The 55,984-nt window shown below is 66.9% G+C and carries 52 protein-coding genes; 25 read left to right on the top strand and 27 right to left on the bottom strand.

Features of this window, described 5'->3' with window-relative positions; all coding sequences use genetic code 11:
* Positions 1-41: 41 nt before the first annotated feature.
* Complete coding sequence (locus J7I89_RS10770; protein ID WP_214969853.1) at positions 42-791, bottom strand: FadR/GntR family transcriptional regulator; 750 nt, start codon at positions 789-791, stop codon at positions 42-44.
* A gap of 134 nt (positions 792-925) precedes the next feature.
* Between J7I89_RS10770 and J7I89_RS10765 the strand changes: the two genes are divergently transcribed.
* The 7 genes from J7I89_RS10765 (at position 926) to manD (ending at position 8,342) form a co-directional block, all read left to right on the top strand.
* The gene (locus tag J7I89_RS10765; RefSeq protein WP_214969851.1) at positions 926-2,206 is read left to right on the top strand and encodes an ABC transporter substrate-binding protein; all 1,281 of its coding nucleotides are present in this window, start codon (positions 926-928) and stop codon (positions 2,204-2,206) included.
* 89 nt (positions 2,207-2,295) lie between these two features.
* Positions 2,296-3,234: a carbohydrate ABC transporter permease gene (locus J7I89_RS10760; RefSeq protein WP_251045161.1), complete on the top strand. Its 939-nt coding sequence runs from the start codon at positions 2,296-2,298 to the stop codon at positions 3,232-3,234.
* On the top strand, positions 3,231-4,112 hold the full coding sequence (locus J7I89_RS10755; protein WP_056622755.1) for a carbohydrate ABC transporter permease: 882 nt from the start codon (positions 3,231-3,233) through the stop codon (positions 4,110-4,112). The genes J7I89_RS10760 and J7I89_RS10755 overlap by 4 nt, the downstream gene beginning before the upstream one ends.
* Before the next feature lie 9 nt (positions 4,113-4,121).
* The gene (dgoD, locus tag J7I89_RS10750; protein WP_056622752.1) at positions 4,122-5,270 is read left to right on the top strand and encodes a galactonate dehydratase; all 1,149 of its coding nucleotides are present in this window, start codon (positions 4,122-4,124) and stop codon (positions 5,268-5,270) included.
* 24 nt (positions 5,271-5,294) lie between these two features.
* Positions 5,295-6,038, top strand: a complete 744-nt coding sequence (locus tag J7I89_RS10745; protein WP_308159867.1) for a bifunctional 4-hydroxy-2-oxoglutarate aldolase/2-dehydro-3-deoxy-phosphogluconate aldolase — start codon at positions 5,295-5,297, stop codon at positions 6,036-6,038.
* Entirely contained in the window at positions 6,035-7,027 is a 993-nt protein-coding gene (locus J7I89_RS10740) for a sugar kinase (protein ID WP_308159866.1), read from the top strand. Before J7I89_RS10745 ends, J7I89_RS10740 begins: the two co-directional genes overlap by 4 nt.
* Before the next feature lie 85 nt (positions 7,028-7,112).
* Positions 7,113-8,342, top strand: a complete 1,230-nt coding sequence (manD, locus tag J7I89_RS10735) for a D-mannonate dehydratase ManD (RefSeq protein ID WP_214969849.1) — start codon at positions 7,113-7,115, stop codon at positions 8,340-8,342.
* A gap of 61 nt (positions 8,343-8,403) precedes the next feature.
* Here manD and J7I89_RS10730 read toward each other — a convergent pair whose 3' ends face one another.
* The 7 genes from J7I89_RS10730 to J7I89_RS10700 all read right to left on the bottom strand — a co-directional run bounded on the left by J7I89_RS10730 (position 8,404) and on the right by J7I89_RS10700 (position 15,221).
* A complete protein-coding gene (locus J7I89_RS10730; protein ID WP_214969847.1) occupies positions 8,404-8,601 on the bottom strand; it encodes a hypothetical protein in 198 nt (65 codons plus the stop codon).
* Between the two features lie 110 nt (positions 8,602-8,711).
* Positions 8,712-10,037 carry a multiple monosaccharide ABC transporter permease gene (gene mmsB, locus J7I89_RS10725; protein ID WP_214969846.1) on the bottom strand — a complete coding sequence of 442 codons (1,326 nt, stop codon included), beginning with the start codon at positions 10,035-10,037 and terminating at the stop codon, positions 8,712-8,714.
* 5 nt (positions 10,038-10,042) lie between these two features.
* On the bottom strand, positions 10,043-11,572 hold the full coding sequence (gene mmsA, locus J7I89_RS10720; protein WP_214969844.1) for a multiple monosaccharide ABC transporter ATP-binding protein: 1,530 nt from the start codon (positions 11,570-11,572) through the stop codon (positions 10,043-10,045).
* Positions 11,573-11,670: 98 nt separating this feature from the next.
* Complete coding sequence (chvE, locus tag J7I89_RS10715) at positions 11,671-12,795, bottom strand: multiple monosaccharide ABC transporter substrate-binding protein (RefSeq protein WP_214969842.1); 1,125 nt, start codon at positions 12,793-12,795, stop codon at positions 11,671-11,673.
* A 267-nt stretch (positions 12,796-13,062) separates the two neighbouring features.
* Entirely contained in the window at positions 13,063-14,640 is a 1,578-nt protein-coding gene (locus tag J7I89_RS10710) for an alkaline phosphatase (RefSeq protein WP_214969840.1), read from the bottom strand.
* Positions 14,641-14,718: 78 nt separating this feature from the next.
* Complete coding sequence (locus J7I89_RS10705) at positions 14,719-14,916, bottom strand: hypothetical protein (RefSeq protein WP_214969837.1); 198 nt, start codon at positions 14,914-14,916, stop codon at positions 14,719-14,721.
* A 143-nt stretch (positions 14,917-15,059) separates the two neighbouring features.
* Positions 15,060-15,221, bottom strand: a complete 162-nt coding sequence (locus tag J7I89_RS10700) for a hypothetical protein (RefSeq protein WP_214969835.1) — start codon at positions 15,219-15,221, stop codon at positions 15,060-15,062.
* A gap of 162 nt (positions 15,222-15,383) precedes the next feature.
* Here J7I89_RS10700 and J7I89_RS10695 point away from each other — a divergent pair, with 162 nt between their 5' ends.
* The gene (locus J7I89_RS10695) at positions 15,384-16,163 is read left to right on the top strand and encodes a phosphatase PAP2 family protein (RefSeq protein WP_214969833.1); all 780 of its coding nucleotides are present in this window, start codon (positions 15,384-15,386) and stop codon (positions 16,161-16,163) included.
* Positions 16,164-16,226: 63 nt separating this feature from the next.
* Complete coding sequence (locus J7I89_RS10690) at positions 16,227-16,532, top strand: MmcQ/YjbR family DNA-binding protein (protein WP_214969831.1); 306 nt, start codon at positions 16,227-16,229, stop codon at positions 16,530-16,532.
* A 45-nt stretch (positions 16,533-16,577) separates the two neighbouring features.
* On the opposite strand, the gene J7I89_RS10685 is transcribed toward J7I89_RS10690, so the two are convergent.
* Positions 16,578-16,889 (bottom strand): MerR family transcriptional regulator, encoded by a 312-nt coding sequence (locus J7I89_RS10685; protein WP_214969829.1) that lies wholly within the window; start codon positions 16,887-16,889, stop codon positions 16,578-16,580.
* Between the two features lie 139 nt (positions 16,890-17,028).
* On the opposite strand from J7I89_RS10685, the gene J7I89_RS10680 reads away from it, so the two are divergent.
* The 3 genes from J7I89_RS10680 to J7I89_RS10670 all read left to right on the top strand — a co-directional run bounded on the left by J7I89_RS10680 (position 17,029) and on the right by J7I89_RS10670 (position 18,292).
* A complete protein-coding gene (locus J7I89_RS10680) occupies positions 17,029-17,451 on the top strand; it encodes an Hsp20/alpha crystallin family protein (protein WP_214970011.1) in 423 nt (140 codons plus the stop codon).
* 90 nt (positions 17,452-17,541) lie between these two features.
* Positions 17,542-17,877 (top strand): J domain-containing protein, encoded by a 336-nt coding sequence (locus J7I89_RS10675; protein WP_214969827.1) that lies wholly within the window; start codon positions 17,542-17,544, stop codon positions 17,875-17,877.
* A 28-nt stretch (positions 17,878-17,905) separates the two neighbouring features.
* Positions 17,906-18,292, top strand: coding sequence for a hypothetical protein (locus tag J7I89_RS10670; protein ID WP_214969826.1), 387 nt, complete (start codon positions 17,906-17,908; stop codon positions 18,290-18,292).
* Here the strand turns inward: J7I89_RS10670 and J7I89_RS10665 are convergent.
* Positions 18,289-19,758 (bottom strand): ATP-binding protein, encoded by a 1,470-nt coding sequence (locus J7I89_RS10665; RefSeq protein WP_214969824.1) that lies wholly within the window; start codon positions 19,756-19,758, stop codon positions 18,289-18,291. The two genes, J7I89_RS10670 and J7I89_RS10665, sit on opposite strands and share 4 nt — an antisense overlap.
* Positions 19,759-20,105: 347 nt before the next feature.
* Between J7I89_RS10665 and J7I89_RS10660 the strand changes: the two genes are divergently transcribed.
* Positions 20,106-21,680: a GH1 family beta-glucosidase gene (locus J7I89_RS10660; protein ID WP_214969823.1), complete on the top strand. Its 1,575-nt coding sequence runs from the start codon at positions 20,106-20,108 to the stop codon at positions 21,678-21,680.
* 19 nt (positions 21,681-21,699) lie between these two features.
* On the opposite strand, the gene J7I89_RS10655 is transcribed toward J7I89_RS10660, so the two are convergent.
* The gene (locus tag J7I89_RS10655) at positions 21,700-22,758 is read right to left on the bottom strand and encodes an App1 family protein (protein WP_214969821.1); all 1,059 of its coding nucleotides are present in this window, start codon (positions 22,756-22,758) and stop codon (positions 21,700-21,702) included.
* Positions 22,759-22,850: 92 nt separating this feature from the next.
* Entirely contained in the window at positions 22,851-23,582 is a 732-nt protein-coding gene (locus J7I89_RS10650) for a DUF72 domain-containing protein (RefSeq protein ID WP_214969819.1), read from the bottom strand.
* Between the two features lie 104 nt (positions 23,583-23,686).
* Here J7I89_RS10650 and J7I89_RS10645 point away from each other — a divergent pair, with 104 nt between their 5' ends.
* The 3 genes from J7I89_RS10645 to J7I89_RS10635 all read left to right on the top strand — a co-directional run bounded on the left by J7I89_RS10645 (position 23,687) and on the right by J7I89_RS10635 (position 26,597).
* Positions 23,687-25,492: a glycoside hydrolase family 15 protein gene (locus J7I89_RS10645; RefSeq protein WP_214970010.1), complete on the top strand. Its 1,806-nt coding sequence runs from the start codon at positions 23,687-23,689 to the stop codon at positions 25,490-25,492.
* A 100-nt stretch (positions 25,493-25,592) separates the two neighbouring features.
* Positions 25,593-25,886 (top strand): hypothetical protein, encoded by a 294-nt coding sequence (locus J7I89_RS25130; RefSeq protein ID WP_251045160.1) that lies wholly within the window; start codon positions 25,593-25,595, stop codon positions 25,884-25,886.
* 12 nt (positions 25,887-25,898) lie between these two features.
* Positions 25,899-26,597, top strand: coding sequence for an HAD family hydrolase (locus J7I89_RS10635; RefSeq protein WP_214969817.1), 699 nt, complete (start codon positions 25,899-25,901; stop codon positions 26,595-26,597).
* On the opposite strand, the gene J7I89_RS10630 is transcribed toward J7I89_RS10635, so the two are convergent.
* From J7I89_RS10630 to J7I89_RS10600, 7 genes are all read right to left on the bottom strand, one after another.
* A complete protein-coding gene (locus J7I89_RS10630) occupies positions 26,594-26,878 on the bottom strand; it encodes a hypothetical protein (RefSeq protein ID WP_214969815.1) in 285 nt (94 codons plus the stop codon). The genes J7I89_RS10635 and J7I89_RS10630 overlap by 4 nt on opposite strands.
* A 104-nt stretch (positions 26,879-26,982) precedes the next feature.
* Entirely contained in the window at positions 26,983-27,339 is a 357-nt protein-coding gene (locus tag J7I89_RS10625) for a VOC family protein (protein ID WP_214969813.1), read from the bottom strand.
* 56 nt (positions 27,340-27,395) lie between these two features.
* Positions 27,396-28,553 (bottom strand): serine hydrolase, encoded by a 1,158-nt coding sequence (locus J7I89_RS10620; protein ID WP_214969810.1) that lies wholly within the window; start codon positions 28,551-28,553, stop codon positions 27,396-27,398.
* Positions 28,554-28,702: 149 nt separating this feature from the next.
* Positions 28,703-29,515 (bottom strand): bifunctional allantoicase/(S)-ureidoglycine aminohydrolase, encoded by an 813-nt coding sequence (locus J7I89_RS10615; RefSeq protein WP_214969808.1) that lies wholly within the window; start codon positions 29,513-29,515, stop codon positions 28,703-28,705.
* Complete coding sequence (locus tag J7I89_RS10610; RefSeq protein WP_214969806.1) at positions 29,512-30,846, bottom strand: aldolase; 1,335 nt, start codon at positions 30,844-30,846, stop codon at positions 29,512-29,514. Before J7I89_RS10610 ends, J7I89_RS10615 begins: the two co-directional genes overlap by 4 nt.
* 3 nt (positions 30,847-30,849) lie before the next feature.
* Entirely contained in the window at positions 30,850-32,448 is a 1,599-nt protein-coding gene (gene aceB / locus J7I89_RS10605) for a malate synthase A (protein ID WP_214969804.1), read from the bottom strand.
* Between the two features lie 26 nt (positions 32,449-32,474).
* Positions 32,475-33,953 (bottom strand): NAD-dependent malic enzyme, encoded by a 1,479-nt coding sequence (locus J7I89_RS10600; protein ID WP_214969802.1) that lies wholly within the window; start codon positions 33,951-33,953, stop codon positions 32,475-32,477.
* A 210-nt stretch (positions 33,954-34,163) separates the two neighbouring features.
* On the opposite strand from J7I89_RS10600, the gene J7I89_RS10595 reads away from it, so the two are divergent.
* Complete coding sequence (locus J7I89_RS10595; protein ID WP_056622701.1) at positions 34,164-34,919, top strand: IclR family transcriptional regulator; 756 nt, start codon at positions 34,164-34,166, stop codon at positions 34,917-34,919.
* 162 nt (positions 34,920-35,081) lie between these two features.
* On the opposite strand, the gene J7I89_RS10590 is transcribed toward J7I89_RS10595, so the two are convergent.
* The 4 genes from J7I89_RS10590 to pucL form a co-directional block, all read right to left on the bottom strand.
* Entirely contained in the window at positions 35,082-36,644 is a 1,563-nt protein-coding gene (locus J7I89_RS10590; RefSeq protein ID WP_214969800.1) for an NCS1 family nucleobase:cation symporter-1, read from the bottom strand.
* 139 nt (positions 36,645-36,783) lie between these two features.
* On the bottom strand, positions 36,784-37,608 hold the full coding sequence (locus J7I89_RS10585; RefSeq protein ID WP_214969798.1) for a MurR/RpiR family transcriptional regulator: 825 nt from the start codon (positions 37,606-37,608) through the stop codon (positions 36,784-36,786).
* A 128-nt stretch (positions 37,609-37,736) separates the two neighbouring features.
* Positions 37,737-39,218, bottom strand: coding sequence for a nucleobase:cation symporter-2 family protein (locus J7I89_RS10580; protein WP_214969796.1), 1,482 nt, complete (start codon positions 39,216-39,218; stop codon positions 37,737-37,739).
* A gap of 158 nt (positions 39,219-39,376) precedes the next feature.
* Complete coding sequence (gene pucL / locus J7I89_RS10575) at positions 39,377-40,285, bottom strand: factor-independent urate hydroxylase (protein WP_214969794.1); 909 nt, start codon at positions 40,283-40,285, stop codon at positions 39,377-39,379.
* Positions 40,286-40,674: 389 nt separating this feature from the next.
* On the opposite strand from pucL, the gene J7I89_RS10570 reads away from it, so the two are divergent.
* On the top strand, positions 40,675-40,851 hold the full coding sequence (locus J7I89_RS10570) for a hypothetical protein (RefSeq protein ID WP_181038646.1): 177 nt from the start codon (positions 40,675-40,677) through the stop codon (positions 40,849-40,851).
* 2 nt (positions 40,852-40,853) lie between these two features.
* On the opposite strand, the gene ligD is transcribed toward J7I89_RS10570, so the two are convergent.
* Together ligD and J7I89_RS10560 are read right to left on the bottom strand one after the other, a co-directional pair.
* A complete protein-coding gene (ligD, locus tag J7I89_RS10565; protein ID WP_214969791.1) occupies positions 40,854-42,098 on the bottom strand; it encodes a non-homologous end-joining DNA ligase in 1,245 nt (414 codons plus the stop codon).
* Positions 42,099-42,227: 129 nt separating this feature from the next.
* The gene (locus tag J7I89_RS10560; RefSeq protein ID WP_214969789.1) at positions 42,228-43,601 is read right to left on the bottom strand and encodes an 8-oxoguanine deaminase; all 1,374 of its coding nucleotides are present in this window, start codon (positions 43,599-43,601) and stop codon (positions 42,228-42,230) included.
* A 390-nt stretch (positions 43,602-43,991) separates the two neighbouring features.
* Here J7I89_RS10560 and J7I89_RS10555 point away from each other — a divergent pair, with 390 nt between their 5' ends.
* The 6 genes from J7I89_RS10555 (at position 43,992) to J7I89_RS10530 (ending at position 52,562) form a co-directional block, all read left to right on the top strand.
* Positions 43,992-44,486, top strand: a complete 495-nt coding sequence (locus tag J7I89_RS10555; RefSeq protein ID WP_104141136.1) for a nucleoside deaminase — start codon at positions 43,992-43,994, stop codon at positions 44,484-44,486.
* 14 nt (positions 44,487-44,500) lie between these two features.
* Positions 44,501-46,018 (top strand): NCS2 family permease, encoded by a 1,518-nt coding sequence (locus J7I89_RS10550; RefSeq protein ID WP_214970007.1) that lies wholly within the window; start codon positions 44,501-44,503, stop codon positions 46,016-46,018.
* Positions 46,019-46,188: 170 nt separating this feature from the next.
* Positions 46,189-47,598, top strand: coding sequence for an XdhC family protein (locus tag J7I89_RS10545; protein ID WP_214969787.1), 1,410 nt, complete (start codon positions 46,189-46,191; stop codon positions 47,596-47,598).
* Positions 47,589-48,566, top strand: coding sequence for an FAD binding domain-containing protein (locus tag J7I89_RS10540; protein WP_214969784.1), 978 nt, complete (start codon positions 47,589-47,591; stop codon positions 48,564-48,566). The genes J7I89_RS10545 and J7I89_RS10540 overlap by 10 nt, the downstream gene beginning before the upstream one ends.
* A 2-nt stretch (positions 48,567-48,568) precedes the next feature.
* On the top strand, positions 48,569-51,451 hold the full coding sequence (locus J7I89_RS10535) for a molybdopterin-dependent oxidoreductase (protein ID WP_214969782.1): 2,883 nt from the start codon (positions 48,569-48,571) through the stop codon (positions 51,449-51,451).
* A gap of 130 nt (positions 51,452-51,581) precedes the next feature.
* Positions 51,582-52,562: an aldo/keto reductase gene (locus tag J7I89_RS10530; RefSeq protein ID WP_214969780.1), complete on the top strand. Its 981-nt coding sequence runs from the start codon at positions 51,582-51,584 to the stop codon at positions 52,560-52,562.
* Positions 52,563-52,590: 28 nt separating this feature from the next.
* Here J7I89_RS10530 and nboR read toward each other — a convergent pair whose 3' ends face one another.
* Complete coding sequence (nboR, locus tag J7I89_RS10525; protein ID WP_214969778.1) at positions 52,591-53,214, bottom strand: nicotine blue oxidoreductase; 624 nt, start codon at positions 53,212-53,214, stop codon at positions 52,591-52,593.
* Positions 53,215-53,394: 180 nt separating this feature from the next.
* Here nboR and J7I89_RS10520 point away from each other — a divergent pair, with 180 nt between their 5' ends.
* A complete protein-coding gene (locus tag J7I89_RS10520; protein ID WP_214969776.1) occupies positions 53,395-53,592 on the top strand; it encodes a YegP family protein in 198 nt (65 codons plus the stop codon).
* Positions 53,593-53,693: 101 nt separating this feature from the next.
* Here the strand turns inward: J7I89_RS10520 and aceE are convergent.
* Positions 53,694-55,984 (bottom strand): pyruvate dehydrogenase (acetyl-transferring), homodimeric type (aceE, locus tag J7I89_RS10515; protein WP_214969774.1); only part of this gene is annotated, 2,291 nt, incomplete at its 5' end.

Raw genomic sequence — 55,984 nt, 5'->3', positions numbered from 1 at the left:
CCCCGGGCCCCAAGTGTCCGTTCGCGCTTTCGGGAGGGGGCTTAAGTGTCCGTTCGCGCGGAACTGTCCTCGTAGGTCTTGGACCAGATGTCGCCCATTTCCTCGGTGGACTGCTCCACGATCCGGCTCATCGCCGCGTGGGCCGCCTCGGCTTCGCCTCGCTGGACGGCGCTGGCCACGTCCACATGCAGCTGGAGTGCCTCGTGGTGCGGAAGGTGCGGCATCAGGCCGTGTTCGGTGCGGCCGGTGAGGACTTCCGTGACCAGGTTGTGCAGCTGCGAGAACATCGGGTTGCCGGAGGCCTTGAGCACGGCGGCGTGGAAATCGATGTCCAGGAGCAGGAACTGTTCATGATTTCCTCCTTGGCCCGCCGCCCACAGCCGCGCCGCCTGGGAGACCAGATCGCTCCCGGCGTCCAGTGAAATCCGGTTCGCAGCCAGCCGGGCAGCCTGCGGTTCGATCGCGCCGCGGAGCTCGTTCAGCGCACGCAGCTGGTCAAGCCGCCCCGAGGAAGCGAGGCGCCAGCGGATGACCTGCGGATCGTAGAGATTCCAGCAGTCCTCTTCCTGGACCACCGTTCCGAGGCGCCTCCGGGACTCGAGCATCCCCATGGAGCAGAGCACCCGCGCGGCCTCCCGCACCACGGACCGGGAAACGCTGTGCTGGGCTTCCAGTTCGTCGAGCCTGAGGATGCTGTTCGGTGCCAGCGTGCCGTCGGCTATCGCAAGGCCGAGCCGATGCAGAAGTGATGCGTGCAGGTTCGCAGTGGGCTCCGCCTTTGGAGATTTCATAAATAAATCATACGGGTGGGGCGCAGGGGGTTGTTTAAGTCTGCTTTATTTACCTATGATCGCTTCCAGAGCAGATGCAAAGATGCGTTTGCGGGCGGCCGGGCATGATCCGGCCATGATTTTTAGGAGTCGTAATGAAGCGACGTTCAGTAGTGAAGTATGCGGCCGTCGCCGCGGCCCTCTCACTCGGGCTGACCGCCTGCGGAGGTGGAAGCAGCGAGTCCAAGGGTTCGGAAACCGTCCGGGTCACCCTTGCCAACCACGTCTGGACCGAGGGCATCAAGGCAGCGATTCCGGAGTTCGAAAAGTCCACCGGACTGAAGGTGGAGCTCACCCAGCTCGGCGAAGACCAGCTCTCCGACCAGTACAACGTCAAGCTCAACGCGGGCAGCGACGAAATCGACGTCATGATGTACCGCCCGCTCCAGGAGGGCAAGGCGTTTGCCCGCAACGGCTACCTCGCCGACCTGACCAGCAAAGTGGCAGAAGATGCCGACTGGAACTGGAAGGACTACCAGGACGGCCCCGTCAAGGCCACCTCGTATGAGGACAAGGTGACGGGCGTTCCCATCATCACCGAACGCGAAGTGCTCTACTACCGCAAGGACCTGCTGAAGGCCGCGGGCATCGAAGTTCCCAAGACCATGGAGGAGCTCGAGGCCGCTGCCAAGAAGATTTCCTCTGCGGACACCGCAGGGTTCGTTGCCCGCACCGGCAAGTCGGCAGCCGTCACCCAGTTCTCCAGCTTCCTGTACAGCTTCGGCGGCGACTTCACCGACGAAAGCGGCAAGTCCGCCGTCGGCAGCGACGAAGCCAAGAAGGCCTACGCCTTCTACGGCGGCCTCATCAAGAACTACGGCCCCAAGAACGTCAGCACGGACATGAGCTGGCCCGAGGCCATGGCAATCTTCACCCAGGGCAAGGCCGCCTTCTACACCGAGGCCGATTCCCTCTACAAGAACGCCACGGATCCGGCCAAGTCCAAGGTGGCTGACACCGTGGGCTTCGCGCCGCTGCCGGCCGGCCCCGCCGGTTCCAAGCCGTACAACATCCCGTCCTGGGGCCTCGCGGTCAACGAGGCGTCGGCCAACCAGGACAACGCGTGGAAATTCATCAAGTGGGCCACCAGCAAGGAGCGCACCCTGGAGGCGCAGAAGGCCGGCGTCCCCGGGCCGCGCGCCTCGGTCTGGTCAGATCCCGCCGGAACCTCCACCTACCCGAAGGACCTCGCCGCCGCCATCGCGGTGAGCGCTGAAAACGGCGTCGGCCACGACCGCCCGCAGGTCCTCACCGTGGGCAAGGCCCGCGAAATCGTGGGCGGCCCCATCGTCGCCTCCATCACCGGTGCCGATGCGTCTGCAGCAGCTGACACGGCCCACACCGCGTTCCAGAAGTTCCTGGACGACGAAAAGTAAGTAACTAAAGCGCGACGGCGGGACACCCGCCAGGCTGTTGTCCCGCCGTCGTCCGCTGAAGATTTCACCCCCAACTTCTTAGGTGAACCATGTCTGTACTGACCCCTGCCCGGACCTCCGGACGAACGGTTAATGCCCAGGAGAATTTCTCCGCCTGGGCCAACCGCCACCGGAAGTGGCTGTTCGCAGCGCCCGCCATGATCTTCGTGGGCGTCCTCATCATCTTTCCGCTCGCCTGGACCCTCTACCTGAGCCTGACCGATTCCCAGGGGTCGGTGCGCGCGGCGTCGGACTTCGTGGGCCTCGAGAACTACCTCACGGTCCTCACCGACACCGAGCGCTTCTGGCCGGCCGTGGGCCGCACACTGTCCTTCACCCTCGTGGCGCTCGGCTGCGAAGTCATCCTCGGCATGGGCATCGCCCTGCTCCTGTGGCGTCCGTTCCGCGGCGAAAAGTGGGTCCGGGTGGCCATCCTGCTGCCGCTCGTGGCCACTCCCGTGGCAGTGGGCATGATGTGGCGGCTGATCTTCGACCCGAACATCGGCTTCGCCAACCAGCTGCTGGGCCTCGTCGGCATTCCGCCGCAGCCGTGGCTCTCCGGGCAGGATTCCGCACTGCCCACCACCATCTTCATGGACGTCTGGCAGTGGACCCCCATGGTGGTGCTCATCCTCCTGGCCGGACTGACATCACTCTCCGACGAGCCGGACGAGGCCGCCCGCATGGACGGCGCCAACGCGTTCCAGCGCTTCTTCTATGTCACGCTGCCGCTCATGATGCCTACGGTCATCGTGGCCATCCTGCTTCGCGGCATTGATGCCCTGAAGACCTTCGACATCCTCTACGCCACCAAGGGCAAGGGGGGCGGTTCCTTCCACGAGGTGGAGACCCTGAACGTCTACGCCTACGGACTGAGCTTCGACTACAACCAGTACGGGCTGTCCTCGGCCGTGCTGATCCTGTTCTTCATGATCATCGTTGGCACCATGTGGCTACTGACCATGCGCAAGAAAGCGGTAAGCAAATGACCCTCCTGACTGAACCCCAGGCACCGGCGCGGCAACGGCCGCAGGTGGCACGCCGCAAGAAGCCGCTGCGCAGCCGCGCCTACAAGACCTTCCGCGTCGTAGCCCTGATCGCGGTGGTGCTGTTCCTGATCGCGCCGCTGTTCTGGATGCTGCTGGCCTCCTTCAAGACCAACGTGGACATCTACGACGCCGGCAAGTCCTTCCTGTTCACGCCCACCGGCGAGAACTACGCCAACGTGCTGCAGCGCAACAACTACTTCGTCTTCATCTTCAACAGCTTCTGGGTGGCCTTCGTGTCCACGGCCCTGTCGCTGGTCCTGGGCGTCCCGGCCGCCTACGCCATGAGCCGCTTCACCATGCACCGCTCGGCACTGGTGGTCCTGATGGCCCGCGTCATCCCGGGCGTCTCCCTGCTGGTGCCCTGGTACTACGTCTTCTCCAACCTGAAGATGGTGGGCGGCTTCGAGGTGCTGATCCTTAGCCACATGTTCGTGGCCCTGCCGCTGATCGTGTACATCATGATGAGCTACTTCGACGGCCTGCCGCTGGAACTCGAGGAGTCGGCGCAGGTGGACGGGCTCACGCCGATCGGCGCGTTCCGCCGCATCACCCTGCCGCTGTCCGTGGCCGGCATGGCCACCGCCGGGATCCTGTCCTTCATCTTCTCGTGGAACAACTTCATGTTCGCCCTGGTCCTGTCGGGTTCGAAGACGAAGACGCTGCCCGTGGCCATCTTCGACTTCGTCTCCTACGCCAGCATCGACTGGGGCGGACTGATGGCCGCGGCCACGGTGGTGACCATCCCGATCATGATCATTGCGCTCTTCACGCAGAAATACATCGTGTCCGGCATGACCGCCGGCGCCACCAAGGGCTAGGGAAGCACCATGACGCGAATCAGCAGAATAGAAACCTTCCTGGTCCCGCCGCGCTGGCTGTTCGTCCGCATCGAAACCGACAGCGGGATCGTCGGCTGGGGAGAGGCAAGCTGCGAGGGCCGCAGCGAAACCGTCCGCACCGCCGTCGACCAGCTCTCCGAGCTGCTGATCGGCCAGGACGCCCTCCGGATCGAGGACCACTGGCAGGTCATGACCAAGGGCTCCTTCTACCGCGGCGGCCCCATCCTGGCCAGCGCCGTGTCCGGGCTGGACCAGGCGCTGTGGGACATCGCCGGCAAGCACTTCAACGCCCCGGTCCACCAGCTGCTGGGCGGCCCGGTCCGCGACCGCATCCGGATGTACGGCTGGGTGGGTGGCGACGAGCCCAACGAGGTGGCCGACCAGATCAGCGCCCAGCTGGAAGTCGGGCTCACCGCGGTCAAGATGAACGCCAGCGGCCGGATGAGCCCGGTGGCCTCGGTGGCAGAGCTCGACGGCGTGGTCCGCCGGGTGGCCGCCGCCCGGGAAGTCCTGGGGGACCACCGGGACGTGGCAGTCGACTTCCACGGCCGCTTCAGCCTCGCCAACGCGCGCCGCGTGGCGCCGCTCCTGGAGCCGTACCGGCCGTTCTTCCTCGAGGAACCCGTGGTTCCGGAGAACACCCACCTGTTGCGCGAATTCACCTCCTCCACCACGACGCCGGTGTCCACGGGGGAGCGGCTTTACAGCCGGCAGGAGTTCCTGCCCGCGCTGCAGGCCGGAATTGCCGTGGCGCAGCCTGACCTCTCGCACGCCGGCGGCATCACCGAGGTCCGCAAGATCGCTTCCCTGGCCGAGGTGTACGAGGTCCAGCTGGCGCCGCACTGCCCGCTCGGCCCGCTGGCCCTGGCCGCCTGCCTGCAGGTGGGCTTCGCGACGCCCAACTTCCTGATCCAGGAGCAGAGCATCGGCATCCACTACAACCAGGGCGCGGAAGTCCTCGACTACGTGGTGGACAAGTCACCTCTGAAGTTCGTGGACGGGCACATCGAGCGCCTGACCGGGCCCGGCCTGGGCATCGAGATCGACGAAGCGGTGGTCCGGGCGGCGGACAAGCAGGGACACGCGTGGCGCGGACCCGTGTGGCGGCACCCCGACGGCGCGTTCGCCGAGTGGTGAGCGCCTGGTGGTGAGCACCGATCGGTGAGCACCGACAGTGAGCGCGGAGTGGTGACCGGCAGTTTGGCCAAGCACGGAATGGAGAAGACCGCCATGGCGGAAAACATGACCCCCGAGTTATTGCTCGATGGAATCCGGGAGGCCCGGCTCGTCGCGATCGTGCGGGGCACGGACGGCGCGGCTGCCGCGAAGGCGGCCCTCGCCGCGATGGAGGAAGGCTTCCGGTTCGTCGAAATTGCCCTGACCACGCCCGGAGCGCTGGAGGCAATCCGCGATGTGCGGGCGGCGGCGCCCGAGGGCTGCTTCGTGGGGGCCGGGACCGTCCTCACCGTGCCGGACGTGGAGCGCGTCGCCGACGCCGGCGGCCAGTTCATGGTGACGCCGGCGCTCGCGGAGTCCATCGCTGAATCGGCCCGGCGGGGCATCCCCGTCCTGGCCGGGGCCCTGACCCCCACCGAGGCCTACGAGGCAATGAACCGCGGCGCCACGGCCGTCAAGCTCTTCCCCGCCTCCATCGGCGGGCCGCGCTACCTCAAGGCGCTCCGTGATCCGTTTCCGGACATCCCGTTCATCGCGGTGGGCGGCGTGGGGCTCGACGAAGCGGCGGGCTACTGGGAAGCCGGTGCCGTCGCCGTCGGACTGGGCGGGCCGCTGTTCGGCGACGCCGGCTCGGGCGGGGACCTGGCCCCGGTACGGGAGCGAGCCCGCAGCTTCGTTGGCCTGGCCGCCGGTTTCGGCGGCCGGACCGCTGAGGCAGGCTCCCGGTGACTGCCGCCGTCGACCTCCTGACCCTGGGTGAATCCATGGTGTCGCTGAGAGCGGGCGGCCCGCTGTCCGCCGGCGGCACCCTGACGATGCACGTGGCCGGCGCCGAGTCCAACGTTGCAGTGGGTGTGGCACGCCTCGGCCACGGAGTGTCGTGGGCAGGCGTGGTGGGAAGTGACCCGCACGGCCAGTTCATCGTGCGCCAGCTGCGCTCCGAAGGCATCGGACTGCATCACCGCGAGGATGCGTCGCGCAGCACCGGGGTGATGTTCCTGGAGCAGCGGACCGCAGATGTCAGCCGCGCGTACTACTACCGCTCGGGATCGGCCGGGTCCACGCTCGGCATCCCCGACGTGGACGCGGCGCTGCGGGGCGGAGCCAGGGTGGTCCACCTGACCGGAATCACCGCCGCCCTCAGCCCCGAGGCGCGGCGCGCAGTGGAGTACGCCGCCGAACGCGCTGCCGGCGAAGGTATCCTGGTTTCGCTGGACGTCAACTACCGGGCCAAGCTCTGGTCACGGGACGAGGCGCGCGCCGCCCTCGCCCGGATCGCCCGGCACGCCACGATCGTGATCGCCTCTGAGGATGAACTGGACCTCGTGGCAGCTCCGACTTTGGATGCCGGCGCGGATCCGGCAGCGGGCCTTTCCGACGCCGCCGAGGACCTCCTCGCGAAGCGGCTGCTGGAACAGGGCGTGCGGGAGGTGGTGGTCAAGCGGGGTGCCGCCGGTGCCGGCGCCTACACCGCCGACGGGCGCTGGGAGGTGCCGGCCGTGCCGGTGACCAGCATCGATACCGTCGGCGCCGGGGATGCCTTCACGGCCGGCTACCTCTCTGCGCTGCTCGACGGCGAACACGTCGCCGGGCGGCTGCAGCGCGGCGCCCTCGCGGGAGCCTTCGCCGTCAGCACCGCCGGTGACTGGGAAGGCCTCCCGCGCGCCGGGGAGCTCGCGCTGCTGGGCAACCACGTTGCCGGCAGCACCCAACGCTAGCCACACTGCCGGGAGCGCCCACGCTTCCCTGCCGGCCGGGAGGCCGGAACGTTTATTGTCGACCGAAAGAAAGCCTGGACCTGTTGTGAAAATCATTGCCGCGGAAGTGTTCGTGACGAGCCCCTCCCGTAATTTCGTGACGTTGCGGATCACCACCGAGGACGGGGTGACCGGGATCGGGGATGCGACGTTGAACGGGCGTGAGCTGGCGGTGGCGGCGTATTTGAAGGAGCATGTCGCGCAGTTGCTGATCGGGAAGGATCCGCACCGGATCGAGGACACCTGGCAGTTCCTGTACCGGTCTTCGTATTGGCGGCGGGGTCCGGTGACGATGGCCGCGATCGCGGCGGTGGACATGGCGTTGTGGGATATCAAGGGCAAGCTGGCGGGGATGCCGGTGTATCAGTTGCTTGGGGGTGCGTCGCGGAACGGTTTGCGGGCGTACGGGCACGCCTCGGGTGCGGATATTCCGTCGTTGTTTGATTCGGTCCGGGAGCATCTGGAGCTCGGCTATAGGTCGGTGCGGATCCAGACCGCGGTGCCGGGGATCAAGGCGGTGTACGGGGTGGCCGCGCAGGCGCAGGCCTCGGGGGAGCGGTATGACTATGAGCCGGCCGGGCGGGGGGCGTTCCCGGTGGAGGAGGACTGGGACACCCGGGCCTATCTGCGGCATTTGCCGTCGGTGTTTGAGGCGGTGCGGAACGAGTTCGGCCCGGAGCTGCCTTTGCTGCATGACGGGCATCACCGGATGACGCCGATCCAGGCGGCGAAGCTGGGCAAGGCGCTGGAGCCGTATGACCTGTTCTGGCTGGAGGACTGCACGCCGGCGGAGAACCAGGAGGCGCTGCGCCTGGTCCGGGCGCACACCACCACCCCGCTGGCGATCGGGGAGATCTTCAACACCGTGTTCGATTACCAGACCCTGATCAAGGAGCAGCTGATCGATTACGTCCGGGCCGCGTCGACGCATTTCGGCGGGATCTCGCCGTTGAAGAAGGTGATGGATTTCGCCGCGCAGTACCAGATCAAGTCCGGCTTCCACGGGCCCACGGACATTTCCCCGGTCGGGTTCGCGGCGCAGCTGCACGTGGGCCTGGCGATCCACAACTACGGCATCCAGGAATACATGCAGCACTCCGATGCCACGAACACGGTGTTCGAGCAGTCGATGACCTTTGTGGACGGGTACCTGCATCCGGGGGACAGGCCGGGCATCGGCGTCGAATTCAACGAGGAGGCCGCCGCGGCCTACCCCTACCAGCAGGCCTACCTGCCCTATAACCGCCTCGTCGACGGCACCGTCCATGACTGGTGAGCCACAACAGGTGACGGGCCTGCGCCGCTAAGCCCTGCGCCGGCTGGTGTCCTGAGTACGCTCAGGACACCGGCCGCACCTCGAAGCCGTCGGTCTTCGCGATCAGCTGCCGGCCGTGGTTGCCGTCGAAGCGCAACCACATCACCGACGAATCCCAGGACGCGTCCTCCACCTCGGCAGTGCGGACGTGCTGGCCGTCGCGCAGCAGCTCAACAGTGCGTCCGACCAACAGGTTCCAGTCGTCGCTGGAGTGGGACATGCGTGTTCCTTCCGTGCGGCGCCGAGCCTGCCCAACTGAGTAGCAGCACCCGCTGTTCTGGGCGCTGGGAACGGCGCGTGCTGCTACTCAGTTGGGTCGGGCTGGTCGGATCAGGGGTTTTCGACGGCACCCACGGGCTGGGCTTCCGCAGGTTTGGCGACGGCGGCAACGGCCGCGGGCGTCTTGGCTGCCGGCCGGGGTTCCTCGGCGCTGTCGGACGGGGCCGTCTTCCACTTGAACCGTTTGGCGATGGTCGATCCGCCGCCGCTGCGGTTCTTGTTGAAGATGTCGAAGCCCACTGCGAGCAGGAGCACCAGGCCCTTGATGAGCTGTTGGTAGTCGGTGCCCAGGCCCAGGATGGACATGCCGTTGTTGAGGACGCCCATGATGAGGCCGCCGATCATGGCTCCGGCCACCGTGCCGATCCCGCCCTGGACTGCGGCGCCGCCGATGAACGCCGCCGCGATGGAGTCCAGCTCGAAGCCCGTGCCGCCCGCCGGCTGGGCCGAGTTCAGGCGCGCCGTGAACACGAGGCCTGCCAGGGCGGCGAGCACGCCCATGTTCACGAACAGCCGGAACGTCACGGCTTTGGTCTTGATGCCGGAGAGCTCGGCCGCGTGGAGGTTGCCGCCGATTGCGTAGGTGTGCCGGCCGAAGATGCTGTTGCTCATCAGCGCCGAGTAGGCGATCACCAGGACGGCGAGGACGATCAGCACGATCGGAGTGCCGCGGTAGCTGGCGAGGAGGAACGTGATGGTCAGCATGAGCACCGCGATGAAGGCGGTCTTGGTGGCGAACCAGGCCATGGGCTCGTTTTCGAGGTTGAACTTCCGGCGGACCCGGCGTTCCTTGATGGACTGGAACAGGATCGCGGCGGTGCCTCCGACGCCGAGGATGACCGTCAGCCACTCCAGCATCGAGGTGCCGCCGGAGATGTCCGGGAGGAAGCCTCCGCCCAAGGCCCGGAGTTCGTCCGGGAACGGGGTGATCTGCTGGTTCTTGAGCGTGATCAGCGTCAGGCCGCGGAAGATGAGCATGCCCGCCAGCGTCACGATGAACGCGGGGATGCCCACGTAGGCAATCCAGTAGCCCTGCCAGGCCCCGACGAGCGCGCCCACCAGCAGGCAGGCCGGGATGGCGATCCACCAGGCCCAGCCCCAGTGGACGATCATCACGCCTGATACGGCCCCGATGAAGCCTGCAATGGAGCCGACGGAGAGGTCGATGTGGCCGGCAATGATCACCATCACCATGCCGATGGCCAGGATCAGGATGTAGCTGTTCTGGACCACCAGGTTGGTGACGTTCTGGGGCTGCAGCAGGATCCCGTCGGTCAGGACCTGGAAGAGCAGGACGATCAGGATCAGGGCGACGAAGATGCCAACCTGGCGGAGGCGGCTTGTGAGGAAGCCCAGGGATTCTCGTAGGGCGGACATGTTCGCTATTCCTTCTCTTGGGTCATGTAGTGCATAAGTGATTCCTGGGTGGCTTCTGCGATCGGCACCTCGCCGGTGATGTGCCCGGCGGACAGCGTGTAGATCCGGTCGCAGATGCCCAGGAGTTCGGGGAGCTCGGAGGAGATCACGATGACGGCCTTACCCTCGGCGGCGAGTTCCGCGATGATGGTGTAGATCTCGAACTTGGCGCCCACGTCGATGCCGCGGGTCGGTTCATCGAGGATCAGCACGTCCGGGTCCGAAAACATCCACTTGCTCAGGACCACCTTCTGCTGGTTGCCGCCGGACAGCTTTCCCGTGATGGCCGCAACCGAGGGGGCCTTGATGTTCATGCTGGTCCGGTACCGGTTGGCCACGATGGTCTCTTCGTTCCCGTCCACCCAGCCACGCTTGGCCAGCTTGCGGAGGGCAGCCATCGAGACGTTGCGCTTGATGTCCTCGATGAGGTTCAGGCCGTAGTGCTTGCGGTCCTCCGTGGCGTAGGCGATCCCGTGGCGGATTGCCTCCGACACGGTGGAGGTGTTGATTTCCTGCCCGTGCTTGAACACCTTCCCGGACACGGCGCGGCCGTACGTCCGGCCGAAGACGCTCATGGCCAGCTCGGTCCGGCCCGCCCCCATCAGGCCGGCGAGCCCGACGACCTCGCCCTTGCGGACATTGAGGCTGGCGTTGTGAACCACGGTGCGGCTGTGGTCCTGGGGGTGCTGCACGGTCCAGTCCTCGATCCGGAGGACTTCCTCGCCGATGCTGGGCGTGCGGTCCGGGTAGAGGCTTTCGAGGTCGCGGCCCACCATGCCGCGGATGATGCGCTCCTGGGTGATCTGCCCCTGGTCAAGCCGGAGGGTCTCGATGGTCCTGCCGTCCCGGATGATGGTGACGGCGTCGGCCACTTTCCGGATCTCGTTGAGCTTGTGGCTGATGATGATGCTGGTGACGCCCTGGCCCTTCAGGTGCAGGATGAGGTCCAGCAGGTGGCCGGAGTCCTCGTCATTCAGCGCGGCCGTGGGCTCGTCCAGGATGAGCAGCTTTACCTCCTTGGAGAGCGCCTTGGCGATCTCCACCAGCTGCTGCTTCCCGACGCTGATGTGCTGGATCGGGGTCACCGGGTTTTCGCTGAGCCCCACCCGGGCCAGCAGCTTGGCGGCTTCAAGGTTGGTCTTGCGCCAGTCCACCCAGCCGCGGGAAGCCAGTTCGTTGCCGAGGAAGATGTTCTCCGCGATGGACAGGTACGGGCTGAGCGCCAGTTCCTGATGGATGATGACGATGCCGCGCTTTTCGCTGTCGCTGATGGTGGAAAAGTCACACGGCTCGTTTTCAAAGAGGATGTCGCCGTCGAACGTGTTGTGCGGGTACACGCCCGACAGCACTTTCATGAGGGTGGATTTCCCTGCCCCGTTTTCACCGCAGATGGCGTGGACTTCGCCGCGGTTCACGTCCAGGGTGACGTCCTGGAGGGCTTTCACGCCGGGGAAGGTCTTGGTGATTCCCCGCATTTGAAGAATGGGTACGTTCATGTTCAATTCCCGCAGATTGGTTGGAGCCGGACTCCTGCGGATGCAGGGCCCCGGGAGGGTGCGGCCAGGCGGACGCCCGGCCGCACCCGTCACGGCGGCTACTTGATGTCGGCGTCCGTGTAGTAGCCGGAGTCGATGAGTTCCGGCTTGTAGTTGTCCTTGGTGATGATCACGGACTTCAGCAGGTAGGCGGGGACCACCTTGACCTTGTTGTTGTAGGTCTCGGTGTCGTTGGTTTCAGGCTGCTGGCCCTTGAGGACGGCGTCAACCATCTTCACGGCCTGCTCGCCCAGCTTGCGGGTGTCCTTGAAAATGGTGGAGTACTGTTCCCCGGCGATGATGGACTTCACCGAGCCCTTCTCCGCGTCCTGGCCGGTCACGACCGGCAGGCTGCCCTTGGAGTAGCCGCCGGTGCTGGTCAGGGCTGAAATGATGCCGATCGACAACCCGTCATAAGGCGACAGCACGCCGTCGAGCTTCTTGCCTGAACTGTAGGCGGCGGTGAGGATGTCCTCCATGCGCTTCTGCGCGACGGGTGCCTGCCACCGGAGGATGGCTGCCTGCTCGAACTTGGTCTGGCCGCTGGGCACCTTGATGGTGCCCGCGTCCATGAACGGCTTCAGGGTGTCCATGGCGCCGGTCCAGAAGAAGTTCGCGTTGTTGTCGTCCGGGCTGCCGGCGAAGAGTTCCACGTTGAACGGGCCCTTGCCGTCCACCTTCTTGCCGCTGGCGTCCATGAGGCCCAGTCCGGTCAGGAGGGACGTCGCCTGCTGGACGCCCACCGTGTAGTTGTCGAAGGTGGTGTAGAAGTCGACGTTCGGCGTGCCGTTGATCAGGCGGTCGTAGGCGATGACCTTGACGTTCTGTTCCTTCGCCTTGGCCAGGACATCCGTCAGGGTGGTGCCGTCGATGGCCGCGATGATCAGTGCCTTCGCGCCCTTCGTGAGCATGTTTTCGATCTGCGAGACCTGCGTGGGGATGTCGTCGTTGGCGTACTGAAGGTCTGCCTTGTAGCCGAGCTTGGCGACGGACTCGGAGACGTTCTTGCCGTCGGCGATCCACCGTTCCGATGTCTGGGTGGGCATGGAGATGCCCACCAGGGCGCCGGCAGCATCTGCGCTGCCGGACGGGGCGGCGGCGCCGGGCCGGCTGCCGCAGCCGGTTGCCCCCACGGTGACGGCGAGGACGACCGCAAAGGCGCCCAGAAGTTTCTTGATACGCACTTGTTCTCCTTCCGCGGCTGACTCGTGCCGCGAATTGGTGCTGGGTCGAAAGGCATCTGCGCCTTCCGACGGGAACCGGCAGTTGGGTTTTGCGATCACATTGTGAGCGCTAACAAATTTGAGAATAGCGCAATCCCTGCTTGTGAGTCAACTCACACACTGGAGCCCCGCCGCACTGGCCGCGCCACGGGAGGAAGGGAGCGGTTTGAAGGCGGGGTGCCGGCCGAAATCGGCTGGCCCTGCTGGCGTCTGAAGCGGCTTGCCGGGCTACTGCAGTCCCGGCACGCCGTCGTGGATCTGGAAGGAGGCCTTGGTGCTCACCGGCGAACCGGGGGCGGCCGCGTAGTCCAGGACCCGGAAGTCGGCCTTCATCGAGTCCTTGGTGATGGTGGTCCTGACATATCCGCGCTGGTCGTTGAAGAACTTCAGGTGTTCGTTCCAGGCCATGGTGGGATCCGTGACGGAGCCTGTTCCGTTGCCGGTTGAGGTGATGGAGGTGCATACCAGTTCCGATCCCACTACGGGCGCATCGGGGTTCTTGTAGTCCACCTTGATGTTGTTGGCCCAGTTGCGGTGGACGTCGCCGGTAAGCACGACGGCGTTGCGCACCTTCGCGTCCACCCAGCCCTGGGTGATCCGGCGGCGGGAAGCGGCGTAGCCGTCCCAGCCGTCCATGGACATCTCATCGATGTCCGCGGCCGCGTTGCGGTCGCGTTCGGCAAAGAACACCTGCTGGCCCAGGACGTCCCAGCGGGCACTGGACTTCCGGAACCCGTCCAGCAGCCACTGCTCCTGCTCAGCGCCTGTGATGGTGCGGTTCTCTGCCAGGCGCTCCTGGACGTTCTTGCGCCAGCCGTCGCCGGCCAGCTGGTCATCCCGGTACTGGCGGGTGTCCATCATGTGGAAGTTCGCCAGCTGTCCCCACTGCACGGTGCGGTAGATCTTCATGTCCGTGCCTGCGGGAATGGAGGGCGCGCGCAGGGGCATGTTCTCGTAATAGGCCTGGAAAGCCGCAGCCCGGCGCCGGCGGAAGTTTGCCGTGGTGTCATTCAGCTGGGCAGGGTCCGCGTTCTCCGGCACCTCGTCTGCCCAGTTGTTGTCCACCTCGTGGTCGTCCCAGACCACCAGCCACGGTGCCGCCGCGTGCGCGGCCTGGAGGTCGGCGTCGGCCTTGTACTGCGCGTGGCGCTGGCGGTAGTTCTCGAGCGTCACCGTCTCCGGCCCCTCGTGGTCGCGGACGTTGCCGCCCGCGGTGACGTAGGAGCCCTTCTTGTATTCGTACTGGTAGTCGCCGAGGTGGAGGACGAGGTCCGGCTGGTCCTCGGCGAGGCGCCGGTAGGCGGTGAAGTAGCCGTGCTCGTACTGGGCGCAGCTGGCGAAGGACATGGCCAGCGCCGCAGGCGTCTCGTTCCACGCCGGGCTGGTCAGCGTGCGGCCCACCGGGCTGATGTGGCGGTCGGCGCGGAAGCGGTAGAAGTATTCACGGCCGGGCTTCAGCCCGCGCAGCTCGGCATGCACGGAGTGGGCGCCCGCCGGCACCGCCTGCTCGACGCCGAGCTGCACAACCCTCCGCATGGCCGGGTCCTCGGCCACTTCCCACTCCACGGCGACGGTGCGGGACGGCATGCCGCCCAGCCCGTCCTCCGCCAGCGGGCTGAGCGCAAGGCGGGTCCAAATCACAAAGCCGTCAGGCCACGGGTCACCCGAGGCGACGCCGAGGGTGAAGGGGTCTGCAGGGAGGCTTGCCTCCGAGTTCCGCTGGTCGGCGATGGCGGTTCCAGGCAGGGCGATGACGAGTCCGGCACCGAGGCCGGTGGTGATGAGCGTTCTGCGCGTAATGTCCATGGCCCGAACCTAGCCAGCCCGTTTGGACAGGCGAGGACGCGCGCGTGAATCGCGAGTGAACGCAAACGTGCCGTCCGGCTACTTCGAGGGCTGCGGGACTTCGCAGGCGATTTTGGGGTTGGCGCCCATGTAGTTCAGCGGCCCGGCGGCGATGGTCACCGCCACGGTGCCGGCCTCGGCACACGACTCAGGCGAACCGCCGAAGTAACCGCGCTGGAATGCAGCGAAGGCCCCGATGAGGAGCCAGATGATCAATAGCGTTCCGACGATCCTCATGGCATCCTCCGTAGCTGCGTCGCCACCAATGTGAGTCCATTATCCACCGGGGACCTGCCGTGGGACAGGGCCACGGATCCAGGATGCGGCGCCCTGACCCGGGACGCCTGAGCCGGGTCCCGGCCGGGACGCGGCCGGGAGGGTCAGCTCGGCTCGGTGGTGTCCACAGGAGTGTCTTCGACGTCTTCAGTCTCTTCGGCCGTGGCCACTTTGGGGTCGTTGTGGGGACGTGCTGCGCTGCCGTCCTTCCGCGCCGCCGCGTCAGGCTGATCGTCCGGGCCGGCTCCGGTTCCTTCAGTGCTCATGGTGTCTCCTGGGACCTTGCAGTGGCTGGGTACTTCACGGTAACAGCGGCGCGGTCCATCCGTAAGGCGCCGCCGGGAAATGCCATTTCCCGCCCGGCATGTCCGGAACGGGGATATTCTTCATCAAAGTACTTTTCCCCTCGGCGCACAGGCAGGCTTCCAATGGCAGAAGGATCAGCGGGCAAGGCGGGCTGGTGGCGGACGTTCCACGACAAGTTCGTGGTCGAGGAACGCTATATCGACTCCAGTGCGAGAAAAGCGCTCTACATTACCGCGATAGTTATGGTTCTGGTGGGCGCCGCCGTCTTCTTCGGGACCCTGGCCGCCGTCCTTCAGCAGGACGGTTTGGCGAGCGCCGACGAGTCAGCACGACGGTGGCTGCTGACGCTGCGCTCCGATGCTCTGACCGCCGTCATGATTGTCCTGGCGGTCATATTCGGGCCTGTGGCGCTGCCCATCATCGTCCTGGTGGTCACTGTCGCGTGGGGGATCATGGCCAAGCACGCCTGGCGGCCCATTCTGCTGGCTGCGGCGATGCTCACGGGCGTGGGGCTGGCACAGCTCATCGGCCGTTCCGTTGAGCGTGACCGTCCGCCTGTGGATCTGATGCTCTTCGGCGCCGACCACACCTTTTCCTTTCCTTCCGGACACGTCCTGGGTGCCTCGGATTTCCTGCTGGTGACCACGTTCCTGGTGTTTTCCCGGCGGCAGAACTCCCGGTCGGCCGTCGTCGCATTCGCCTTCGCCATTATCGGAGTGTTCCTGGCATCGGTCAGCCGGCTCTACCTGGGGTACCACTGGGTGAGCGACGCCGTGGCTTCCGTGGCGCTATCCCTCGTGGTGGTGGGCGCCGTCATCGCGGTCGATACCTGGCGTACTGCCAGGGTCCGGGGTGAGGCGGTCACCGGCGAGCTGTCCAAGGCTGATTCCCCCTCGGACTGACCGCCGGCTCGCGAATGCCCGCGCGGAGATTGCCGTGGCCGGTGCAGGGTGCCACAGTAGGGCATGGCCACTGAAGCCGATGTCCGCCGCATCTGCCTCTCGCTGCCGGGTGTCACGGAACGTCCCAGCTGGGGCCAACCGGCCTGGTTCGCGAAGACGCTGATGGCCCGGATCTGGGAAGAGGGCGTGCTGACGGTCAAAACCGGGGAGCGCGAGGCGCTCGCGGGCACGGATCCGGAGACGTACTTCTGGACGCCGCACCATGAGAGGTCGCCGCAGCTGGTGCTGGTCCGGCTTTCAAGGCTCGACGGCGACGAACTCGCCGAACTGCTGGAGGACTCCTTCCTGCTCGCTGGCGGACGGAGCTGAGCGGCAGCAGGCCGCCGCGGAGCTGGGCGGGAGCCGCCGTGGAGCTCAGGCGCCGCCGGGCCGCTGGGGGTTCCGGAAACGGGCCCGTTCCAGCTGCCGTCGGAGCCTTGCGTTGTCCAGTTCGAGCTCGAGCACTTTTGCCACTCCCGCCAGGTTGAGCCCTTCGTCCAGGAGCTCTCCGATGCGGCGCAGCACCGCCAGATCCGATTCGCTGTACTGCCGCGTGCCGCCTGACGTCCGCACCGGGGTGAGCAGGCCGCGGCGCTCGTAGAGCCGGATGTTTTGCTGGCCGGTTCCGAGGAGTTGCGCCACCACTGAAATGGCGTACAGCCCCCGGTCGTCGTCCTGATCTGCCACCGTTGCCCCCGGTCTGGAAATTTTCGGAATTGTCTCTTGCACCAGTTTGTCACCGGTGCTATAAAAAATCTATATCCACCACCATAGATCCATGGGGTGGGTTGCCATGAACACCTACACGCTGAAGGAGTGGGAAATGATGTTGATCCGTACCGACCCGTTCCGTGAGCTCGACCGGCTCACCCAGCAGGTCTTTGGAACCGCGGCACGTCCGGCTGCCATGCCCATGGACGCGTGGCAGGAAGACGGGGAGTTCGTCGTCGCCTTCGACCTGCCCGGCGTTGCGCCCGACACCGTGGACCTGAACGTCGAAAGGAACGTCCTGACAGTCCGGGCCGAGCGCCGTGACCCCACGCAGCCCAATGTTGAGCTCGTCGTTGCCGAGCGGCCGCGCGGTGTGTTCAGCCGCCAGCTCATACTCGGCGACACTCTCGACACCGAGAACATCAAGGCCACCTATGATTTCGGGGTGCTGACACTCCGGATCCCGGTAGCCGAACAGGCTAAGCCCCGCAAGATCGAGATTGAAAGCAAGGGCCAGCAGCATCAGCTCGAAACCTAGCATCGTCGCTTGGGTGCGGCCTCCGGTTTCCGGCCTCGGGCTTCGGGTGGAACCGGAAGCCGCCCCCAAACTCCCCAGCAAGGGCCCCTCATGTCCAGCACCCCTCCGGATCACTACGCGGTGTTGCACGTTTCCCGCAGTGCGACGCAGCGGGAGATCGCCCGCGCCTACCGTTCCCTGATGCGCACACACCACCCTGACCTGGACAGCGGGGAAGCCGTGCCCGCCGAGCTGGAACGCATCATGCAGGCCTTCGCCGTCCTTCGGGACCCGGGACGCCGCAGAGCCTATGACCAGGAAACCGCCCGTGCCGCCGCCGACCGCGATATCGGCCATTCGCGGACTATCCCCGTCCGGGTCATCCCTCACAAGGATCCGACGCTGCGGGCCACCCCCGTCCGGTGGGAGAGCGGCCCGTGGGCTTGAACCCCTACATCAAAGGAGACCGAACATCATGAGCGACTGGCGCCGCTACGACTCCCACTTGATCCCGGCATTCCATGAGCGGTTCGAGGCGCGCTGGGGCAAGGGCACCGCGCCGTTCCTGGATCCGGAAGCCCACGAGGAGCCGCTTCCCCGCGCACAGTGGGTCAACCCCGTAACCGGCGCTGCCCTGGCCGTTGTGCCCATCTGGAGCGATGACGACCGCCAGAACCGTTCCTTCGGCGTCTTTTATTTGCCTCCGGCAGGAGATATCTGGGTGCTCCGCCCCGGTTTCACGGGATACCTTGAGCCGGGCGAACCGGCCTCCGAACACCTCGTCGCCCTCCGGAACGACGCCTATAAGAAGGCCGTGGCCCACGCCAAGGATTTTCTCTTCGGCCCGCCTCCGGTGCATTAGACCGGTCCGCCGAAGCCTGGTCCGCCGAAGCCTGGTCCGCCGAAGCCTGGTCCGCCGAAGCCCGGGCCGCCGAAGCCCGGGCCGCCGAACCCCGGTCCGCTGCCAAGGAGGCTGCGGGTGAGGGCCTCGCTGTCGGCCATCAGCCCGTCCACCGCCCTGCCCAGGTGCCCGTCGGCTACGGGCACGCCGTCCAACGCGGCGGCCACCACGGCGCGGCGCACGAGTTCGCGGGCGAACGAGGCCGTGGTGCCCTCGGTGCGCTCGGCAGCATCCTGCACCGCAGCGGGACTGAAGGGGATCCCGCAGGCATACAGTTTCACCAGTTCGGTGCGCTCTGCCGGAGCCGGGAGGGGGATCTCCACGGCGAGGTCCACTCGGCCCGGACGCTGTGCCAGGGCGCGCTCAAGCATGTCCACACGGTTCGTGGTGAGGACGAACGCGACGTCGGCGTCGCTGTCCAGGCCGTCCATGGCGTCCAGCACCTCGAACAGCAGCGGCTGTGGTCCGTGCCCAAAGCTCCGGTCCTCGGCGATCAGGTCGCAGTCCTCAAGTACCACGATGGAGGGCTGCAGTGCCCTGGCCATGGTGGCGGCCTCCGAGATTCTGGCCAGTGATCCGCCGGACAGGAGGATGGCGGTGGCGCCTTCACTCTGGCTCAACAAATACCGCACCGTATGAGTCTTTCCCGTGCCCGGCTTGCCGTAGAGCAGGATGCCCCGCTTGAGGTGCTGCCCGTATTCGCTGAGCGATTCACGGTGCTCGGCGATGCCGAGGGCGTGGTCCGACACCTTTTGCAGCAGGCCGTCCGGCAGGATGACATCAGAGGCAGCCAGGGCTGGCCGGGCATGGAATGTCACCCCGGCGGCGCTGGGACCGTACTCGCCCATGACCAGGGAAATGATCTGGCCTTTCAGGACACTGCGGTGCTTCATCTGCCGGCGGAACTCGGAAAGGAAGCCCGCGGCGTTTGTGGTGTCGCCTGCCAGGACCTCGAGGGAGGCGGATTGCCGTCCGTACCGGGGGTTGGCATCCCGCTGGAGTACGGCGACTGGCCTGCCGCCGTGCCTGAAGAGCCACAGCCCGAGCGCCACCGCCTGCCGCTGCTCGTCCGGCCCCACAGCGAGGTTGGTGTAATCGGGCTGGGACAGCGGGAACTGGGGGAAGAACTGGGATTGCTGGAGCATGTCGCTCAGTGACTGGTGGTGGCGCTGGTCCCCGCCTCCGATGCCCACAAGCTGGAAATCCTCATCTTCCCCGGCCAGCTCGGCCATCAGGATGTCCGCATCCACGAACCGGTGCGGCGGAATCTCCTCCACCACAACGGACAGTGATTCGGCGGGCGTCCCCAGGTGCTCCGTAAGCGTCGTCAGTAGCTGGGTTCCGGCCCGGACCCGGTGCTGACCCGACTGCGCGAGCTCCACCAGCTGAGCAAAATTGTCGATGAACTTCCCCAAATTTTCATCCATGCGCAGACCCTACCAGTGCAATCAGCCGAAGCCTGCGGATCTCACTTTTCGCGCCAATCGGTCGGTGCAGGAAGCCCTCGTCAGCCTTCACCGCCTGTGCCATTCTGGAAGGTACCGCAATCCACGGAGCCATCGAAGGAGAAGGCCATGTTCACGCCAAGGGGTTCGTTTTCCAGCTTGAGCGTCGATGGGGCCGGACATCGCCTGGTTCAAGGACCCGGCGGGAAACGTCCTTTCGGTGATCAGTGCGGGAGGGATGTCCTGACGGTGTACATTCAGCAAATCGTAGATTAGGCAGACAGCTCCTTCCGCCCAGCAGTCCCTACAACACCACAGAGGTCCCACCGATGCACACGTCCGCCAAAGAGTTGGCCGCCACCATTCCGTCGGCTTTCACGCTCGGAGTGGCCACGGCCGCTTTCCAGATCGAAGGCGCGCTCGACGAGGACGGCCGCGGACCGGCAGGCTGGGATGTCTTTGCTGCCAAGCCCGGCGCGATCGTGGACGGCCATAGCCCGGCCGTGTCGTGCGACCACTACCACCGGATGCCCGAGGACGTTGCCCTCATGAAGGAACTGGGCATCGACTCGTACAGGTTTTCCCTTTCGTGGCCGCGGATCCAGCCGGACGGCAGCGGACCGGTGAACCGTGCCGGGCTGGACTTTTACGACCGCTTGCTGGACGAGCTCCTGGCCAACGGGATCTCCCCGATGGTGACCCTCTACCACTGGGACACGCCCCTGCCCCTGGACGAGGCGGGCGGCTGGCTGAATAGGGATACGGCCTACCGGCTGGCGGAATTCGCAGCCATCGCCGCAGCCGCGTACGGGGACAGGGTGGCCCGCTGGGTGACCATCAACGAGCCCGCAACCGTCACCACCAACGGCTATGCGCTCGGCCTGCATTCGCCGGGCAAGGCGGAGTTCGCGAACGGGCTGCCCACCGTCCATCACCAGCTGCTGGGTCACGGGCTCGCGCTGCAGGTGCTGCGGGCGTCCAACGTGCCTGGCGAAATCGGCATGAGCAACGTCTACTCACCCATGGTGGCGCATTCCGGCAATCCGCTGGATTGGATGAGCGCCGGAGCAATGGATGTGGCCCAAAACCGCCTGTACGCGGACCCGGTCCTGACGGGAAGATACCCGGACCTCATCCGCGTCGGAAAGTTCTTTTCGTCTTTTGAGCATCCGGACGAGGACATGGCCATCATTTCCCAGCCGATGGACTTCTACGGGCTCAACTATTACATGCCCACGCGGGTGGCGGCCGGCGCCGGCGACAGCCCGGTGCCCGCGGCCATGGCGGAGGCCATTGGGGACGATCTCAGCGCCGCCGCGCCCGTCGCCCCGCTGCACATTGAGCCCTGGCCGGACACTGAGACCACCGCCTACGGCTGGCCGGTGAAGCCAAAGTACATGGCGGTCGCACTCAAGGAAATGGCGGACCGCTATCCGAACCTTCCGCCCGTCATCATTACCGAAGGCGGCGCGAGCTTCGAGGACATCATCGTGACGGACAAGTCGACCAACCGCAGGTTCATCCCGGACGAGCGGCGCCTGCGCTACCTGTCGGACCATCTGGGCACTGCACTCCAGGCCACCGCCCCGGGCGGCGTGGCGCAAAAGATCGACCTTCGCGGCTACTACGTATGGTCCCTGATGGACAATTTCGAGTGGTCCGGCGGCTACAAACAGCCGTTCGGGCTGGTGCACGTGGACTTCGAGACCTTGGAGCGGACGCCGAAGGCGTCCTACTACTGGCTCCAGGAACTCCTTGAAGAACGGAAGCTTGTGGCCGCGGCGGAAGCCGCCGTCGCCGCGGCCGTAGTGCCGGAATCGGTTCCGTCCGCCATTGCCGGCGCTGAGCCGGGCGGCGGGGATGCCGGAATGTCCGACGGCGGCGCGCCGCCGCGGGGGTTCTGACCGGCCGGCGATAGCGCCGTCAGATGAGCTGAAGCTCCTTGAGCTGCCGGGCCATGCCGGCGCCGTCAGGGGAGTAGATCCACGACACCGACGACGCGCTGTGGTCGCCGTCCTCGGAATGCCCGCCGGCAAGCACTGACTCGCTCACGGACAGCTGCCGGATGGCGATGGCCGCCACCTTGTCAGCGTGCTCCTGGGCGAACTCCGAGTAGATCTGCTCGTCGTGCTGGCCGTTGTCGCCGATCAGGAGCCAGCGCATGTGCGGAAATTCGGCGGAGAGGCGCTGAAGGTTCCCGAGTTTGTGGTCCTGGCCGCTGCGGAACCAGCGGTCCTGGGTGAGCCCCCAGTCGGTCAGCAGCAGGGCGCCGGACGGGTACATGTTGCGGTTGAGGAACCGGCCGAGGGTGGGCGCCGCGTTCCACGGGCCTGTGGAAAGGTAGATCACCGGCGCGTCGGGGTGCTCGACCGTCAGCCGGTCCAGCAGCACGGCCATTCCCGGGGTGGCCATCCTGGCGCGCTCGCTGAGCACAAACGTGTTCCACAGGGCAAGGAAGGGCCGCGGCAACGCCGTGACCATGACAGTGTCGTCGATGTCGGACACGATCCCGAAGTTGGTTTCGGGGCCAATGACAAAGATGCGGGCTTCGGCCGGCTCGGTGCCGTCCGAGCGGAGGACGGCGGTGTGCCAGCCCGGCTCGAGGGATACCTGGACATCAATGTCAATCAGTCCGCCCCGGTCAGCCGTGACCTTCGTGACCGTTCCGCCGATCTCAATCTCCACCTCGGAACGCGGGATGGGCACGCTCGTAAACGCCCGCCAGCCGCGCACGTTTTCATTGCCGTTCTGGGCGGCGTGCTCGGCGCGGCTGCCCGGCACCGGTTTGCTGGCCAGCACCACCCTGCCGAGGACGCGGACCCACTCCGTGGAGCCGTAGCCCTGGTAGGCAATCGTTTTGGGTTCAAACTTCCAGCGCCGTGCAAGTTTCAGGCGCGTGGCATTTATCGAGTCTGAAAGCCAATGGGCCAGGCGGAAGACGCGCTTGCCTGACAGGGATGTTTGGTGTGACGCCGTGTCCATTCCTTCACTCTGCCACAGGCCGGGGTCCGGCGGGTCGCAGTCCTGCTCTGTTACCTTCAGCCCCCGGGCGGGCGGCGCGGGCGCCGGCCCCGTCAGCCGTCCCCCAGTAGCCACCGCAGGGTCTCCGCGTTCCGCACGGCATTGCCGCCGCCGTCGTTGTTGAAATAGGCGTACACATCCTTGCCGGCGCCCCGCCACTCGCGGATCCTCTCAGCCCACCATCGCAGCTCGTCATCCGAGTACGATCCGCCGTACAGGTGCTGGTGGTCCGGACCGTGCAGCCTGACGTAAACGAAAGGGGCGGTGGCGCGCAGGATGCAGGGCAAGTTGGCGCCGCTCATGACGCAGTACGCGGCCTGATGCCGCTCCAGCAGGCCGTACACGTCGGGATGGTCCCAGCTGGGGTGCCGGAACTCCACCGCGACCCGGATCCACTCCGGCACCGCGGCCAGGAAGTAGGCAAGGCGGGCGTCGTCGCGCCCCAGATCCGGCGGCAACTGGACCAGCAGCACAGCGCGCTTGTCGCCAAGCTCATGCCAGCACCGCGTGATCCGCTCGATCCACACCTCCGGGCCGTAGAGCTTCTTGCCATGGGTCAGGCCGCGGGGCGCCTTGACGGACAGGGCGAATCCATCGGGCAGCCGGCGCCGCCAGCTGGCGAAGGACGTGTCCCGCGGCCAGCGGTAGAAACTCGCGTTCAGCTCCACGGTCCTGAACCGCGCCACATAGTGCTGCAGCCTGTCCCGGGCGGGAAGGCCCGGCGGGTACAGCACGTTTTCCCAGTGGTCATAGCTCCAGCCGGACGTGCCTATGTACACCGTCACCCGTGCCCCCGCTCTCAGTCCTTGGACGGTCGGCTCTTTACCTCAACTCAGGCTACACCGGGCTTCCCCTCGTGCCGCAGGAGCAGCTGTGGCACTGTAAGGGCATGGTACGCATCGAGGATTACGCGGTGGTAGGCGATCTGCACACTGCGGCCCTGATCAGCACTGAAGGATCCATAGACTGGCTTTGCCTGCCGCGCTTCGATTCGTCGGCGTGCTTCAACGCGCTCCTTGATACCCCCGAGTCGGGCCGGTGGATCCTGGCCCCCGAGGGCGGCGGTGAATGTACGCGCCGCCGCTACCGGCGCCACACGCTGATCCTGGAAACAGATTGGGAGACCGACGACGGAGCCGTGCGGGTCATCGACTTCATGCCCCCGCGTGACGAAGTGGCGGACATCGTGAGAATCGTGGTGGGTCTGCATGGCAAGGTCAGGATGAAGGGGCAGCTGGCCCTGCGTTTCGACTACGGCCACATCATGCCTTGGGTGCGCCGCGACAGCCACGGACTCCATGCCATCGCCGGGCCGGATTCCGCATACCTCGTGACGGAGGCGCCGCTTCGGGGCCAGCACATGCAGACTGTCAGCGAGTTCACCGTGAAGGCCGGCGAACGGGTGCCGTTCGTGCTGACCTGGGCGCCGAGCCACGTCCACCGGCCCCGGACCGTGGACGCCGAGAAGGTGCTGGAGTCCACCGAGAAATTCTGGCGGGAATGGGCCGGGCAGTGCAAGGTGACCGGCCCTTACAAGGACGCCGTGGAGCGGTCGCTGATCACGCTCAAGGCCCTCACCTACGCTCCCACCGGGGGCATCGTCGCGGCCGTGACCACATCACTCCCGGAGCAGCTGGGCGGCCCGCGGAACTGGGATTACCGCTTCTGCTGGCTCCGCGACGCGACCCTGACGCTGCAGGCTTTGCTTGCCGCCGGCTACACGGCGGAAGCGGCTGCCTGGCGGGACTGGCTGCTGCGCGCCGTTGCGGGGGATCCGGCCGACCTGCAGATCATGTACGGCATCCACGGCGAACGCCGGCTTCCCGAGATGGAGATCCCCTGGCTCGCGGGGTACGAGGGCTCGTCGCCGGTCCGCATCGGCAACGGCGCTGCGGGCCAGCTGCAGCTGGATGTCTGGGGGGAGGTGCTGGACTGCCTGTCACTCACGCGCAACTCCCTGTTAAAGCACACGGACGAAGCCTGGGATGTCCAGGTGGCGCTGATGGAATACTTGGAAGGCGCGTGGGACCAGCCGGATAACGGGCTGTGGGAAATGCGCGGGCCGCGGCGCCACTTCACCCACTCGAAGATCATGGCCTGGGTTGCGGCGGACAGGATGGTACGGGGCGTCCGGGATTCAGGCCTTCCCGGGCCCGCCGACCGCTGGGAGGTCCTGCGGGACACCATCCGCGAGGACGTGATGACGCACGGCTTCGACGCGGAACGGAACACCTTCACCCAGTCCTACGACCGCCCCGAGCTGGATGCCAGCCTGCTGCTCATTCCGCGCGTGGGTTTCCTGCCGCCGGATGATCCCCGCGTCATCGGCACCATCGACGCCATCCTGCGGGAGCTCACCGAGGACGGGTTCGTGCTCCGGTACCGGCCCCAGGAAAGCGACGACGGCCTCCCCGGTGACGAAGGCGTTTTCCTCGCCTGTTCGTTCTGGCTCGTGGAAGCGCTGCTCGGTGCCGGCCGCCGGCGCCAGGCCACCGAGCTCTTCGAGCGGCTGCTGGCGCTCCGCAACGACGTCGGCCTGCTGAGTGAGGAATGGGGTGTCAAGAGTGCGCGGCACCTGGGAAACACACCCCAGGCCTTCAGCCACTTCGCGCTCGTGACGACCGCCCTGGAACTTCATGAGCAGCGGGCCAGGCGGAGTGACCGGCCCCTGGCGTCCAGGGCTGGCCGGGCCTGAGGCCGCCCTGATTTTGCCTCTTATTTTGGGAGCGTCGGTAAGTATACTTACTAATATTCGCCGTGCAGTAGATCAGCGTGTGATAGAGGAGGAAGGCGCAATGGCTGGATATTTCGAACTGGTGGACGCTCCCGACGGAGGCTACAGGATCCGGTTGCTCGACGGATCGGGAGCGCTGATGGCGGTCTCTGTCACCTTTCCCACCAAGCGCGCCGCCGTGGCCGGCGTGGCGCGCGCCCGTGAGATTGCCGGCATGGGCCTGGTCCGCGACCACTGCAAAGACGCAGTAAAGCGGCCCGCGGTCCACACCACCAAGCCCGCACGGAAGGCGGCAGCGGCAGGCGCGCCCCGCACGCCCGCCCTGCAGACGCCGCGCTCGCCGGCCGGGCACTGAGGCCGCGGAGGGATGCCGAGCCATAAGGCTGAAGGGCGGTGCAGCAAGGGAGTCCTGTTCGACGTGGACGGGACTCTCGTTGACTCCTCCTACATCCACACGATCGCCTGGTGGCAGGCGTTCCGCCAGGCCGGCTTTGACGTGCCCATGGCCCGGATCCACCGCTGCGTGGGAATGGGCGGGCCGCGGCTGGTGGACCACCTGCTGCCGGAGGAGCGCGACAAGGCCCGCGACGACGCCGTCCTGTCGGCCCACTCAGGGATTTTCGGTACGTACTGGCCGTCCCTTCGCGCGTTCGACGGAGCCCGGAATCTGCTGGCCCAGTGCTATGAGAGCGGGCTGGCCGTGGCGCTGGCCTCCTCCGCGAAGGATGAGGACCTCAAAGCCCTCCGATCCACGCTCGCCGCCGATTCCTTCATCCATGCGGCCACGAGCGCCAGCCATGCCACGGAAAGCAAACCCGCGCCGGACATACTGGTGGCGGCGCTCCGCGCGGTGGGCCTCGCGGCGGCCGATGTTGTCTACGTGGGGGATGCCGTGTGGGACGTGCTGGCCGCCAACAAGCTCGGCATCCCCACCATCGGGGTCACATGTGGCGGCACGAGCGAGGCTGAACTCCGCGCGGCCGGCGCCGTCGAGGTCTACGAAGGTCCCGGCGAGCTCCTGGACAGCCTCCGGGACAGCGCCATCGGACGGCTGCTGGGACGCTAGGCCCCGGTTTCAGATCCCGGCCCCGCCCGACGGTGGCCACCCTCCGTAAACGCACCGCCTGCCGGTTCGTCGGCGTAGTCGCCCTTGTTCCATGACACCGAAACCGCCAGTGAGCCGTCGTCGTTCCTGACCACTTCGGTGACGACCTCAGGAACTGCCGCCCCCATGGCCAGAATCTTGGCGCGGTAGGTGGTCACCAGCTCCTCAAGGCTGGATTCCGTCCATTCGCCGGGCCGCATCCGGGTCGAAATCTCCACGGGCTCGGGCTGGTGCAGCGTCATGATTGGGCCTTTCCTCGGGGGCGGGGACAGTTCATACGCTAGGAGCGTTCCGCTGCCGAAACAAGAGAAAAAGCAAGGTGGCTTATCTTTGGCATGCCGGGCGGCTACGCGCCGGCGTCCACAACGCAGAAGCGGTTTCCGTCCGGGTCTTCCAGGACGACGAAGTCGGGGTCGTCCGGGTAGAGGTCCCAGTCCACGCGGGAAGCTCCGAGTTCCACGAGCCGTTCCACTTCACCGGGCTGGTCATCGGCGTAGAGATCCAGGTGCATGCGCGGGTGCGCCTGCACGGGCGTCTCACTGAGCATGAGGGCGAGCCGGGCGCCCTCGCCTCTTTGCGGAACCAGCACCACCCACGTCTCGTCGCCTTCCTCCCGGGGGACGTACCCCAGGGCATCACACCAGAACGCGGTGGCGCGGGCGACGTCGTTGACACCGAGGACAGTTGTTCCGATCGTCAGCATGCCTTCATGCTTCCGCGCGTCCAGTCCCGATGCAAGGGTTGGCGGCCGGGCCGGCCCTAGCACCAGTCGTTCAGCAGTTGCTGGGCCAGATCAGCCATCTCGGGCACCAGCGGGTGGAGAAAGGCCACGAACGGCGACGGCGGATAGGTCATCGCCATGGAGATCTGCCGCTTTCCGTCGGCGCTGGTCATCGAGACCATCCCGTAGCCCTGCACGTCGCCGATGTTGCCGTAGTAGAAGTCGTTGGTGCAGGTGTCGTTCCACCGAGACATCCCGAGTTTGAAGTCGGAGTAAACCGCTTCTTTCATCTGTGCAAGGGTGGAGGGCTTCAGGAGCTTTCCCTGCAGCAGTGCCGAATAGTAAGTGTTGGCATCCCGGACGGTGGAAACCATGCCGCCCGGCGCGTCGATGTACACCCGGGGATTGGCGACGTCGAACCGTTTGTCCTCGACGGTGAGGTAGCCGTGGAGAAGATCCTCTTTCGGAGGTCCTCCGTTGGTGATGAACGTACCTGTGAGCCCCAGCGGTTCGATGATGTCTGACCGCAGAACCTCGGCGAATGGATGTCCCCTGAGCTGTTCTATGACCAGGGCGAGGGCGACGAAGTTCGATCCGGAAGGCTCGAAGGGCTGGGCGAGTCTGTACTCCCAGGGCAGGCGGGCGGCGAACGCCAACCGGTCCCGCAAGGTGAAGGGCGTATCGAAGACCTGGCGGAGCGGGGCGGATGTCCACAGTTCGCCGCTGTAGTCCGGGATGCCCGACTCCTGGTCCAGCAGCTGGCGCACTGTCACCGGCCCGGGAGGTTTCATGATGCGGACGAAGTCCGGAAAATAGCTCTGAACCGGCGCGTCGAGCTCCAGCTTCCCTTCCTCCGCGAGCTTCAGCACGGAAACGGCGATCATGGACGTCGTGAGCCCGCCCATGTGGACCGGATCGGACAGCTGCACCGGCTGCCGCTCCTCGAGGGTCCTGATACCCTCGGCGTGAGTCCACTCCACGCTGTTGTTCTTTGCCTGAACGAGGACGGCCGGAGCGCCCTCCTCCCGCATTGTCTGGCTGAAATCGAGCAGGTCTGCGTATATCCAGCTTGGCGGTGTCTGGTGGTCGGGCGGCTCGGGCGCCGGGGTGCAGCCGCCAAGGGCGACGGCCAGCATGGCTGCAACCGCAGCTGCAGCGCACCGCAGAAGGGAGCCCGGAAGCCGGAGCCCTGGCATGGCATCAGGATACTGCGCCAAGCGGCGGGAACCGCAGCGGGTTCGTCGGAAACGCGAAATCGCCGGAAGCCTGCTGTGTTCAGGAAGGAACCAGCAGGCTTCCGGCGATCTCGGCGGCGCAGGTACGGCAGGACGGGCCTGCGGCAGGGCTAGGTCAGGCGGATCTGCCGGTTGACGTCCTTGTACAGCAGGTAGCGGAAGTTGCCCGGGCCGCCGGCGTAGCAGGCCTGCGGGCAGAAGGCGCGGAGCCACATGAAGTCGCCGGCCTCCACTTCAACCCAGTCGTCGTTGAGCCGGTAGACGGCCTTGCCTTCGAGGACGAAAAGGCCGTGCTCCATGACGTGGGTCTCGGCGAACGGGATGGACGCGCCGGGCTGGAAGGTGACGATGTTGACGTGCATGTCGTGCGCCATGTCGTCCGGGTCCACGAACCGGGTGGTGGCCCAGGCGCCGTTGGTTCCGGGCATCGGCCGCGGCTCCACATCCTGGTCGCGGGTCACGAAGGACTTTGCGGTGAAGCCTTCCAGCGGCTCGTAGGCTTTGCGGACCCACTGGAAGCTGGCGATGTCGTCGGAGTCGTTCTTGACGGACCAGTCGGCGCCGGCAGCGAGGTAGGCGTAGCCGCCCTCTTCGAGGTGGTGGATTTCGCCGTCGAGGCTCAGGTCCAGCTTGCCCTTGGTGAGGAAGACGACGCCTTCGACGCCGGCCTCTGCTTCGGGCTTCCGGGATCCGCCGCCGGGTGCCACCTCAACAATGAGCTGGGAGAACGTGGTGGCGAAGCCGGCGATGGGCCGGGCGATGATCCAGGCGCGGGTGTTGGTCCAGCCGGGAAGGTTGCTGGTGACGATGTCCCGCAGCACGCCCTTGGGGATGACCGTGTAGGCCTCCTTGACCACGGCCCGGTCCGTGAGGAGCTGCGTCTGCGGCGGCAGGCCGCCTTCGGGGTAGAAATAGTTGCTCATGAATGGGCTCCTTGGGAGTTGGAGATGCGGGACAGGCCGGACTCGGCAAGTGAGGACTCGGCCAGGGAGGACTGGGCCAGCCTTGGGTGGGCCAGCCCGGTGAGTTGGGGGACCCCCACGCCGGCAAGCGCCTGGACGTCTTCGGCGCCCACGGCGCCGCACTGGACGCCGCGCAGCACGAATGCGGCCAGCGCCCGGGCGGTGGCGGGCTCGTCCATGACCCCGCCTTCGGTGCGGTCCACGTAGTTGCGCAGCCGGGCCGCCGCGGCCGGCAGCCCTTGGCGGTAGAACGCGTAGGTCGCCGCGAAACGGCTGGGCAACTGGGCCGGGTGCAGGTCCCAGCCCTGGTAGTAGCCCCGCTCCAGCGAGCGGCGAACCAGCCGCCCGTGCAGTTTCCAGGCATCCTCCACGGCGTCGCCCACCGGAATGATGTTGGTGGAACCGTCCGAAAGGCGGATGCCCGTACCAGCCACAGCCAGCTGCATGACTTCCTTGGCGAAGTCGGCCACGGGATGCTCCATGGACTGGTACTCGGCCGAGATCTGCAGCGAGGCGCTGTAGTCGTACGTGCCGTAGTGCAGGCCGCTGATCCTGCCTGGGACAGCGTGCGCAAGCTGCGCCACCGGTGACGTGCCGTCCGGGCCCAGGATGAGCTGCGGCGTCTCCACCTGCACCTCGAACCGCAGCCGGCCCGCCGGAAACGAGTGCGCTTCCTCCAGTCGGGAGACGGCGAAGTCCATGGCCCTGACCTGCGCCACGGTGGTGACCTTGGGCAGGGTGAGGATCAGGCCCTGCGGCAGCTCGCCCGCGGCGGCCAGGCCGGAGACGAACAGGTCCAGCGTTCGCAGGCCGCGGGCACGGGTGGCCGCCTCAAAGCACTTGAAACGGATGCCGATGAACGGGGGCGCTGTGCCGGCCGCAACTGCGGCGGCCACGGCGGAAGCCGCAGCAACAGCGGCGGCGTCCTCGGCGTCGTCGCCCCTATCCCCGAACCCGTCCTCGAAGTCAAGGCGCAGGTCCTCGATCGGTTCGCTTTCCAGCTTCGCTTGGACACGTGACGCAACCGCCTCGGCGAGTTCTGCGTCCTGGCCCAGCAGGTGGCCCAGCCGGTCGAGGCCGCCGTGGGCGTCCGCCGTCGCGAGCGCCTGGGCGCCCCATTCAGAGGCGAGCGACGGCGTGAAACGGTCCGCGGGGACGTAGACGGTGTGGACGGGCTGGCGGGAGCCGTCGTCGCCGGGGTAGTTCTGCTCCAGCAGCTGGTCAGTTGGGGCCAGCTGGGCGTCGATCTGCGCAAGATCGTTGGGGCTGAGGGAACCTGAGGGTACCGCCATGCCTCAGCCCACCAGTTCGTAGGCCGGGGTGGTGAGGAAGTCCGTGTAGTCCTCGGAAAGGCAGATGTCCGCGATCAGGGTGCTGGCCGGCTGGTAGTAGCGTTGGAACGCTACTTCGCCCACCTCGCCGCGCAGCTTCTCGGTCTCCTCGGCCAGGATCTTCGTGACCAGTTCGCGCGTCACCGTGTTGCCGGTGTCGGCGAGGACCACCTCGTTGCGGATCTGCTGCCACACCTGCGAGCGGGAGATCTCGGCCGTGGCGGCGTCCTCCATCAGGTTGTGGATGGCCACCGCACCGTTGCCAGAGATCCATACGGCCGTGTAGGCGACCGCGACGTACAGGTTCAGGCGCAGGCCCGCTTCCGTGACCTGGCCGTCGGCGGAGGCGATGTCCAGCAGCTGGCCCGCGGTCACGGAAACTTCCGGGCGCTGCTTGTCCAGCTGGTTGGGACGGTCCCCGAGGACCGAGTCGAACACTTCCTTGCAGACCGGGACGAGGTCCGGGTGCGCCACCCAGGAGCCGTCGAAGCCGTCGTTCGCTTCGCGGGTCTTGTCCGCTCGGACCTTCTCGAAGGCCTGTGCGGTGACTTCGGGCTCGCGCCGGTTCGGGATGACCGCGGCCATGCCGCCCATCGCGAAGGCGCCGCGGTGGTGGCAGGTCTTGACCAGCAGTTCCGTGTAGGCACGCATGAAGGGCGCGGTCATGGCCACCGTGGCCCGGTCCGGCAGCACAAAGCTGGCGCCGGCGTCGCGGAAGTACTTGATGATGCTGAACAGGTAGTCCCAGCGGCCGGCGTTCAGCCCGGAGGCGTGGTCGCGGATTTCGTAGAGGATCTCGTCCATCTCGAAGGCAGCCGGGATGGTCTCGATCAGCACGGTGGCGCGGATGGTGCCCTGGTTGATGCCCAGGAAGTCCTGCGCGAACACGAAGACCTCGTTCCAGAGGCGGGCCTCGAGGTGGCTTTCCATCTTGGGCAGGTAGTAGTACGGGCCCTGGCCGTTCAGCACCAGCTGCTTGGCGATGTGGAAGAAGTGCAGGCCGAAGTCCACCAGGGCACCCATGGCGGGTGCGCCGTCGATCAGCAGGTGCCGTTCCTCCATGTGCCAGCCGCGGGGGCGGGCCACCACCACGGCCAGCGGGGCGTCGGTACGGAGCCGGTACTCCTTGCCCTCGGGGGAGGTGTAGCTCAGTGTTCCCGTGGCGGCGTCGCGGAGGTTCAGGATGGCGTCGATGACGTTGGCCCACGTGGGGGTGCTCGCGTCCTCGAGGTCCGCGAGCCACACCTTGGCGCCGGAGTTCAGCGCGTTGATGGCCATCTTCGCCGGGGAGGCGGGGCCCGTCATCTCAACCCGGCGGTCCCGCAGGGCCGCCGGCGCCGGCGCGACCTTCCAGTCGCCGTCGCGCACGTCCTGGGTGTCCGGCAGGAAATCCAGGCTGCCGGTCCGGGCCACATGCTCGCGCTTGGCGGCCCGGGCCTTGAGGAGGTCCGAGCGGGTGCCGGCGAAGCGCTTGTGGAGTTCCTCCACGAAGGCCAGCGCCTTAGGGGTGAGGATCTCCTCCGCGCGCTCGATCGGCCGGGGGTCTGTGACTGTGATAGCCATTGTGGGTCCTTTCCAGGGCTGCGAAATCAGGCGTTGGCGAAGGCTGCTGCTGTGTTTGCGGCTGCAGATGCTGCTGCTTCCATTGTGTCCCCCGATGCCGCCGGTGACGTGCGGACGCCGGCTGCGGCCTGGGCTGCGGCGGCGACTGCTGCTGCGACGTCCGCGGCCACGTGGGGGTCGAAGACGCTGGGGATAATGTAGCTTGCGTTGAGCTCGTCGTCAGCAACGCGGTTGGCAATGGCCTCGGCCGCGGCCACCAGCATCTCGGGCGTGATGTCCGACGCCCCGGCGTCCAGGAGCCCGCGGAAGAATCCCGGGAAGGCCAGCACGTTGTTGATCTGGTTCGGGAAGTCGCTGCGGCCCGTGGCCACGACGGCGGCATGCTTGGACGCGACGGCGGGATCGATCTCCGGCGTCGGGTTGGCCATGGCGAAAACAATCGCGTCCTTGGCCATCGAGGCAACCTGCTCCTCGCCGATCACGTGCGGGGCGCTGACGCCGATGAACACGTCGGCGCCCTTGAGTGCCTCGTGCAGGGTTCCGGAGAAGCCCTCCTCATTGGTGTTGGCGGCAATCCAGCTGCGGTGCTCGTCGTTGTACTGCTCGCCGGAGTGGATGGCGCCGGAGCGGCCGGCGGCCACGATGTGCCGCGCGCCCTGGGCCTTGAGCAGCTGGATGATGGCCGAACCCGCCGCGCCCACGCCGGAGACCACGATCCGGACCTCGTCGAGCTTCTTGCCCACGACGCGGAGCGCGTTGACGAGGGCTGCCAGGGTGACGATTGCGGTGCCGTGCTGGTCGTCGTGGAACACGGGGATGTCCAGCTCCTCGCGGAGCCGGTTCTCAATCTCGAAGCAGCGCGGGGCCGCAATGTCCTCGAGGTTCACGCCGCCGTACACGGGGGCGATGGCCTTGACGATCTTGATGATTTCTTCGGTGTCCTGGGTGTCCAGGCAGACCGGCCAGGCGTCCACGTTGGCGAACTGCTTGAACAGGGCGGCCTTGCCCTCCATGACCGGAAGCGCCGCGGCCGGGCCGATGTTGCCCAGGCCCAGGACGGCCGAGCCGTCGGTGACCACGGCGATGGTGTTCCGCTTGACCGTCAGGTTCCGGGCGGCGTCGGGGTTCTCCGCGATGGCAAGGCAGACGCGCGCGACGCCGGGAGTGTAGGCGCGGGAGAGGTCGTCACGGTTGCGCAGGGCCACCTTGGGGACGACCTCGAGCTTGCCGCCCAGGTGCATGAGGAAGGTGCGGTCCGAGACGTTCCGGACCGTGACGCCGTCGAGCGCGTTGAGGGCGTCCTTCACGCGGTTGGCGTGGTCGTCGTCGGTGGTGTTGCAGGTGACGTCAACAACGAGTGTTTCGTGGTGCGACTCGGTGACGTCCAATGCGGTGATGGCCGCGCCGGCTGCGCCCACGGCGGCGGCGAGTTCGCTGGTGGCGGAGAAGCTGGACGGCGCTTCCACGCGCAAGGTGATCGAATTTCCGGGGCTCGGGTTCGCCATTGAATGTCCTCCTGTTTGGGCCCATCGCTGGGCTGGTTCATTCCGATGAATGTTTTCGTATTATGGATATTATTATCTACTTTATGGAAACACAAGCCCCCGGGGGCGCATCGACGCCGGCGTTGCGGTGCTGTATCTTTGGCTTTCTAAGCAGTTCTTTTCACGATGCGGATAAGAGTTGTCGGAACCGAGCAAGCAGGAGATTGCTACATGGCTGAAAAAGCCCCCGGAGGCGTGCAGTCGGTTGAGCGCGTCTTTGAACTTTTGGAACTGATCACCGACGCCGGCGGCGACGTCACGCTCAGTGAACTCTCCTCCTCGACGGATCTGCCCCTGCCGACGATCCACCGGCTCCTGCGCACCCTGGTCACGCTGGGCTACATCCGCCAGCTGCCCAACCGCCGCTACGCACTCGGCCCGCGGCTGATCCGGCTCGGCGAAGGCGCCAACAAGCAGCTCGGCGCCCTAGCGCGGCCGCAGCTGAAGTCCCTCGTGGACCGGCTGGGCGAGACCTCCAACATGGCCGTGCTCGACTCGGACATGGTGATCTACGTGGCCCAGGTGCCGTCGCTGCACTCCATGCGCATGTTCACCGAGGTGGGCCGCCGCGCGCACACCCATGACACCGGCGTGGGCAAGGCCATCCTGGCGCAGCTGGACGACGAGGTGGTCCGCGGGATCGTCACCCGGACGGGAATGCCCACGCCCACGCCCAAGAGCATCGGCGACTTCGATTCCCTTATTGCGGACCTGAACCGCATCCGCGAGCGCGGCTACTCCATTGACGAGGAGGAGCAGGAGCTCGGAGTCCGCTGCTTCGCCATGGCCGTGCCCAACGCCCCGACGCCGACGGCCATCTCGGTGTCCGGGCCGGTGTCCCGCGTGGACCAGTCCTTCGCCGACCGTGCCGTGCCGCTGCTCCGCGAAGCAGCCCAGGCGATCTCGGACGAGCTCAACCAGAACTGATCGCTCCGCCGTCGTTCTTCCCGCGCGAACTGGCAGCTAACGCCCTCAAACGCGGGTTTTGAGGGCATTAGCTGCCAGTTCGCGCTCAGGTTTCCCGTGCCTTCGAGCGCGAACGCGCTTGGCTTGCAGGTGGCCTGGTCTGGAGTCCGACGACGGCGGGTGCTAGACCAGTGTTCCGTCGCTGACGGTGCCGATCTCCTCGCCGGTGGGTTCGAGCGAGATCATCGGGGTCTTGCGCTCCAGGGCCCAGAAGGCGAAGTAGCCGAGAGCGCATCCGAGGAACCAGCTGTAGTTCCCTATCCACGTGGCGTTCACGGAGGTGGCGCCGGTGTCGAGCAGGATCTTGGGGATCAGCACAGAAGCGATGGAGACTGCTCCGCTGATGGCCACGGCCTTGACGGCGTTCGGATTGTAGCCGTTCCGGAACCAGTACCGGCCGGTGGCTTTCAGCGTGTACATGTCATCCACCCACACCTTCTGGCGACTGACCACGTAGTACCCGGCGATCAGGATGCCGAACAGAGGCCCGATCAACGCGCCCAGGACGCCTAGCGTGTAGTGGATGGCATCGTTGTTGGAGTACCAGTTCCACGGGGTCAGGATGACAGAGCCGACGGCGGCAATCATGCCGCCTGCCCGCCAGCTGATTTTCTGCGGGCTGACGTTGGAGAAGTCGAACGCCGGTGAGATGAAGTTGGCGACGATGTTGATGCCCACGGTGGCGATGACGAAGGTGAGTCCGCCGAGCAGTACGGCGAACACCGTGTCGATTTCCTGGACGGTCTTGACCGGGTCCGTGATGAGGCGGCCGAAAACCGGGATGGTCGCGGAAGCGGTGATGACGGTCAGGAGCGAGAAGAACAGGAAGTTCACCGGCAGCCCCAGGAAGTTGCCCTTCTTGACCGCCTGGTAGCTCTTGCCGTAGCGAGCGAAGTCACCGAAGTTGAGCATCGGGCCGGAGAAGTAGGACACCACCAGGGCGATTGCGGAGATCATCACGGGGATGGAGGCCGCGAAGTCCAGGGGTTCACCGCTGGACAGGCTCAGGCTGATGTTGCCGATGCCGGCCTGCGAGACCAGGTAGATGGCCAGGACCAGCATCACCACGTAGACGGCGGGGCCGGCGAAGTCGATGAACTTGCGGATGCTCTCCATGCCGTTCCAGAAGAGCGCGGCCTGGGCCACCCAGAGGATGCCGTAGCAGATCCAGCCGAGTGCGGAGAGCCCCAGGAAGCCGTTCTGCTCGACGTCGTACAGCGGTGCCATGCTGGGGAAGAACTTCAGGAAGACGATCACCAGCGCCTCCGACGCAAGGAAGGTCTGGACGCCGTACCAGGCCACTGCGATCAACCCGCGGATAATGGCCGGAATGTTGGCGCCCTTGACGCCGAAGACTGCCCGGTTGATGACGGGGTACGGGACGCCGGTGAGCTGGCTGGGCTTGGCCACGAGATTGCAGAAGACGTTGACGATCACGATGCCGACCAGCAGGGCTACCAGGACCTGCCAGCTGGCCAGGCCGAGCGCAAAGAGGCTTCCTGCGGTGACATAGCCGCCGATGCTGTGGACGTCTGACATCCAGAAGGCGAACAGGTTGTAGCTGGTCCAGCGCTGGTTCTGCAGCGGTACGAGGTCCTCGTTGCTGAGCTGGGGATCGTAATCGGGGAGCTGGCCGGCGCGGGCGGTCGTTTCAACCCGGGCTGCGGCCATTGCGGACTCTGTCATGGATTCCTCTGAAAGATTAGGACAGCCGCCGGTCCGGCCGTTTCACGCTTTCAATTAGATGGAACCAATGTTTCAAGGCTGTTTCTGCAGGAACAAATCCTCTTTACTTCTGTTCGTTGCCTTACTTCGTGCCGGTCTCTCAGCGAGCCTCGATCTCGCCCAGCGAGTCGAACAGGCCCGCGACCGCCCGCACCCGCTCGCGGCCGGCACGTCCCAGCACCACGAGCACACCGTTCGCCAGGACACTGACCAGGCTCATCGCCGCCGCGTAGCTGTCAAAGGCGTGCGCGCCGTCCACCGGGCACTCGAGCCAATTGGTGGCGTCGGCAGCCAGTCGGCGGGCGCTCGGGTCCCCGATCAGAATGGTCGCCGCCCCAGTGGCCGAAGCTGCCTGGAGGACTTTGCGGAACTCAGCGGGCCGCCGTCGGAAGCCGAAGAGGACCACCGCGTCCCCGGATCCCAGCCCGGCGAGCTCTTCGCCAAGGCTCTGCCCCGGCTGCGGTGCTACTGCCACGCCCTTGCGGCACTGGAGCAGTTGCTGCCGTAAATGCAGGGCCACCGGATAGCTGTTGCGGAAGCCGAGCAACAGCACGGTTCCGGCGCTCGCGAGCGTGCTGCTGGCCGCCGACAGCTTGTCCTCGTCGAAGGATTCCGCCAGGCGGCGCAGGTTTTCCTGTTCCTGCCCCAGATGGGCGGCCAGGCCGCCGTCGGACGACTGCGGACCGAGAGGCATGCCGCCGGAACGGATGGACCGCGTGTGTTCTTTGACCTCGTTGAAATCCTCGAAGCCGAGCCGCCGGAACAGCCGGCTCATGGTTGCCTTGGAGACGCCGCTGAGCCTTGCGAGTTCGGCGGCGTTGTAGGTAGCGAGATCGCCGAGGCGGTCAAGGAGGGTATCGGCAGCTTTCTGTTCCTGGGGGCTGAGCTCCGCATAGTGCCGTTCGATTCGTTCGTCGATCCTCATGAAACAACCGTCTCACGCGGGCCGCATCCGCGACATCAGGCGGCGGAGCGATGGAAGAGCGCGAACGAACACTTGAGGCCCTTGGAAACAGGGCCTCAAGTGTTCGTTCGCGCGTGCTGGGGTGTGGCTTAGTGCTCCGACGTTGTGGAGGACTGGACCGGGACTTCGTTGCCGTCGCAGTCGATCAGCTTGCCGCCCTCGTAGCGGTCGCCGTCGGCCAGGCACTTCAGATCCTCCTCACGGACCACGCGCCCCGTTCCGGCCACGAACACCGACTGGTTCTCCGAGTTGCCGGCCTTGAGGTGGTTGAACAGGAGGTTCAGCAGGATGGCCATGACCGCGGCCGAGCTGATGCCCGAGTGGAAGATGGTGCCGAACCAGGAGGGGAACTGGTCGTAGAACGCCGGGGCGGCGATGGGAATCATGCCGAAGCCGATGGACGCCGCCACGATGATCAGGTTCATGTTGTTCTTGTACTCCACTTTGGCAAGCGTCCGGATGCCGCTGGCGGCAACCGTTCCAAAGAGTACGACGCCGGCGCCGCCCAGGACGGGAGTCGGCACCGCTGCGACCACCCGGCCAAGCACCGGCAGCAGGCCAAGGACGACGAGGATCAGGCCGCCGGCGCTGACCACGAACCGGCTCTTGACGCCCGTGATGGCCACTAGTCCCACGTTCTGGGCGAACGCGCTCTGGGTGAAGGAGTTGAACAGCGGGGAGATGGCGCTGGAGAGCATGTCCGCCCGCAGGCCGTCGCCGATCCGCTTGGAGTCCACCTTGGTGCCCACGATCTCGCCCACGGCAATGATGTCCGCTGAGGTCTCCGTGAGGGTCACCAGGATGACGATCAGCATGGAGACGATCGCGGCGATCTCGAACGTGGGGGCGCCGAACGCGAATGGCGTCGGGAAGGCCACGATTTCGCCCTGGCCCACCTTGGAGAAATCAGCCATTCCGAAGGCGACGGCGATCACCGTGCCCAACACCATGGCCAGCAGGATGGAGAGCCGGGAGATCGCGGCACTGCCGACCTTGCTGAGCAGGAGGACGATCGCCATGGTCGCCGCGGCCAGGCCGATGTTGGCCACGCTGCCATAGTTCGGCGCCTTGCTGTTGCCGCCCATGGCCCAGTTGGCCGCGACCGGCATCAGTGTCAGGCCGATGGTGGTGATCACCGTGCCCGTGACCACAGGCGGGAAGAATCGGATGATCTTGGAAAACAGCGGCGTGATCAGCAGCCCGATCAGCGAAGCCGCGATGACCGAGCCAAAGACCGCCTGGATGCCTCCGCCGCCGTGGACGATCGCCACCATGGTGGAAACGCCCGCAAAGGAGACGCCCTGGACGAGGGGCAGCTGGGATCCGAAGAATCGGATGCCGACGGTCTGGAGGATCGTGGCCAGGCCGCCGACGAACAGGCAGGCGGCGATCAGCAGGCCGATGTCCTGCGAGGACATGCCGGCGGCCGCACCGATGATCAGCGGCGGGGCAATGATGCCCCCGTACATGGTGAGAACGTGCTGGAACCCGTAGGCGAAGGTGCTGCCGATGGGCAGTTTCTGGTCTTCGGGGCGGGCTGCCGCTGGGCGGACTTTCTTCTTCGTGTTCATGGCAGACTTTCTTGGTTCATGGCAGACGCCTTCGTCTGGCTAACAATGTCTGGCTAACAGTGTGAAAACTTGGGGCCGGACCGGGCCGGCGGGGCATCCGCGCCCGGTGCGCTTTCCCGTGCGGGAAAGAGAGACTCCGGGCGCGGCACCTAGGCTAATTAGCAGAAACCGGCGATGCCGGACCAGGCGACCTCTGCCGGCGCGGCATCGTCACGCTGGACTGTGGCCTCGATTAGGCCGTACGGGCGGTCGGCGGCGAAGAAGACCTCGTTGGGGTTGTCGAGGCCGAACGGCGAGAGGTCAACCAGGAAGTGGTGCTTGTTGGGCATCGAGAACCTGATCTCCTCGATCTCGTTGTGCGCCTCGAGGACCTTGGTGCCCATGTCGAAAAGCGTCTGCTGCAGGGCATGCGAGTACTTCTCGGTAAAGCCTTCGAGCAGGAGCGCCTTGACGTCCTCGTAGTTCTTGTTGAAGTCCAGCGAGTTGAAGTCGGTTCCTGCCTTGAAGCGCCAGCGGGCGGAAACGTCGGTGGCGAGGATCCGGTCCGTGGTCTCCGGCAGCGTGGTGTATTTGTCCTTCGGGTAGCCAACGAAACCGGACTGCGTGGATTTCAGCACGGTCAGGTCCTTGAGCCCCGAGATGAGGTGGGTGGCGGCGCCGTCGCGGACCAGGACCGCGGTGCGGACCTCCTGGCCGCTGCGCACGAAGGAGTGGTCGTGCGCGCTGCCGTGGGCCTGGATGCGGTCCCAGCGGTAGGACTCTGCTTCCCAGCGTCCGCCGGTGACCCACTCGAAGCTGGACGTGAAGTGCTCGCCGAGGCGCAGCAGGAAGGCTTCGGGTGAGCCGATCCCGTCGCGGGCGAAAGCGTAGATGGTGTTCTTCTGCGTATCCGTGGCCACGACGTGGGCGTTGTCGCCTTCGAGGTGCGCCGCGGCGAAGTCCCCGCGGAGCTGCGAGGTGACGTTCAGGTCTTCGATCTCGTGGCGATCGGTGTCCCGGGTGATCTTGACGACGCGGACTTCGGCTTTGCCGTACTGGTTGTTGCCGAGGACGATGTTGTTGCTCATGGTCAGTTCCCAACTTCCGTAAGTGGAATCAAAGTTCCACAGTGAAATTAAGCGCGTGTTTCCCACGCGTTTCTTGTCCCGTCGACCCAACAAAAAATGAGCCGACATCAGTTGATGTCAGCTCATTACGACCCTGCCTGCTGCTCCCAGGTTACGTGACATGTGCCACGAATTGCCTTCCAGCGTAGCGCAGCCATGCCGTGGTGTACATCACAATTCGAAAAATCCGCTTATGACCGGCGGCCCCTCCCGGCGAGTGCGCCCCTTGCCCGCGGGGTGTTGACCGTCGCGGCCGCGGCCACTACAATTTTTCCACATAACAATAAACATTTTCCGGATCGTGAAATCAGTCCGAAGCTTAGCACCAACAGAGGAACGAGGAGGAACAGATGGACTCGCAGGATAAGAACAACGTCGCGGAATTCCCGGCGCCCGGCCAGGAGCTGTACCTGCCGTTCGGCGCCACGGATCCGGACTTCTACATCCCGGCCGACTGCGACCGCCAGGCCCGCGGCTTCTCCCGCTGGCTGCGGGCGCTCCCGGTGTTCGGCCGGCAACGTCCGTAGAGCTACTGCCCTGGGCGCCCCGGCCACTCCTTGCCGGCCCATGGGTCGTAGTCGGCGATGAGCTCCTCCTGCGGCGGACGCTCCGCTTCGGGGACGTGCTGCAGGTTCACCCGCACCCTGTACCAGAGCGAGCTCGATCCGCGCATTCCGTCGACGAGCACATCGGCGGGGTGCAGGGCCGGGCTTAGGTCCGCATGCCGAGTCTTCCACTCGTCGAGCGCCGCGAGCGCCTCGGGCTTGGTCTTGGTGCGGGCCACCTCGATGAGCGGCATCACCGACTGCCGTCGGCCGGAACCGTCACCGCTGCGCGGCGGCTTCTCGGCGGGGCCGAGCTCGGCCGCCAGCGCGAGGAGCCCATCGAGTGTGCCGACCGCGTCGTCGATGCCGGTGTGAGGGTCGCCCATGCCGGCGAAGCGCCCGGGCACCGTGCGCACCGTGAACTGTTCCGGCCGGGCGGTGCGGACCTCGTCCCATGCGAGCGGCATCGAGACCCGGGCGTCGGGCAGTGGCCGGATCGAGTACGCTGATGCCACCGTGCGGTCCTTGGCGTTCTGGTTGAAGTCGACGAACACACTCTCGCCGCGTTCCTCCTTCCACCACCGCGCTGTCGCGAGGCCAGGAGCGCGGTTTTCGACCTCGCGGGCCAGGGTCTCGGCTGCGAGCCGCACGTCGCGGTACGACCACTGCGGGGCGATGCGCACCAGGATGTGGAGTCCGCGCGACCCGCTCGTCTTCGGCCACCCCACCAGTCCTACGTCGTCGAGCACCTCCCGCGCGACATACGCGACGTCGACGATCTGGGACCAGTCGACCCCCGGCATCGGATCGAGGTCGACCCGAAGTTCGTCGGGGTGCTCGAGGTCCTCGGCGCGCACGGGATGCGGGTTGAGGTCGAGGCATCCAAGATTCACGACCCAGGCCAAGCCCGCAGCATCCCGGATGACGGCCTCCTCAGCCGACGTCCCCGACGCGTAGTGCAGCGTCGTCGTGTCGATGAAATCGGGGTGGTTTTCGGGCACGCGCTTCTGAAAGAACGGCTCAGCGTCGATGCCCTTCGGGAAGCGCTTGAGCACCATTGGCCGGCCGCCGGCGCCGCGCAGCGCACCATCCGCGACGGCGAGGTAGTAGTGCACCAGGTCGAGCTTCGTCAGCCCGGGCTCGGGAAACACCACCTTGTCCGGACTCGAGATGCGAACCTCGGTGCCCGCAATGTTGAGGATCTCGGCCGGGGTCTTCGACGGGCTCATTCCGCCACGCTAGCAACGATCGGATGTCGCGGCATAGGCCCCGTTTCGACGGTTCCCTGCGCACAAGACGTTTGCGAACATCTAGCACGCAGGGACCCGTCGAAACGGGGCCGATCCGGAAGGGGGAGCCTAGCCGGCGACGAGCCGCCGCGCCGCGGCCGAGTGCTCCGCGATCAGCCAGGCCACGTCCAGTCCCGGGATCTGCCCGTCCACGACGCGCCATTCCCCGCCCACCATCACCCGGTCGGCACGGTCCGCACCGCACAGCAACAATGCGGCGAGGGGATCGTGGCTGCCTGAGAACCGCAGGTCATCGAGCTTGAAGAGGGCCAGATCGGCCTGCATGCCTGGTGCCAGCTGGCCGAGGTCCGTCCGGCCCAGCGCCGCCGCCGACCCGCGCGTTGCCCAGCCCAGTGCCCGCTCCACCGGGACTTGCGCCCCGTAGCGCAGCCGCTGCAGGCACAGCGCCTGCCGCGCCTCGAGGATCATGTTCGAGGCATCGTTCGACGCCGATCCGTCCACTCCCAGCCCCACGGGGACACCCGCGTCCTCCAGTTCCAGCACCCGGGCAATGCCCGAAGCCAGGCGCATGTTCGAGGTTGGGCAGTGCGCGACGGCGGTGCCCGCGGCTCCCAGCCGGGCGATCTCGGCATCGCTGAAATGGATGCCGTGGCCGAGCCAGGTCCGGTCCGTCAGCCAGCCCACGCTGTCGAGGTAGTCGACGGTCCGCAGCCCGAACATGTCGCGGCAGAACTTCTCTTCGTCCACGGTCTCGGCCAGGTGTGTGTGCAGCCGGACGTCCAGCCGTTCGGCCATCAAGGCGCTCTCGGCCATGATTTCCTTGGTCACCGAAAACGGCGAACACGGAGCCAGCCCGATCTGGATCACGGCGCCGTCGCCGCGCTCGTGGTACTCGCGGACCAGCCGTTCGCTGTCCGCCAGGATCACCTCCGCCGCCTGAACGGTGGACTGCGGCGGCAGGCCGCCGTCGCTCTCTCCCAGTGCCATGGAGCCGCGGGTCAGCATGGCGCGCATCCCCAGCCGGCGGACGGCCCGCACTTCGATGTCTACGGCGTCCTCCATGCCCGCCGGAAACAGGTAGTGGTGGTCCGCCGCCGTGGTGCAGCCCGACAGGAGGAGCTCGGCGAGCGCCACCGTGGCGGCGAGCTCGAGGTCCCGCGGCGTGAGCCGGGCCCATACCGGATAGAGGTTCTGCAGCCACGGAAACAGGGGAGCGTTGGCCACCGGCCCCCAGGCGCGGGTCAGCGTCTGGTAGAAGTGGTGGTGGCTGTTGATCAGGCCGGGCAGCAGGACGTGGTTGCCGGCGTCGAATGTTTCGTCGCAGGGCGCGGACGGATGCTCGCCTGAACCCAGCACCTCGGTGATCCGGCCCCCGCGGACCACCACGCCCCCGGAGGCGTCAAGGCCGTTGGCGGAGTAGGCGGCGAGCGGATTCCGGATCCAGAGCCGGCGTTCGGAGGGACGGAAAATTGTCTGGGCCATGTGCGGTTCCTGTCTGAGCGTGCCGATGCGTTCCAGCTCAGTGGGGCCTGTCTGCTGATCCAGGTGGCCGGCCGCCTGACGGGGCCGAATCGGCACCAGCGTAGGGCTGGCCCGGAAAGGGCGTCAATGCCCGCGGATTGTGACCGCCCGGAGTGACAGCCCGGAAACATGGATTTCACATCGCGAAATTAAGTTTCCAGAAAACTATGGCGCACGCCACAATCCGGTGCTAATCTCGAACTTGCCAAAGGCGGGCACCCGGACACCGGGAAGCTATCTACCAGGCGCAACTTAACCTTCAAAAGCACATGCTGAAGCCTGGTAACCGTCGCAACTGGTCCTTTCCGTCCCGGCACGGGTACAGGCTTCCACAGCAAAGGGAGTCGCATCATGAGTACCACCGTCACGGCCGAGGCTTTCCTGGCCAGATCCATCCGGTTGGCAACGGCCAACGTCCTGAACAGCGGCGGCCCGTTCGGAGCCGTGATCGTCACCGCCGACGGTCAGGCGTTCGACGGCGTCAACCGTGTCACCGCCGACAACGATCCCACCGCCCACGCCGAGGTCACGGCCATCCGCCGCGCGTGCAGCGGACTCGGCACCTTCGATCTCCGCGGGGCCACCCTTTACAGTAGCTGCGAGCCGTGCCCGATGTGCCTGGCCTCGGCGCTCTGGGCCCGCATCGACCGCGTGGTCTTTGCCGCGGATCGGCACGACGCCGCTTCCGTTGGCTTCGACGACGCCGTCTTCTACGAGTACTTCGACAACGCAGACCGCGATGCCCTGATGCCCGTGTCCAAGCTGGACCTGGGCGAGCCCGGGGCGCCAGCCATCCTGGAACCGTTCACCACCTGGAACACGCTCGACTCCAGGATTGACTACTAGGGCCGGTGGCTGAAATGACAATCCTGGAACAGACCCCCGAGGGGCCCCGCGTGGCGCCCCAGCGCGAACGCCAGCAGGCACCGAACACCCGGCCACCGGCGTCGAACGCCTTCCTTGACCGCTTCTTCCAGATCACCCAGCGCGGCTCCACCCTGGCGCGCGAGCTGCGGGGCGGGCTGGTCACCTTCTTCACCATGGCGTACATCGTCATCCTGAACCCGCTGATCCTGGGCGGTTTCAGCGCGGACAACGCCCCCACCGACGTAGCCGGTGGCTGGCTTTCCGCGGCGCAGGTGGGTGCCGTCACCGGGCTCACCGCCGGCGTCATGACCATCGCCTTCGGGCTGATCGCCAACCTGCCGTTCGGGCTGGCAGCGGGGCTCGGCATCAACTCCTTCCTGGCCGTGGCAGTGATCCAGGAAGTCACCTGGGCCGAGGCCATGGGCCTGGTGGTCATCAACGGCATCCTGATCGTCCTCTTCGGCGTCACCGGCGCCCGGACCGCCATTTTCCGGGCCGTCCCCAAGGAGCTGAAGGCGGCCATCACCGTGGGCATCGGCCTGTTCATCGCGTTCATCGGATTCGTGGACTCCGGCTTCGTCCGCGCCACCACCGGCGGGCCGCCCGTCCAGCTCGGCGAGAACGGCTCCATCACGTCCATCCCCACCATGGTGTTCGTCGTGGGCCTCCTGGTCATGGGCATCCTGGTGGCACGGAAAGTCCAGGGCGGCCTGCTGATCGGTATCGTGGCCACCACCGTTCTCGCAGCCGTGGTGGAGGCGATCCTCCATATCGGTCCCGCGAGTGAGTCCAACCCCGGCGGCTGGCACCTCAACACCCCCGTGCTGTCCGGCCAGCTGGTCTCGGCGCCGGACCTGGGCCTGGTGGGCCAGTTCGACCTGTTCGGAGCGTTCGGCCGGATCGGCGGACTCGCCGCGACCATGCTGGTGTTCACGCTCGTGTTCACTAACTTCTTCGATGCCATGGGCACCATGACCGGGCTCGCCAAGAGCGCCGGCGTGGCGCACAAGGACGGCACGTTCCCGCGGCTGAAGTCCGCCTTCATCGTGGAGGGCATCGGGGCGGTGGCCGGCGGCGCGACGTCGGGGTCCTCCAACACCGTGTACATCGACTCCGCCGCGGGCATCGGGGAAGGTGCCCGCACGGGTCTGGCCTCGGTGGTCACCGGCGCGCTGTTTCTGGGCTCGATGTTCCTCACGCCGCTCACCAGCGTGGTGCCGATTGAGGTGGCCGCCGCCGCGCTGGTGGTGGTGGGCGCCATGATGATGGCCCAGATCCGCGAGATCAAGTTCAGCAAGTTCGCGGTGGCCCTCCCGGCCTTCCTGACCATCGTCACCATGCCGCTGAGCTACTCGATCGCCAACGGGATCGGCGTGGGCTTCGTGTCCTGGGCCGTGATCGGGGCAGCCTCCGGCAAGGCCAAGAAGATCCATCCGCTGATGTGGGTAGTGACGGCCGGCTTCCTGGTCTACTTCGCCCGCGGCCCCGTCAGCGCGCTGCTGGGCGCGTAACCGGCCTCCTGGGACCGGACCCCTATGACCGGACCGGGGCAGGCAGATGGGGCCTGCCCCGGTCCACCAATTGCAACCAAACTGATGCGCGCGCCATGGTGAACGCTTCCCCGTACAGAGGATAGGAATGAGAATATGGGCACCATCGCACGGGAAGAGGGAGTGCCGCCATGCTGGATCTGATGCCTTCTCTGAGCGGCTGGCGCCCAGCGGCGTCCGGCGAGCGGTGCGCCGTGGCCACGATCGTTGCGGCCAGCGGCTCGGTACCGCGCCCGCCAGGAACCTCGATGCTGGTTTCCGAGACGGGAAGGATCCTGGGCAGCCTCTCCGGCGGCTGCGTTGAGGGAGCCGTGGTGGAGTCAGCGCTCGAGGTGATGGCCGACGGCGGCAGCCGCCTCGAGCACTTCGGCTACAGCAACGAGGACGCGTTCGCCGTCGGACTAAGCTGCGGCGGCGAGCTGGACGTCCACATCCAGCCGCTGGGCGATGTTGCCGGCAGCATGCGGCTGGAGGACTTCCGCCGCTATTCGGCCGGGGACCCCGGCGCCCCGCTGGCACTGATCCGGCGGATCGACACGCGGGGCGGCGGCGCCGTGGTGGTCCCCGATCCTGAGACTTTTTCGGTGGCGGATTCGGCCGAGCTGGCCAGCCTGCTGGGGCTCGGCGCCGCAGCCACCTGCGCCGCCACAACGGCCACCGCCGGCGCAACGGCTACCGCCGAAACGGGCACCGCCGGCCAATTCGGCGAGGCTGATCCGCGCAACGGCCGCTCCGCGATGCTGGCGGCGGCGGCCCAGCTGGAGCCGCTGCTCCGCGGCGGCCGGACCGGGCTGGTCCGGCTGGCGCCGCCCGAGGGGTGCGGCAGCGCCCACGGCACGGGTGTGCCGGAAACCGCGGCCTCCCCGGAGCCGGCCACTCTACTCGTGGAGAGCAGGCTGCCGGCGGCCCGCATGCTGGTTGTCGGGGCCAATGACTTCGGCGCAGCGCTGCTGCCTGCTGCGAAGCTGCTGGGCTACCGCGTCACGCTCTGCGACGCCCGCCCGGCATTCTCCGGACAGGACCGCTTCGCCGCCGCGGACGACGTGGCCACCGACTGGCCGCACAGGTATCTTGCCGCCGAAGCGTCCGCGGGCCGCGTGGACGCAAGGACTGTGATCTGCGTGCTCACCCACGACCCCAAGTTCGACATCCCGCTCCTGAAAACCGCACTGGGCCTGGACGTGGCGTTCGTCGGAGCGATGGGCTCGCGGCGCAGCCACCGGCAGCGTGTCGGTGCCCTGCTCGAGGCGGGCGTGACCCCGGACCAGCTGGCCCGGCTGCACTCACCGATCGGCCTGGATCTCGGGGCCGTCACTCCGGCCGAAGTGGCCGTCTCCATCACCGCCGAACTCATCGCGGCCCGCAGCGGCGCCGCGGCCTGCCCGCCGCTCAGGGACGGCACCGGGCCCATCCACCATCTTCCCGCCGAACGGGGCTTTCGCGGCGAACACTTTCCCACCGAACACTTTCCCGACGAACACTTTCCCGACGAACAGCGCCTCGGCGCCCAATCAGCACGCCAGGAGACCGCATGGACATGAACACCATTGAGGCCGTGGTCCGCACCGCGGACCCTGCCGAGTGGCGCGCCGGCGACGCCTGGCTCGCCGGCGGCACCGTGCTTTTCTCCTACGGCAGCACCGCCTTCGGCCCCGAGCCGCTCCGGCGCCTGCTGGACCTCGGCTCGGCGGGCTGGCCCGCCGTCACGGTGACTGACGCGGGCATCGAACTCGCCGCCACGTGCACCGTCGCCGAACTCTACGCGCTGCCGGACACGCTGGCCGGAGCACCGAGAGCCGGAGAACCGACGGCCCAAGCACAACAGGCCGGATCACAGCCAACCGCCCGCGACTGGCCCGGGCTGGACCTCATCCGCCCCTGCTGTGACTCCTTCGTGGCCTCCTTCAAGGTCTGGAACATGTCCACAGTGGGCGGGAACCTGTGCACGTCGCTGCCCGCCGGGCCGATGATCTCGCTCTGCGCCGGGCTGGACGGCACCGCCACGGTGCTCAGCCCCGACGGCTCCAGCCGGGAGCTGCCGGTGGCGGATTTCATCACCGGCGACGGGCAGAACGCGCTGGCACCCGGCGAGCTGCTCCGCAGCGTCAGCCTCCCGGCGTCGGCCCTGTCCTCGCGGGCGGCGTTCCGCCGGCTGTCGCTGAGCAACCTCGGCCGGTCGGGGGTGCTGCTGATCGGAATGCTCGACGGCGGCGGGCGGCTGACGCTCACCGTCACCGCCGCGACGAAGCGGCCCGTGCAGCTGCGCTTCGGTTCGCTGCCGGACGCGGCGGACCTCGCAGCCGCGCTGGACGGGGCCATCCCGGACAGCCTGTACCACGACGATATTCACGGCCTGCCGGCCTGGCGGCGCGACATGACGTACCGCCTGGCCGAGGAGATCCGGGACGAACTGGACACGAGGCCGGGCGCGGTGCCCGCCCGCGTGTCCGGGGAATTCTGGCCGCCGCAGAGTCCGCGGCGGGAACCCACGCCGCAGGAAGGAGCCTGATCATGGCCGTCGAAATCAACGGCGCAGCGGTGGATACTCCGCCGCGCCCCGGCCAGTGCCTGCGCACATTCCTGCGCGAACAGGGCAACCTTGGCGTCAAGAAGGGCTGCGACGGCGGGGACTGCGGCGCCTGCACCGTCCACGTTGACGGCACGCCGGTGCACAGCTGCATCTATCCGGCCGTGCGCGCAGACGGCCACGCCGTCACCACCATCGAGGGCCTGGCCGGAGCCGCAGGCGGAAGCCAAAGCGGACCCACCGGTGCAGCCAGGAGCACACCCGCGGGCGCAACACTCCATCCGATGCAGCAGCAGTTCCTGGACCGGCAGGGCTTCCAGTGCGGCTTCTGCACTGCCGGCATGGTGATGACGGCCGCAACCTTCGACGAATCCCAGAAGGAAAACCTGCCCCGCAGCCTGAAGGGAAACCTGTGCCGCTGCACGGGCTACCGGGCCATCGGCGACGCCGTGTGCGGCCACGAGGGCCACCCGGATCCCGCCGGACCGGGTTCGGGCATCGCCGGCGAAGGCCAGCCCGGGCCGCGCCCCGGGCAGCTGGGCGACGATGTGCCGGCCCCCGCCAGCCGTGCCGTGGTCACCGGCCAAGCGCGCTACACGCTGGATATCCCGGCGGAGGAGTTGCCCGGGCTGCTTCATCTGAAGCTGGTGCGCTCGCCGCACGCCCACGCCCGGGTGCTGTCCGTCGACAAGGCCGCGGCCCTGGCCGTCCCGGGCGTCGTGGCCGTCCTCACGCATGAGGACGCGCCGGACCAGCTGTTTTCCAGCGCCCAGCACGAGCTCTACACCGACGACCCCGACGACACCCGGGTGCTGGACACCGTGGTGAGGTTCCGCGGGCAGCGGGTTGCCGCCGTCGTGGCCGAATCGGTGGCCGCGGCCGAAGCGGGAGTCCGCGCCGTCCGGGTGGACTACGAACAACTCCCCGCGGTGTTCACCCCGCAGGACGCCACCGGCCCCGGGGCGCCCGCGGTCCACGGGGACAAGGACGCCGGCACGGCCCGGATCGCCCGGCCCGAGCAGAACGTCGTGGCGGAGCTGCATTCGGAACTCGGTAGCGTAGCCGCCGGGTTTGCCGAGGCCGATTTCATCCACGAACAGACATACCGGACCCAGCGTGTGCAGCACGTGGCGCTGGAGACGCACGCGTCCATCGCCTCGGTGGACGACGCCGGCCGGCTCCAGGTGCGCACGTCCAGCCAGGTGCCGTTCCTCGTGCGCCGCACGCTCTGCCGCGTTTTCGGGCTGCCGGAAACACAGGTCCACGTCGTGTCCGGACGAGTGGGCGGCGGCTTCGGCGGGAAACAGGAGGTGCTGACCGAGGACATCGCGGCTCTCGCCGCCCTGAAGCTGGGGCGCCCCGTGCAGCTGGAGTTCACCCGCACCGAACAGTTCACCGCCAGCACCGTCCGCCACCCGTTCACCATCAGGCTCAAGGCAGGCGCCGGCAGCGACGGCACGCTCACGGCGCTGCAGCTGGACGTCCTCACGAACACCGGCGCCTACGGCAACCACGCGCCCGGCGTCATGTTCCACGGCTGCGGCGAATCCCTGGCCGTCTACAGGTGCGCCAACAAGAAGGTGGATGCCCTCGCGGTGTACACCAACACGGTGCCCTCCGGCGCCTTCCGGGGCTACGGCCTGAGCCAGATGATCTTCGCCATCGAGTCAGCCATGGATGAACTCGCGGTCGGCATCGGCATGGACCCGCTGGAGTTCCGCCGCCGCAACATGGTCCGCGAGGGCGATGACATGCTCTCCACGCATTCCGAGCCCGAAGAGGACGTCCACTACGGCAGCTACGGCCTGGACCAGTGCACGCGGCTGGTGCAGGACGCCCTGGAACGCGGCCGTGAACGCTACCGGTCCGCCGGGCTGGAGGATCTCGGGCCGGACTGGGTCACCGGGGAGGGCACGGCGCTGTCCATGATCGACACCGTGCCGCCGCGGGGCCACTTTGCCCACTCGAAACTCAGGCTCCTCGCGGACGGCACGTACGCCGCCGACGTCGGAACCGCCGAATTCGGCAACGGCACCACCACGGTGCACGCACAGCTCGCGGCGACGGCACTGTCCACGGTGGCCGCCCGGGTTGCGGTCCGGCAGTCCGACACGGACCTGATCGAGCACGACACCGGTGCCTTCGGCTCCGCCGGGACCGTGGTGGCGGGCAAGGCCACGCTCGCCGCCGCGGAGGAGCTTGCCGTCCGGATCCGGGCGTTCGCCGCCGGAAGCCGGCAGATCCAGGCATCCGGCTGCGTGCTCGACGGCGACGCCGTGGTCTGCGAAGGAACCCGGGTGCCGCTGACGGAACTTTTCGACGCCGCCAGCCGGGCCGGCGTCGAACTCGCCGCCGAGGGGCGCTGGGGCGGGACTCCGCGCTCGGTGGCCTTCAACGTCCACGGGTTCCGGGTCGCCGTCAACACCGGGACAGGGGAGCTGAAGATCCTGCAGAGCGTGCAGGCGGCGGATGCAGGCGTGGTGGTGAACCCGCGGCAGTGCCGCGGCCAGATCGAGGGCGGGATCGCGCAGGCACTGGGCGCCGCGCTTTATGAAGAGGTCAGGGTGGACGACGCCGGCCGGGTCACCACGGACATCCTCCGGCAGTACCACATCCCCTCCTTCGCCGACGTGCCGCGCAGCGAGGTGTACTTCGCCGACACGAACGACAAACTGGGGCCGCTGGGGGCCAAGTCCATGAGCGAGAGCCCGTTCAACCCCGTGGCGCCGGCCCTGGCGAACGCCATCCGCCACGCCACCGGGGTGCGCTTCGCCGATCTGCCGATCGCCCGGGACAAGATCTACCTGGGCCTGAAGGAAGCCGGAATGGTCCCCGCCACGGCGGGCAACGCACTCCGCGCTCGCTAGGCAGGCAGCGCACTTCGCCTCCGCCAACCGGCCGGACGGGCAGGGAAGGAGCCCCGCCCGGAGCGGCCTGCCGCGTAATGAGGGCGGGGCCTTACCGCGGGGGCGGCGGCCGGACCCATATAGTCGGAGGATGGAACAGCGCATCTTAGGCAAGACCGGTCGGAACGTTTCCGTCGTCGGACTCGGCACCTGGCAGCTCGGCGCCGACTGGGGGAACGTGGATCCGGCACAGGCACAGGCCGTCCTCGCGGCCTCGGCTGAGGCCGGTGTGACGTTCTTCGACACCGCCGATGTCTACGGGGACGGCCGCAGCGAACAGGCCATCGGCGCGTTCTTGGCGGACAACCCGGGGCTGGACATCACCGTGGCCACCAAGATGGGCCGCCGGACGGAACAGCGCCCGGAGAATTACAACCTGGCCAGCTTCCGCGAATGGGTGGACCGCTCGCGCCGCAACCTGCGGACCGACTCCCTGGACCTGGTCCAGCTGCACTGCCCGCCCACGTCCGTCTACAGCAGCGCCGAGGTCTTTGACGCCCTGGACACGCTCGTCGCCGAGGGCGCCATCCGGAACTACGGCGTCAGTGTGGAGCGGACGGACGAAGCCCTGGAAGCGATAAGCCACGCCGGCACGGCATCCGTGCAGATCATCCTCAACGCCTTCCGGCTCAAGCCGCTCGACAAGGTGCTCCCCGCCGCGAAGGCCGCAAACGTGGGAATCATCGCCCGCGTGCCACTGGCTTCAGGCCTACTGTCCGGCAAGTACACCAAGGACACGTCGTTTGCCGAGGACGACCACCGGAATTTCAACCGCAGCGGTGACTCGTTTGACGTCGGAGAGACCTTCTCCGGCGTCGATTTCCAGCTGGGACTCAAGGCAGTCGCCGAGTTCGAGCAGCTGGTGCCCGAAGGTGCCGGAACCGCGCAGGCAGCCATCGCCTGGATCGCCGCCCAGGACGGCGTCACCTCGGTCATCCCCGGTGCCCGGAACGTGGAGCAGGCACGGTCCAACGCGGCCGCGGCCGGAATTTCCCTGAATGAGGAGTTCAACGAGGGCGTGCGCTGGATCTACGACCACTACTTCCGCGAGGCGATCCACCCGCGCTGGTAGTGCCCCGAAGCCTTTGACGGGCAGGGATTCAGCCGAGCAGGTGCAGCTGGTCCGGGGTGTCGATGTCCTCGCCGCCGGACTGGTTGCCCCCGGACGGGTTGGTGCAGTCCACCAGGTCGATCAGCTCCGGGTGGGCTTGCAGGAAATACCGTGCTCCGGCGTCGCCGGCTGCAGACTCCGCCGCTTCGGCGCGGAGCGAGGAGTCGAGCAGCAGCGGGTGCCCGCGCCGGAGTTGGCCCGCTTCATCCTGATAGGCGGCGGCGGTCACCCGGCCGGGCCGGTGCGCCGTCAGCAGGCGGGTCACGGTTTCCGGTGTCAGCCCTGGCTGGTCCACGAGCGCCACGAGCACGTGGTCCCCGGCCCGGGCGGAGGAAAGGCCCTGCCTAAAGGAACTGCCCATGCCGCCGGCCCAGCGGGGGTTCTCCACCACGGTGTGCCGGCTCAGATCGGTTCCGGCGCGGACGGAATCCGCGGCCGCGCCGAGGACGATCACCACTTCGCGGCAGCCGCCGTCGAGCAGTACGTCGGCCAGCACCTCAACGAGCGTGCGGCCCCGGTAGGGGAGGAGTGCCTTCGGGCCGCGGCCCAGCCTGGTCCCGGCGCCCGCGGCGAGCAGGACAGCCGTGGTGGCGGGGATGCCGGAGTCTGCCATGATCACCACCTTAGGGGACCGGGCCGGAGGTCGGGCGAGAGCGTCTGCCCTTGTGTCCGCCGGAAAACTACTGAATAGTAGGGGTGGCCACGCCGGTTAATGGCCGCTAACCTCATAAACGTCGTGTTGGCAATTGGGGGTCACAGACGGCTGCAATGGCGCAGCCCAGAAGGAGCGTAGATGGCAGGCACATTCGAAATACTGAGCGAGGGTATGGGTTCATTCCGGTTCCGGCTGACGGCGGAGGATGGCTCGGTAGTTGCGGTTTCACCCAGCTTCCCGAACATCAAGGCGGTGGTCGCTGGCATCACTGCAGTGCGGGAAAACGCTGCGACCGGCTTCATCGTGGACCGGCGCCGGTCCCTGACCTCACCGTAAATCGAACGCGCTCTTAGGAACGCCCGACGGCGGTCCCCACCGGAAGGTGAGGGCCGCCGTCGTCGTTTCGTTGTACGGAGCGGGAACTCAACCAGCAACAGTCAGGAGTCGCCGCCCGCTCCGCCGGTGGTGCCGGCGTTGACGTCGAGGAGCTTGTAGCGGTCCATGGCGTACGACGGCGCGCCCTCCTCCACGTCGCCCCTTGCCGCGAGCAGCTGCAGCGTCTTCACCACGATCGAGTGGGTGTCGTTCTTGAAGAAGCGGCGAGCGGCGGCGCGGGTGTCGGAGAAGCCGAAGCCGTCGGCGCCGAGCGAGGCGAACTGGTGGGGCAGGAACTGGCGGATCTGGTCCGGGACGGCCTTCATGTAGTCCGAGACCGCCACGACAGGGCCCTGTGCAGCGGCCAGTTGCTGGGCCACGAACGGCACCCGGGCCGGTTCGCCGGGGTTCAGGAACGCCTCCTCCTCGGCGGCGAGGCCGTCGCGGCGCAGTTCGTTCCAGGACGTGACGGACCAGACGTCCGCGGAGACGCCCCAGTCCTCGGCCAGGATCCGCTGGGCGTCCAGCGCCCACGGCACCGACACGCCCGAGGCCAGGATCTGGCTCTTGGGACCTTCAGTGCCCGACTCCGACACCCGGTAGATGCCTTTGAGCAGACCGTTGACATCGAGGTTCTCGGGTTCGTTTGGCTGGGTGATGGGTTCGTTGTAGACGGTGAGGTAGTACATCAGGTTCCGGTCCGCATCTGGGCAGGCCGTGGAGTCCGGACCGTACATCCGCTCGATGCCGTCGCGCACGATGTGGCCGATTTCGTAGCCGTAGGCGGGGTCGTAGGTGACCACTGCCGGGTTGGTGGCGGCGAGGATGGGGGAGTGGCCGTCGGCGTGCTGGAGTCCTTCGCCGGTCAGGGTGGTCCGTCCTGCGGTGGCGCCGATGATGAACCCGCGGGTCATCTGGTCCGCGGCGGCCCAGAAGGCGTCGCCGGTGCGCTGGAAGCCGAACATGGAGTAGAACACGTAGACCGGGACCAGCGGCACGCCGTGGGTGGCGTAGGCGGTGCCGGCGGCGGTGAAGGCTGCGACGGCGCCGGCTTCGTTGATGCCGGGGTGGATCAGCTGGCCCTGGGCGGATTCCTTGTAGGCCAGGACCAGGTCCCGGTCCACGGACAGGTAGTTCTGGCCGCCCGGGTTGTAGATTTTCGCGGTCGGGAAGAACGCGTCCATGCCGAACGTGCGTGATTCGTCCGGCACGATGGGAACGATCCGGTGCCCGAACTTCTTGTCGCGGAGGAGGTCCTTGAGCAGGCGGACGAATGCCATGGTGGTGGCGGCCTGCTGCTTGCCCGAACCCCGCTTGGCGACGTCGAAGGTCTTGGCATCCGGCAGTTCAACGGCGGCATGGTTGGGGCGGCGCTCGGGCGTGAAGCCGCCCAGTGCCTTCCGCCGCTCGAGGAGGTAGGCCATTTCGGGGGCGTCCCACCCCGGGTGGTAGTAGGGCGGGCTGTACGGGTCCTCCTCCAATTGGGCGTCGGAAATCGGAATCCTCAAGTAGTCCCTGAATTCCTTCAGGTCATCCAGGGTGAGTTTCTTCATCTGGTGGGTGGCGTTGCGGCCTTCGAAGTGCGGGCCGAGTCCGTAGCCCTTGACCGTTTTGGCCAGGATCACGGTGGGCTTGCCCTGGAATTCGGTCGCGGCCTTGTACGCGGCGTAGACCTTCCGGTAGTCGTGGCCGCCGCGCTTGAGGCCCCAGATCTGGTCATCGGTCAGGTCCGCGACCATGTCCTTGGTCTGCGGGGTCTTGCCGAAGAAGTGTTCGCGGACGAACCCGCCGGATTCGGCCTTGTAGGTCTGGTAGTCCCCGTCCGGGGTCTCGTTCATGATCTTCACCAGCGACCCGTCGGAGTCCCTGGTGAGCAGGTCATCCCATTCCCGGCCCCAGACGACCTTGATGACGTTCCAGCCCGCGCCGCGGAAGAACGCCTCGAGTTCCTGCATGATCTTGCCGTTGCCGCGCACCGGCCCGTCCAGGCGTTGGAGGTTGCAGTTGATCACGAAGTTCAGGTTGTCCAGGTTCTCGTTCGCGGCGAGCTGGAGCAGGCCGCGGGACTCGGGCTCGTCCATTTCGCCGTCGCCCAGGAACGCCCAGACCTGCTGCTCGGCGGTGTCCTTCAGGCCGCGGTTGTGCAGGTACCGGTTGGACTGGGCCTGGTAGATCGCGTTCATCGGCCCGATGCCCATCGACACGGTCGGGAACTCCCAGAACTCGGGCATCAGCCGCGGGTGCGGGTAGGAGGACAGGGCGTGCCCGGCCTTGGACTTTTCCTGCCGGAACCCGTCCAGGTCCTGCTCGGTCAGCCGGCCTTCCATGAACGCCCGGGCGTACATGCCGGGGG

The organism is Arthrobacter sp. ISL-5, from assembly GCF_018613835.1.
Classification (GTDB): domain Bacteria; phylum Actinomycetota; class Actinomycetes; order Actinomycetales; family Micrococcaceae; genus Arthrobacter.
Note: the sequence above shows the minus strand (reverse complement) of the source record. Positions and strands in the feature narration are given on the sequence as shown.

Excerpts from the sequence above, each read along its gene's own strand:
- J7I89_RS10770 (WP_214969853.1), bottom strand. The coding sequence starts at position 791 with ATGAAATCTCCAAAGGCGGAGCCCACTGCGAACCTGCACGCATCACTT.
- J7I89_RS10765 (WP_214969851.1), top strand. The coding sequence starts at position 926 with ATGAAGCGACGTTCAGTAGTGAAGTATGCGGCCGTCGCCGCGGCCCTC.
- J7I89_RS10760 (WP_251045161.1), top strand. The coding sequence starts at position 2,296 with ATGTCTGTACTGACCCCTGCCCGGACCTCCGGACGAACGGTTAATGCC.
- J7I89_RS10755 (WP_056622755.1), top strand. The coding sequence starts at position 3,231 with ATGACCCTCCTGACTGAACCCCAGGCACCGGCGCGGCAACGGCCGCAG.
- dgoD (WP_056622752.1), top strand. The coding sequence starts at position 4,122 with ATGACGCGAATCAGCAGAATAGAAACCTTCCTGGTCCCGCCGCGCTGG.
- J7I89_RS10730 (WP_214969847.1), bottom strand. The coding sequence starts at position 8,601 with ATGTCCCACTCCAGCGACGACTGGAACCTGTTGGTCGGACGCACTGTT.
- mmsB (WP_214969846.1), bottom strand. The coding sequence starts at position 10,037 with ATGTCCGCCCTACGAGAATCCCTGGGCTTCCTCACAAGCCGCCTCCGC.
- mmsA (WP_214969844.1), bottom strand. The coding sequence starts at position 11,572 with ATGAACGTACCCATTCTTCAAATGCGGGGAATCACCAAGACCTTCCCC.
- J7I89_RS10710 (WP_214969840.1), bottom strand. The coding sequence starts at position 14,640 with ATGGACATTACGCGCAGAACGCTCATCACCACCGGCCTCGGTGCCGGA.
- J7I89_RS10705 (WP_214969837.1), bottom strand. The coding sequence starts at position 14,916 with ATGAGGATCGTCGGAACGCTATTGATCATCTGGCTCCTCATCGGGGCC.
- J7I89_RS10700 (WP_214969835.1), bottom strand. The coding sequence starts at position 15,221 with ATGAGCACTGAAGGAACCGGAGCCGGCCCGGACGATCAGCCTGACGCG.
- J7I89_RS10695 (WP_214969833.1), top strand. The coding sequence starts at position 15,384 with ATGGCAGAAGGATCAGCGGGCAAGGCGGGCTGGTGGCGGACGTTCCAC.
- J7I89_RS10690 (WP_214969831.1), top strand. The coding sequence starts at position 16,227 with ATGGCCACTGAAGCCGATGTCCGCCGCATCTGCCTCTCGCTGCCGGGT.
- J7I89_RS10680 (WP_214970011.1), top strand. The coding sequence starts at position 17,029 with ATGTTGATCCGTACCGACCCGTTCCGTGAGCTCGACCGGCTCACCCAG.
- J7I89_RS10675 (WP_214969827.1), top strand. The coding sequence starts at position 17,542 with ATGTCCAGCACCCCTCCGGATCACTACGCGGTGTTGCACGTTTCCCGC.
- J7I89_RS10670 (WP_214969826.1), top strand. The coding sequence starts at position 17,906 with ATGAGCGACTGGCGCCGCTACGACTCCCACTTGATCCCGGCATTCCAT.
- J7I89_RS10665 (WP_214969824.1), bottom strand. The coding sequence starts at position 19,758 with ATGGATGAAAATTTGGGGAAGTTCATCGACAATTTTGCTCAGCTGGTG.
- J7I89_RS10660 (WP_214969823.1), top strand. The coding sequence starts at position 20,106 with ATGCACACGTCCGCCAAAGAGTTGGCCGCCACCATTCCGTCGGCTTTC.
- J7I89_RS10655 (WP_214969821.1), bottom strand. The coding sequence starts at position 22,758 with ATGGACACGGCGTCACACCAAACATCCCTGTCAGGCAAGCGCGTCTTC.
- J7I89_RS10645 (WP_214970010.1), top strand. The coding sequence starts at position 23,687 with ATGGTACGCATCGAGGATTACGCGGTGGTAGGCGATCTGCACACTGCG.
- J7I89_RS25130 (WP_251045160.1), top strand. The coding sequence starts at position 25,593 with ATGGCTGGATATTTCGAACTGGTGGACGCTCCCGACGGAGGCTACAGG.
- J7I89_RS10635 (WP_214969817.1), top strand. The coding sequence starts at position 25,899 with ATGCCGAGCCATAAGGCTGAAGGGCGGTGCAGCAAGGGAGTCCTGTTC.
- J7I89_RS10630 (WP_214969815.1), bottom strand. The coding sequence starts at position 26,878 with ATGACGCTGCACCAGCCCGAGCCCGTGGAGATTTCGACCCGGATGCGG.
- J7I89_RS10625 (WP_214969813.1), bottom strand. The coding sequence starts at position 27,339 with ATGCTGACGATCGGAACAACTGTCCTCGGTGTCAACGACGTCGCCCGC.
- J7I89_RS10620 (WP_214969810.1), bottom strand. The coding sequence starts at position 28,553 with ATGCCAGGGCTCCGGCTTCCGGGCTCCCTTCTGCGGTGCGCTGCAGCT.
- J7I89_RS10615 (WP_214969808.1), bottom strand. The coding sequence starts at position 29,515 with ATGAGCAACTATTTCTACCCCGAAGGCGGCCTGCCGCCGCAGACGCAG.
- J7I89_RS10610 (WP_214969806.1), bottom strand. The coding sequence starts at position 30,846 with ATGGCGGTACCCTCAGGTTCCCTCAGCCCCAACGATCTTGCGCAGATC.
- aceB (WP_214969804.1), bottom strand. The coding sequence starts at position 32,448 with ATGGCTATCACAGTCACAGACCCCCGGCCGATCGAGCGCGCGGAGGAG.
- J7I89_RS10600 (WP_214969802.1), bottom strand. The coding sequence starts at position 33,953 with ATGGCGAACCCGAGCCCCGGAAATTCGATCACCTTGCGCGTGGAAGCG.
- J7I89_RS10595 (WP_056622701.1), top strand. The coding sequence starts at position 34,164 with ATGGCTGAAAAAGCCCCCGGAGGCGTGCAGTCGGTTGAGCGCGTCTTT.
- J7I89_RS10590 (WP_214969800.1), bottom strand. The coding sequence starts at position 36,644 with ATGACAGAGTCCGCAATGGCCGCAGCCCGGGTTGAAACGACCGCCCGC.
- J7I89_RS10585 (WP_214969798.1), bottom strand. The coding sequence starts at position 37,608 with ATGAGGATCGACGAACGAATCGAACGGCACTATGCGGAGCTCAGCCCC.
- J7I89_RS10580 (WP_214969796.1), bottom strand. The coding sequence starts at position 39,218 with ATGAACACGAAGAAGAAAGTCCGCCCAGCGGCAGCCCGCCCCGAAGAC.
- pucL (WP_214969794.1), bottom strand. The coding sequence starts at position 40,285 with ATGAGCAACAACATCGTCCTCGGCAACAACCAGTACGGCAAAGCCGAA.
- J7I89_RS10570 (WP_181038646.1), top strand. The coding sequence starts at position 40,675 with ATGGACTCGCAGGATAAGAACAACGTCGCGGAATTCCCGGCGCCCGGC.
- ligD (WP_214969791.1), bottom strand. The coding sequence starts at position 42,098 with ATGAGCCCGTCGAAGACCCCGGCCGAGATCCTCAACATTGCGGGCACC.
- J7I89_RS10560 (WP_214969789.1), bottom strand. The coding sequence starts at position 43,601 with ATGGCCCAGACAATTTTCCGTCCCTCCGAACGCCGGCTCTGGATCCGG.
- J7I89_RS10555 (WP_104141136.1), top strand. The coding sequence starts at position 43,992 with ATGAGTACCACCGTCACGGCCGAGGCTTTCCTGGCCAGATCCATCCGG.
- J7I89_RS10550 (WP_214970007.1), top strand. The coding sequence starts at position 44,501 with ATGACAATCCTGGAACAGACCCCCGAGGGGCCCCGCGTGGCGCCCCAG.
- J7I89_RS10545 (WP_214969787.1), top strand. The coding sequence starts at position 46,189 with ATGCTGGATCTGATGCCTTCTCTGAGCGGCTGGCGCCCAGCGGCGTCC.
- J7I89_RS10540 (WP_214969784.1), top strand. The coding sequence starts at position 47,589 with ATGGACATGAACACCATTGAGGCCGTGGTCCGCACCGCGGACCCTGCC.
- J7I89_RS10535 (WP_214969782.1), top strand. The coding sequence starts at position 48,569 with ATGGCCGTCGAAATCAACGGCGCAGCGGTGGATACTCCGCCGCGCCCC.
- J7I89_RS10530 (WP_214969780.1), top strand. The coding sequence starts at position 51,582 with ATGGAACAGCGCATCTTAGGCAAGACCGGTCGGAACGTTTCCGTCGTC.
- nboR (WP_214969778.1), bottom strand. The coding sequence starts at position 53,214 with ATGGCAGACTCCGGCATCCCCGCCACCACGGCTGTCCTGCTCGCCGCG.
- J7I89_RS10520 (WP_214969776.1), top strand. The coding sequence starts at position 53,395 with ATGGCAGGCACATTCGAAATACTGAGCGAGGGTATGGGTTCATTCCGG.